The organism is Gordoniibacillus kamchatkensis (assembly GCF_000829455.1).
GTDB lineage: Bacteria > Bacillota > Bacilli > Paenibacillales > NBRC-103111 > Gordoniibacillus > Gordoniibacillus kamchatkensis.
Genome location: NZ_JXAK01000046.1, coordinates 1 through 57,671 on the forward strand (window position 1 = coordinate 1; position 57,671 = coordinate 57,671).

The window sequence follows — 57,671 nt, forward strand, 5'->3', positions numbered from 1 at the left end:
TCGGCTTTATTAACAAAACGGTATTGGAGCCGCTCGGCCTTCATCCGATCGCCTGGTACAGCGAACCCAAGTATTGGCCGTTTATCCTGCCGATCGTCATGTTTCTCCCGTTTTTCCTGTCGATGGTTGTCGTCGGTTATTTGGGATTTTCGATGCTGAGCGAGGAATTCGGCTTTATTAACAAAACGGTATTGGAGCCGCTCGGCCTTCATCCGATCGCCTGGTACAGCGAACCCAAGTATTGGCCGTTTATCCTGCCGATCGTCAATCTGTGGAAAAACATCGGGTATTCCAGCGTCATTTATTTGGCGGCCATCATCGGCATCGATACCGAGTACTACGAAGCGGCGCTCATCGACGGGGCCTCCAAATGGCAGCAAATTACGAGAATTACGATCCCGCTCATTATGCCGGTGATCATCATTACGACGCTGCTCGCCGTCGGCAAAATTTTGAACGCGGACTTCGGGTTGTTTTATCAAGTGCCTCTCGACGCCGGCGCGTTATATTCCACGACGAACGTTATCGACACTTATGTGTATCGCGCCCTGATGGCGGTTGGAGATATCGGCATGTCGTCCGCGGCGGGCTTGTACCAAGCGGTTGTCGGCTTCGTCCTCGTGCTCGGGGCCAACCTCATCGTCCGCAAAATCAGCAAAGAGAACGCATTATTTTAGGAGGGAAGAGCATGGACACGGCGATTCGATCCAATCCGCAGCAGCAACCGCGGCGCTCTTCTGCCGCGGCCGCAAAAGCAAAAGCGCGCAATCCGAATGCGATTTCCGGCAAAGCCAACTTGTTCATCAATCTGTTCTTTATTATATACAGCTGCGCTTGCCTGCTGCCGGTGCTGCTCGTGCTTGCGGTATCGTTCTCCGACGAAAATCAGGTGAACCTGCACGGCTACAAGCTGATTCCGCTCAAGTTCAGCATGGACGCTACCATTACTTGTTGTATGACGCACAGGCCATTGCCAAAGGATACGGCATCTCCATCTTGGTTACGGTGCTCGGCAGTTTGCTGGGGCTCCTGATCACGGCACTGTTCGCGTATCCGTTGTCCCGCCGGGATTTCAGCCTGCGTAACTTTTTCTCCTTCTACGTGTTTTTCACGATGTTGTTCAACGGCGGACTCGTGCCTTGGTATCTCGTCTACACGAAAATGTTCGATCTGCGCGATTCGATCTTCGCCCTGATCGTTCCGAACTTGCTCATGAGCGCCTTCTTCGTTCTCATGATGCGCACGTTTTTCCAGACGACGATCCATCCGTCGATTATCGAATCGGCCAGCATCGACGGAGCCGGCGAGCTGCGCATCTTTTTCCGCATCGTGCTGCCGCTCTCGCTCCCGGTGCTGGCGACCATCGGCTTGTTCTATGTGCTCGGTTACTGGAACGATTGGTTTAACAGCCTTGTGTTCATGAACGACAGCGACAAAGTCAATCTTCAGTACTTGATGTACAAGACGATGATGAATTTGCAGTTTCTGGTGGCCAACGCGCAGAACAACACGAACGCCAGCGCGGAAATCGCCAAAATTCCGAACGAAACGATCCGCATGGCGATGTGTATCGTCGGCATGGGCCCGATCGTGCTCGCGTATCCGTTCTTCCAAAAATATTTTGTCAAAGGCTTGACGATCGGAGCAGTGAAAGGGTAATCACGGTTACCAGAAAAAGTAGGGCTGCGCTGCGGACCTAAGAATGTGGGGCTCCGGCATCTCCCACACTCGCGTTCCTCGAATGTGAATAATTGGTGGGAACACGAGTTCAAAGGCGCTCTCCGCCCCGCATTCCCTTCCTCCGCTCCGCCTTTATCGAGCAGTCTGATAGTCCCGGCTAAACCCGGTCCCGGCCGGTTAGCATATAAACAACTATTTTCCACAAATCTAGGAGGGTTCTTATGAAGGTAGCATTTAAGACAGCGGCGTTATCCTTAACCATGATGCTATCGCTTACTGCCGTTCTGACCGCTTGCGGTTCGAACAAGACGAACGACACCCAGCCAAGCGACACCGCCAAGCCGGCCGGCAACGCGCAGCAGACGGACAGCGGCAAGAAATCCGATCTCGCCCCTTACAAAATCACCTGGTTCGTTCCGGGCTCCGCTGCACAAAAAGACCAGGACCTTGTCAACCAGGAAGTCAGCAAATATTTAAAAGACAAAATCAACGCTTCGTTCGAATTGAACGTAATCGATTGGGGCAGCTGGCAAAACAAGATGAATCTGAAGTTCGCTTCCGGCGAACCGTTCGACCTGATGTATACGGCGAACTGGGACGGATGGGGGACGAAGCTGCAGCAAGGCGTGCTGCTGGATATGACCGACTTGATCGAGAAATACGGGCAGGACGCGAAGAAAGCGATCGATCCGGCGCTGCTCGAAGGCTCCAAGGTGAACGGCCGCAGCTTCAGCTTGCCGGTGAACAAGGAGCTAGCCAGCCACCGCGGCGTTCTCGTCCGCAAAGATCTGGTCGACAAATATCATTTTGACCTGAGCAAAGTGAAGAAGATGGAAGACCTCGAGCCGATGTTCGACGTCATCAAGAAGAACGAACCTGGCGTGACGCCGTTCTATATCAACAAAGACCTGTCACCGAACTCAGTCCTCGATGCGGCCAATTTCGACGGCCTTGGCGACGGCATCGGCAAGCTCGACCGCGACGCCAAAGATTTCAAAGTCATCAACGAGATCGAAAGCGCGAAGACGAAAGCCGCCATCGAGCTGGCGCGCCGCTGGTATCAAGCGGGGTACATCAACAAAGACGCCGCAACCCAGCAAGACGAGGACGGCGCTCTGAAAGCAGGCAAAGCGTTCTCCTATCCGGATTCGCTCAAGCCGGGCAAAGACGCCGAGAAAAGCACGCAGCTAGGTTCGCAATGGGTGCAAATCAACTTGACCGATCCGATCGTCACTACCGGCGATACAACGGGCGCGATGGTATCGATTTCCAAGACGGCGAAAGATCCGGCCCGCGACATGATGTTCCTGAACTTGCTGTACACGGATAAATACTTGGTTAACCTGATCGCATTCGGCATCGAAGGCAAGCATTACGTGAAAAAGAGCGACAACGTGATCGACTTCCCGCCGGGCATGGATCCGAAAACATCCGGCTACAATCTGAACCAGCCTTGGCTGTTCGGCAACCAGTTCAACGATTACTTGTGGGCGAACGAAGACCCGAACAAGTGGGACAATTTCAGAAAATACAACCAATCTGCGGAAAGATCGCGCGTGCTGGGCTTTACGTTCAATCCGGACCCGGTCAAAAACGAAGTTGCCGCTTGCACGAACGTAATGAAAGAGCTGAGTCCCGGCCTGTACTCCGGCACGCTCGATCCGAACGAATATTTGTCCAAGCTGATCGACAAGCTGAAAGCCGCCGGCGTCGACAAAGTGATCGCCGAGAAGCAGAAGCAGCTCGATGAGTGGGTGAAAGCGAACAAGAAATAAGAGCGGGGGAGTGGAGATACTGTGGCGTACAAAGTGTTGACGGAAGCGGAAGTCGAACAGTTCATGGAGCTGGGCTGGGTCAAGGTGGAGGAGGCGTTCTCCCGCGCGGATGCGCTGGCGTGCCAAGACTACTTGTGGGAACAAATCAGGAGCCGCGGCGTGGCGAAGGAAGACCGCGCCACGTGGACAACACCGATGCTGTGGGTGCAGGAAGCTTACCGCAGCCCCGAGTTCGACAGATGCAATACGCAGCGGCTGGCCGATGCGATTGAAGACTTGATCGGAGAAGGGCGCTGGGCCGAAAATCGCGTGTACGGCCGCGACGAAATTACGGGGACATGGGGCTGGTGGCCGGTCAATTTCTCCTATGGCGGCCATCAGCCGTGGTCGATTCCGGCCAAGGGCTGGCACTGGGACGGCGTCCATTTCCGCCATTACGTCGACAGTCCGGATCAAGGGCTGCTGTGCCTGTGCATTTTCTCCGAAATAGGCCCGCACGGCGGCGGCACGCTCGTCGCCGAAGGCTCCCACAAGCTGGTAGCCAAGTTTCTGGAGAAGCATCCGGAGGGTATGGAAAGCCAGCGCGCGATCGATACGCTCAATCTGGAGCATCCGTGGCTGAAGGAGCTGACGTCTGTCGTTGGCGACGACAAGGACGATTTTCTCGGCATCGGCGATGCCTCCCCAGAGGCGAGGATCGACAAGTTCATGAACTGGCATATGGACGAGGACGGCGTGCGGCTGCGCGTCATCGAGACGACCGCGTCGCCGGGCGACGTTATCCTGTGCCATCCGTTCCTGTATCATACGCCTTCGCAAAATCATTCCGGCGTGCCGCGCTTCATGTGCAACCGCACCACGCCGCTGAGAGAGCGCATGCAGCTGATGGGAAGAGCCGGCGGCAACTATTCGCCGCTCGAACAGAGCGTACGGCGCGTGCTCGGCTGCGTGTAACAATCTGCAATCCCGCCTTTCCCGCCTCGGGCAAGGCAGGATTGCTTTTTGCCCGTAAAAGCAGACAAGCCGTCCGGCTTTGCTCCCGGGCATGCAGGTTGTCGCGAGGGACAAATCGTTATGGTTCCGGTAGGCAGGGCGATTCTGTTGACAGAACAGGTTCTCTATTCAGCGTCTTGCGAGGCGCTATAAGGCGCCGATTTGACGGAATGAACGTGCAAGGACCTTAAGTTCCATGAATAGCGACGAAAATTCGTATGGAACGACCTTTGGGGCGCTACCAGCCGTGTTTATCAGTTTGGCTCTAAATTAACGTCAGCAAAGTCTCTGTTCAGCGAACTTGTTCTTTATTGCGACAGTCACCCAACGCCAATTCGGGACCAAGGTCCGAATTCGCTAAAGGCCTGAGCGAACCTATTCCTGCAACGGCTTGGTTCGCCAGCAAGTCAGGACGCGCCGGGAAACCAAGTATCCGGACGTTATTCGCGAAACGTTATTCATGTAAATTATGGCTTGAAGGCCGCGCTCTGCCGCAAGCCCGTCAAGCTTTCGCTCAGCTCCCACAGCTTTCGTCGAAATTCGCCGTCATAAGCTACTTCATAAACCACCTGATGATGTACATGAGCAGCGATAACCCTACGCTGATCACGATGCAGGTGACGACCGGAAAGTAAAACGTAAAGTTTTCTTTCTTGACCGCAATATCCCCCGGCAGCCGGCCGAGATGCAAATATTTGCCGAGAAACGGCCAGAGCAGTCCGGCAGCGACCAGTACGATTCCGGTGATAATCAGGAATTTCGGAACATTGCCCATTCGCTCACCCCCTAAGGGAATTGTATCATATCGTTTGCCGAATCCGAGGGCACCGTTCGATCTACCGAGCGGCGCCCGAGCGATTTTACCGGGAAGGCAGAAATTGGGGAATAAAAATCGCCGGGATGGTTAACATCTTAAGTAACGTAGTATGTCATGGAAAAATTGTAGAAAAGAGGAATTCGCTCTATATGGATAAAGACAGGGAGCGCAGCATTCGGCTGACGTCGGGCGAAATTTCAAACCTGTGGACATCGTACATGAACGATACGATGGCCGCTTGCGGCATCAAGTATTTTCTTGCCAAAGTGGAGGACGCTCAGGTGAAATCCGTGCTGGAATACGCTTTGGAGTTGTCGCACAACCATGTCAAGCGCATCAAGCAATTTTTCTCCGAAGAGCAGTTTCCGATTCCAATCGGCTTTACGGAAGAAGATGTCGAAGCGAATGCCCCGCGGCTGTATTCGGATAAATTTTTCCTTTTGTATATGGTCAACATGGGCAGGTTCGGACTGTCCTCGTATAGCATTGCTCTCTCCACCTCGTCACGTGCCGATATTCGCGAGTTTTATTCAGAGTGCATCGCTTCGACAACCGAATTGTTTAACAAAGCGACGGAAGCCATGCAAGAAAAAGGCTTGCACGTTCGCCCCCCCTCTATCCCAACCCCCAGCCAAGCCGAAATGGTGCACGATCAAAGCTTTTTCGGAAACTTCCTTAATATCGGCAAGAAACGGCCGCTGCTCGCAGTCGAAATCAACAACCTTGCTTACAATATCGAGCGAAATACGTTAGGAAAATCGCTCATCATGGGGTTCAGCCAAGTTGCCCAAACGAAGGAAGTGCGCCAGTACTTTGAACGAGGCCGGGATATTGCCCAGAAGCATATCGAGATATTCAGCGAGATGCTGACGAACGAGCACCTTCAGGCCCCGATGACATGGGATTCCGAAGTCACGGATTCCACCACCCCTCCTTTTTCCGACAAGCTTATGATGTATCACGTCTCGGGGCTTATCGCAGCAGGGATGGGGCAATACGGTATGGCGGCTTCGACAAGCCCGCGCGGCGATTTGACCGCCATGTACGCCCGTTTGTCCGTAGAGCTGGGCGACTATGCCAACGACGGAGCGAACATCATGATTCAGAACGGCTGGCTGGAAAAGCCTCCGCAAACGGTAGACCGCGAAGCGTTGGCCAAGGCGTAGCTTGCACGTGCCGGCCGAAAACAAAAAAACACCTGCCGGTGTTTTTTTGTTGATGCGGTCAAAGTGTGGCGAGGTACTCGTCGAGCTGCCCGAAAGTTCCGGCGAACCCTTGCTGCATGCCTGGATGCATGCTCTTGAAGAAGGCGAGCTCCTCTTCCGTCGCATTGACGGGGCCTCCCCGCATCGTCAGCGTCGTCTTGCCTTCGTGCTCGGCGAACGTTAACGTATTGAGAATTTCCAGCGGGAAAACAGGGCTGAAAGGCGCCCGGATCGTGTTGCCTACCTCGTCGGAAAAAGAGTTGGTGAAGACGAGCTTCTCCGGAGCGGAGATTTGGCGATAAACGAACTTGCCCCACATTTCGTGGCCGTCGGGAGAGCGCATGCTGTAGTGAAACATCCCGCCCGGTCGGAGATCCAGCTTGGCTACGCCGAACGTGAAGCCTTTCGGCCCCCACCAGTGCTTCAGGTGCTCGGCCTCGGTAAACGCTTTGAATACGAGCTCGCGCGGGGCATCGAAGGTGCGCGTCAGCACCAATTCGACTTCGTTGGTTGCATTACTGTTGGACATTTCGGGTTCCTCCTTGTAAATGGCGATTCCTTCAATTTGATGCGAAACGGCCCTCCTTCCGTATAAGATGCCGGTATTGCCTCTGCTCGCTGCCGGACTACTACGTGTCGTCTTGGCTCTTTGCCTTGCCTTGCAATTCGCGCAAATAATCGTCCAGCTGATCGAATCTCTCGTTCCAGATGCGGCGGAACGACTCCAGCCAGTCATTCAGCTCCCGGAGCGGCTGCGGCCGCAGCTTGTAGATCCGCCGATTGGCGATCGCTTGAACCTCGACGAGCCTGCCTCGCTAAGCACTTTCAAATGTTTGGAAGTTTGCGGCTGGTTGAGCCCAAGGCGCTCGGCAATTTCTCCGACGGAGAGAGGGCCGTCACGCAACAGTTCGACTATTTGCAGGCGATTTGGCTCGGAAAGAGCGCTCATGGTTGAAGTCGAATTCATGATCTAAATATACACCATATGGAATATTCCAGTCAAGGAATACTCGGCGATATCGGCTGAATCAAGTAAAAAAAGTGGAACAAATGTAAAAGTGAACGGATGTCTATTGACATTTTCTCTCCTTATACTAGGATTACGTCGATAAGACGAATGAGACCGAGAAGGGGAGAGAGCTTTGAAAGCCATTACGCGATTCGCATGGTTTGCGCTTGCATTCGTGCTCATCTTGACCGGATGCGCGCAGAACAATCAAGCGCCGGGACAAGGAACGCCGGGAGCGGCTGCGGAGGGCGGGGCCAAGCCGGCGGCAGCCAAGAAACAGACGCTGACCATTTGGACGCTGCAGCAAGCGGACATCAATATCCAGGACGCCCAGAAAAAAGCGGCCAAAGCGTTCGAGGAAAAATTTAATGCGGATGTTCAGATCACGTCTTTCCCGTACGATCAGCTGAAAGATAAAATGCTTGCCGCTGTAGCGGGAGGAGAAGGGCCGGACGTTCTGCTGCTCGACCAAATTTGGGTGGCTCAATATGCGGCTGCGAAATATATCGTACCGATCGACGATTATTTGAGCAAATCGGACATTAAGGCGGACGATTATTTTAAAGGCGCTTGGGGCGCAGGCACGTACCAAAACAAAATGTATGCGGTTCCGTTCGACGTGGGCGTGTGGGGAGTGCTCTACTACAACAAAGACATGTTCAAGCAGGCGGGGCTCGACCCGGAGAAGCCGCCGGTTACATGGAGCGAGTTTATCGAATACGGCAAAAAATTGACCGCAAACGGCAAGTACGGGACGTCCAACTGGGCCGGCAGCAGCGAATCGGTGCAATGCATGGTCGATGCGTTCACGGTTGCGGCCGGTGGCAAATTGCTGGACGACTCCGGCAAGAAAATTTTGATCAACTCCGACGCCGGCGTGAAAGCGCTGGAGTTTTGGGCGAGCCTCAGCCAAATCAGCCCTCCGGGCAGCGTAGGCAAGAACGAGGAAGACGCCATGACGTTGTTCACCAGCGGCCAAACCGCCATGGCGATGTACGGAGAGTGGGGTCAAGATACGATCGCGACGCGCGCGCCGAATATGAACTATGGCGTGGCCAATTTGCCGAAGCCGGACGGGGGCGAATCGGTCGGAACGTTCGGGGGCTTTAACCTGGCCATCAACGAAAAGTCCAAAAATAAAGATCTGGCATGGGAATTCATCAAATACTCCACCAACTTTGACAATCAAAAATTCATCACGATGCTGACGCCGGCGCACAAGAAGGCGGCGCAGGAATACTTGAAGCAGAAGCGGAAATTCCCGGACGTCATTTACAGCCAGCTGACGAATGCGACTTATCGTCCAAGCGTAGCCAACTATCCGCAAATTGCCGACATTCAGTTGCAGGCAACGCAAAAAGTGATGACAGGCAAGCTGAACGCCAAGGACGCTTTGCAGGAAGCGGCCGACAAGATTGACAAGCTTTTGAATAAATAGTGCAGTCTACTTGCCAAATAAGAAAGCGCTGCGACAGAGCCGTTCATCACCCTCGCGCAGTGCTTTCCTTTTCATCAGTGCAGATTGGATTAGGAGTGAAGACATGAAGACGCGTTCAAGTCTTTTGGGGTACACCTTAATCGGCCCGGCGATCATCCTGCTGCTTGTCATGCTGTTTATTCCGCTGCTCTATTCGCTGCAGCTCTCCCTGCAAGATACCGACCTTTCCCATGGGGCGCCGAAATGGATAGGGCTGTCGGGGTACCGGGAATCGTGGCTGGGAGGAGAACTGTGGAACGTCAGCAAGCATTCGATCGTTTGGACCGGTTGCGTGGCCGGCTTTCAAGTGCTGATCGGGCTGCTGGCCGCCATGATGCTGAACCGGAAGTTCCCGTTGCGCTGGCTTGTCCGCGCCTTGATCTTGTTGCCATGGGTGTTGCCCGGCGTCGTTGCCGCTTTGACGTGGAGGCTGGTGTACGATTCGCAGTTCGGCTTTATGAACTCGCTGATCGCGAAGCTCGGTTTTGGACAGCACGCCACGGATTGGCTCGGCACCCCGGGCCTGGCTATGTTCGCCGTCATTTTGGCGGCGGTCTGGAAAGGCTTCCCGTTCCCGATGCTGATGCTGCTTGCCGCACTGCAAAGCGTGCCGCAGGAGCAGTATGAGGCGGCCAAAATAGACGGAGCCGACACATGGCGGAAATTCGTTTACATTACGCTGCCGTCCATTTCCGGCGTGCTGAAAACGGTGGTGCTGCTCGTTTCGATCTGGACGTTCAATTATTTCGAAATGATTTACGTCCTGACGGGAGGCGGCCCGATTCGTTCCACGCACATTGCGCCTACGTACATTTACGAGCTGAGCTTCCGAAATTTCAACTTCGGGGAGGCGTCGCGGGTAGCTATCGTCAGCTTCGTCTTTATTTTGGCGATCAGCTTCGTTCTCATCCGGCAAATGAACAAGACCGAAAAATATTGAGGGATGCCGACATGTTAATCAAACGATTGAGCTCACAAGCAGGATTTGCGGCAGGTCTCGCTCTTCTGCTGTTTTTCGTCCTGTTCCCGTTTATGCAAATGCTGTCCACCTCTTTGAAGCCGGCGGACGAACTGTTTACCGTCCCGCCCTTATGGGTGCCGAAGCATGTTTCCATGGCCAATTTCATGGCTGCTTTTCAGCATAAGCAGTTCGTGCGCTATTTTATGAACAGCTTGGCGGTTTCCGCCATTACGTGCGCGCTGGTCATTATCGTCTCCGTATTGGCGGCCTACGGCTTTACAAGGCTCGAATTTCCCGGGCGCAAGTTTTTTCTCAACGTCATTCTGGTCAGCCAAATGTTTTGTATCAGCGCCATTGTCGTTCCTCTGTACAAAATCGTAGGAAGTCTCGGGCTGCTCAATTCGTACGCGGGGCTCATTTTGGCGTATATGGCTTTTACCGTGCCTGTGGCTATATGGCTGCTGCGCAGCTTTTTGCTGAACATTCCGCCGGACCTGGAAGAGTCGGCCATGATGGAAGGGGCTTCGAAGCTGGCCGCGTTCTTCAAGGTCGTCGTTCCGCTGTTGCGGCCCGGCATCGGGGCTACGGCGGCTTACGTCTTCCTGATGACGTGGCAGGAATTTCTGTTCGCCCTGATTTTTATGACGAAGCCCGAAATGCGGACGCTGCCGATCGGCATTATGGACTTCAAGGGACAGTACGAAACGAATTGGGGCACGATGATGGCCGCCTCCATTGCGATCTCGATTCCGGTGTTCGTCTTGTTCCTGTTTATTCAGCGGCAGCTGATCTCCGGATTGACGGAAGGCGCGACTAAGGGTTAAATAAGGGTACGCCAGATCAGGACATGCATGGAGGAGATGCAAGGTGAACATTCACAGTTTGCGCTTTAAGCTCATTGTTTACTTTCTGATCCTCATCTGTTTTCCGCTGCTTGTCGTTTCCTTTTTCGCGTATCGCAGCTCGACGGCGATCATCGAAGACAAAGTGAGCAAGTCGGTCACGTCGTCGCAGCTGATGGTGGAGAAGAGCATTGAAACGGTGCTGCAGCAGTCCCGATACGCGGTCACCCCTTTCCTTGTCAGCTATGCGCACAGCGATTTTTGCAAAAAAAGATTGACTTGACCGATTACGACGATTTCACCAAAGTGACGCAAATTATGAACGAGCTGAACGCGATGGAAGTGTCCGGACACAGCATCTACTCCATCAGCCTGTATAACAGCAAAAACAAGATGCTCCTGACATCGGAAAAGAAGATGTCCTTCTTCCCGAACGAGGAGATGAACCACATCGAGCAGCTCGTCGATAAGGAGGCGGGTTCTCCCCACTGGTTTCTGGAAAAATGGCCCGTATCCACCTATTTGACGCTCCCGACGAATTACATTACGTATCCGATCTTGCTCGACCCTTCCGACAGCAGCTACAACACGGTTTTGTTCGTCCATGTGAGCGAAAGCACGATTTCCGATTACATCAAAGAGTTAAACCAGGAGGATAACGGGCTGACAACGTGGGTGCTGACGGGAGACGGCACGAGCTTGATTCAGTCCTCGGCGGACAGCAAGATTCGCTGTCCGTTCAGTTCGGCGAGAAGCCTGTGTTCCTGAAACACCTGGACCGGATTATTCATGAGCAGGAGGGGCGGTTTTCGGAAATCGTAGGCGGTAAAGAGCTGCTTGTCGTGTTCCGTACGTCCAAGACGACCGGCTTCAAATACGTCGGCTTCGTCCCGCGTGAGGACTGGAACCGGGAAATCGTCAATCTCCGCAACGGCGTTCTTGCCGTCGCGGCCGTTACGTTAGCTTTGGCGATGGTGCTTGCTTATGTGTTTATGAAGAGCATCTACAATCCGATGTTTTTGCTGCTGAAGGCGATGAAGCAGTCCGTCGGCACGACCGACTTCGATTTTCAGATCAAGGAACAACGTAAAGACGAGTTCGGCATTTTATTCGCCGGCTTTAACACGATGATGCGCAACCTCCAGCAGCTCGTCAAAAATTTGTACGAGGAAAAGCTGCTGAAGCAGGAGTTCGAGCTCAAGCTGCTGCAATCGAGAATGAACCCGCATTTTTTGTACAACACGCTCAACTCCATCTATTCGATCGCCAAGCTGCACGGAGTGCGGGAAGTGACGGATATGGCGTACGCCCTGTCGCATTTTTTCCGGCACAGCCTTAAAGGGGACGACTGGATCACCGTCAAGGAGATGCTGGAGCATATCGAGAACTATTTTCGCATTCAAAAAATACGGTACCGCGACAAATTTGACTTAAGCGTCGACGTCGAAGACGAGCTGATGGACATGCCGGTGCTCAAGCTGCTTCTCCAGCCATTGGCGGAAAACGCCATCATTCACGGCATCGAGATGAAAAGCGGCAAAGGGATGATTCATATTAACGGTTACCGGCTCGGCGCCAATGCCGTGTTTGTCGTTGCCGACGACGGCCTCGGCATCGAGCCCGAACGGCTGGAAGCCATTCAAGCGCAATTGGTGGAGGGAGTCCAACATTCCGAGCTGTTTGCGCTAAGCAACGTGAACAAAAGAATCAAGCATTATTACGGCGACCAGTACGGCCTGAACATTTTCAGCGAGCTGCATAAAGGCACGACCGTCGAGGTCGTTCTGCCGTTCAGTTCCGGTTCCGGAGGGAATAGTCATGTATAGCCTGCTTATTGCCGAGGATGAAGGTTGGATGCGGGACGTGCTTGCAGCTGCCGCCTATTGGGAGCAATGCGGAATCACCCGGATATTCGAAGCGAGCAACGGGGAAGAAGCGTACCGCATCGTTCAGGCCAATAAGGTGGATTTTATCCTTTCCGATATTCGCATGCCGGTCATGGACGGCCTGGAGCTTTTGGCCAAAGCCAAAGAGCGGAGTCCGGATATCGAAATCGTAATGTTAACGGGATTCGACGACTTCGACTATGTCCGCTCCGCCATGCGCCTCGGCGCCTACGACTATTTGCTGAAGCCGGCAAGCGACGACGAGCTCGTGCAGCTGTTTCTGAAGCTGTCCCGCCACAAAAACGCCAAGCAGGCAGAGCAGTATCGGATAGCGATGGAACAGTCCGCATGGAAGCAAAGCAAGCAGCTGTTGCAAGAACAATTTCTCGCCAGCTGGTTTTCCGGCAGAAAAACGGATTACGGCTGGTTTCAACAAAAGTGCAAGGAGTTGGACGTCGCCTGGCTGCCGCATCGTTATGTCGTTTTTCTGTTCGAGGCGGATCAGCTGCACGTGCTGCAGAACCATTTTGGCCAGCGCGACATGGAGCTGCTGCAGTACGGCATCCGCAATATTGCGGAAGAGTATTTGAAGGAGCGCGGGCTTCAGTTCCATATATTCACGGTCGACGAAAGAATGGCGGTATGGTGCGAAGCGGGGGCGGATCCGGCGGAAACGGAAGCTCTGCTCGGCGGCATTCGGCAAAGCGCGAAAAGATTCATCAAGATTACGGTGTCGGTAGGCATCAGCAAGCAGCATTCGGCGGAAACGGAAGCTTTCCAGGCTTATATCGAAGCGCTCAACTCCTTGAAAATGAAGCTGTACCTGGGAAACGACCAAACGTATTTTTTCGACGAGCTGCAATTTGAGGGCGATCGCCAGCTGTTTCACCGGGAGCTGCAGCAGAAGCTGCATAACTGCGTCGTCGCGGGCAACGAGGAAGAGCTGCACGCCATATTGTCGGCTCTGTTCGATGAAATCCGGCGCAAAAAAATCGCGGTGCAGCCTCTCGATCAAATGCTGCAGCTCATGATGCAAATGGTATCGGAAAGTGCGTCCTTCGACGGGGCGGATATGCCGCTTGGCCATTCCGAGGACGAATGGATGGGCAAAGTGCGGGCGATGGATACGATCGACGAGATCGAGGCCTACGTAACTTCAAGCTTTCAGCATGCCGCGAGGCAGGCGGCCGAAAAAAGAAAGCAGCGGAAAAGCAAGCTGATTACCGATATTTTGCGCTTCCTCGAAGAGCATTACAGCGAAGACATATCGCTTCAAACGTTGGCCGAGCAGTTTTACGTGAACTCTTCGTATTTAAGCAGACTTTTCAAGGAAGAGGCAGGCCAGATTTACACCAAATACATGATGCAGCTGCGCATAGAGAAGGCGAAGCATTTGCTGAAATCGACGCACAAGAAGGTGTACGAGGTCAGCGAAGAAGTCGGCTATACGGATGTGAAATATTTCAATAAAATTTTCAAGGATATGACCGGGCTGACGCCCGCCGAGTATCGGGATTTGTAAAAAGACGAGGAGCGTGACTTTCCGATGCAACGGAACGTTTCGTACGATTTTACGGGATCGGTCGCTGTCGTGACTGGCGGTTCAATGGGGATTGGCGCTGCGGCGGTGCGCAAATTTGCGGAGGCGGGAGCCACGACTGTAATCGCCGACGTCGATGAAGCAAGGGCGAAAGCGCTCGAGCAAGAGCTAAGGGGCCAAGGCTGCGACGTCCATTTCGTCGAGGCTGACGTCGGCAGCGATGCGATGATGGAGCAATTGATGGCGCGCTCTTATGCGCTGCGGGGACGGCTCGACATCGTGTACAACAACGCCGGCGTCGCTATCCCCGGAGAAGTGGCCGACATGAGCGAGGTGGATTGGCAGAAAGTGATCAACGTCAACTTGGGCGGCGTATTCCGCGGCTGCAAGTATGCGCTCCCTTATATGCTGAAGCAGGGCAAAGGGGCGATCGTCAACTGCGCATCGACCCAGGCGCTCAAAGGATTTATGGGGTGGGCGGGCTATGCCGCTTCGAAAGGCGGGATCCTCGCATTAACGAGACAGGCGGCGATTCAATATGCGAAGCACGGCGTCCGTATCAATGCCGTAGCGCCCGGCACGATTATGACGCCGATGAACGAGAAAATTTTTGCGGAGGTCGACGATCCTGAAGCGCTTATTCAAACTTGGAACGCCGCCCATCCGATCGGAAGGTTCGGGCAGCCCGGAGAAATCGCCGATCTCGTTCTGTATTTATGCAGCGACGCGGCTTCGTTCATTACGGGCCAGACATTCGTGGCCGATGGCGGGCAGACAGTTCGGGGCGAATGAACCGGGGGATCGAAACGATGCGTTATGAAGCTTATGAAGAAGCGCGCGACGGATATTCGACCGTCGTGCTGGCCGACCGCGCAACGGATTCCAGTGTTGCAGTCGTACTAGACATCGGCTGCAACATCATCGGTTGCCGGCTGCAGGGGCATGAGGTGATCGCAAGCCCGCCGCATATTCGCGACCTGGCCGGCCGCTCCTCCGAGTTCGGCGTTCCGCTCTTGTGGCCGCCAAGCCGCATCCCGGGCGGAACGTTCGCTTTTCAAGGAAGGACGTATACGTTTCCTCTCAACGAAGGGCGAAACCATCTGCACGGAGAAATTCGCTATTTGCCTTGGGAAGTAACGGCCCTTGCTGCGGATGAGCAAGAGGGAGCGTCGGTCACGGCGGAGTTCCGGTTCGACCGCTTCGATGAAGTGTTCGCTTATTACCCGCACCGGGTCGTCTTGCGCCTGACGGTTAGGCTATGCGGCAACCGCCTGTCGGGTTTGCTGGAAGCGGTCAACGAAGGAGATGACGAGGCTCCGGCCGGGTTCGGCTTGCATCCGTATTTTTCGTACCGCGGAGACATCGAACAGGTTGTGCTCGCCGCATCGGTCGCCCGGCAGTACGATACCGGCGAGAACGGGCTTATCGTGCGCGAGCCGGAGCATACTGCACTGTGCGACCGTCTGGCCCATGGCATGCCGCTTAACGAGCTTCCCGGCGATGTCGACCATTTCGTGTTCGCCATGAACGAAGATCGGCGCGAATGCACGATTATCCGCCGCAACGAGGGAGTGCGGCTTCGCTTCGAATTCAGCCGCAGCTTGCCGTACCTCGCGGTTTTTAAGCCTTCCTGGGCGGACGCCGTTTCGCTCGAGCCGTGGAGCTGCATCACCGACGCTTTCAACGCGCCGCTTCCGTCCGAAGCGACGGGAGCGGCGGGGCTGAAGCCGGGGCAGCGGCGCGAATACGGATGGACGTGGAGCCTCGACAACCTGCATGACTGAACCGACAGTCAAATTGCCAATTGATTTTTCTAATGACGTTCTAAATACCCGTCATCGCCAACCAGCACCAGGTTTGCGACGAGGGGTTTTTCTTTTGCGCTCGAAGCGCAAACATTTGCGCGAGACTACTCAACTCTTGCGCGTTGTAGACGCCCCGTCGGCGGTATGATGGTCGTGTTCGGACGATATGACCCATAATGGAACCCAATTGAATGAAAAGGAAAGGTGATGAACCAACATGCACCATTCGAGCCATGCTCACTCTCCGCATTCGGTACATGCCGATAAGGCTAAAGAAGCTTCCCTACGATCGTTTTTTGCCAACCGTTTCGTCCAATCTATCTTGCTGTCGGCGGTATTCCTGCAACTCGGCATCTGGATCCGCAACTTTGCCGTCCTGCTCTTCGTGACGGAGCAGACGAACAAGGATCCCGTCGCAATCTCCTTGATTTCGCTCGCCGAATTCGCGCCTATCTTTATCTTCTCCTTCATCGGCGGAGCCTTTGCCGACCGCTGGCGGCCGAAGCGTACGATGGTGCTGTGCGATGCGTTCAGCGCGATTTCGGTATTTGGCGTACTGGCTGCGTTGATGTTTGGCGGCTGGCAGGCGATCTTCTTCGCAACGCTGGTCTCCTCGATCTTATCCCAATTTTCCCAGCCGGCCGGAATGAAGCTCTTTAAGCAGCATGTGCAACAATCCCAGTTGCAAATGAGCATGTCCATGTATCAGACGGTCCAGGCGATATTCATGGTCCTGGGCCCGATGCTCGGAACGTTGATATACTTCCGATTCGGTATCCAAGCTGCCATTGGCATCATGGGCATCTGCTTCCTGCTGTCCGCTGGTGTGCTCCTGTTCCTGCCTGCGGACCATAGAGAGGAGCAGGCGGCTGCTCGGCAGCTAACACAGGAGCTGAAACTGGGTCTTACCTATGTCCTCGCGAACAAACTGTTTCTCTTCATGGGCGGATTTTCTTTGGCAGCCGGCCTTGCGCTTGGCCTAATGAATCCGATGGCGATTTTCCTGATCACAGAACATCTCAACATGTCGGCACAATCTCTTCAATGGTTCACAGCGGTCAACGGCGCTGGCATGATTCTCGGCGGGATGCTGGTGATGGGCCTCTCGCGTAAAATCACCCCGCAAACGATGCTGCTCGTCGGCTTCTCCGCCAACAGCCTGGCGGTAGCGGTGATGGGTACGACAGACGTCGTTTGGCTGGCGATCGCGGCCCAATTCCTTTCGGGTCTCATGGTGCCGTTTATCCACGTTGCCTGTCAGACAATCATTCTGACTAGGGCGGAGGAAGCATTCGTCGGAAGGGTAAGCGGCATCATCAGCCCGCTCTTTATAGGCGGAATGGTGGTGAACATGAGCCTAGTCGGCCCGCTGAAGGCCGTACTGCCGCTCAGCGGAATTTACCTCATGGCGGCTGGCTTGTTCGTAATCGGGGCGCTGGCATCTGTACCACTCTTCCTGCACCGAAGACAGTCGCAACAACGGGACACGAGGGCGACAATAATGCACCATTAGGCAGACGAAGGGTATTGTAAATATGATTACGAGGAGAAAAAAGAAAATGAAGAAGTTATTCCTGCGTTTAGCTGTTTATATATTGATTTTCGTTGTGTTTATAGGGGGAGTCGGGTTGTATGGCTTTAATCGTCATCAAAAAGATTTTTACTTAAACATCCGCCACGAGCCGGTTCCTTCGCTGCAAGGAGCGAATGTACCAGAGTACAATCTCAATAAACCTACAGTAGCAGTCGTATTAGCGGATTCAATGATACCAACGGAAGACTTTGATTTTCTTATTCCTTACACACTGTTGTCGATGACAGATGCTTATAATGTATACGCCGTTGCACCGGACAAAAACGTGAAGTCCTTATCAGGCGGGATTGATGTACTTCCACATTACACTTATAAAGAACTGGATAACCTATTAAACAAAAGCCCCGATATTATTGTGGTCCCTTATATGCCCATAGTTGATGAACAAAAATATCAACCGACTCGCGAATGGATTAGGCAACATTCCGGCAGTAAAACCACGACTTTCTTAAGCATTTGTGGCGGGTCTCAAAATCTTGCCGATGCAGGTTTATTAAAAGGGAAATCAGCCACCTCACACTGGCAAGTGCTGCCCATATTAATGAAGCAATATCCTGATACCCATTGGAAAGAGGATGTGAGGTATGTTCACGATGGAAATACCTTAACTTCAGCCGGTCAAAGCGCAGGCATCGATGCAGTACTTCACCTGATCTCTCAGCAACTGGGAGAACCCGTGGCTGCAAAAATATCTAAGGAAATTAGCTATCCTTCTTACCGGTTCGTTCAAAATCCAAAGGTGGACCACCCTTTTTACGTGGATCTCAAATTTGCAACCTATTGGTTAAATCTTGGATTCCATTGGAGCAAGAAACAGATGGGTGTACTTCTGTATAACGGTATGGAAGAACTGGCTCTATCCTCTATATTTGACTCTTATGGAGACACCGGAACGACACAAATCTTGACCGTTTCCAGTTCGAACGCACCAATTTCTACAAAACATCATCTAAATATACTGGCCAGGCATCAAATATCGAACGCCCCAAAGCTGGACAAAATGATCATACCGGGTGGCGACGCAAAATCACTGGCCGCAGCAGAAATAAGACTTTGGAGTGAAAAGGGTAATGCGGAAGAGACCCTCCTTATTCATAGTGATTCACCAAACAGATATGTATTCGAAGCGCCATTGGAAGATTTAGCTAAACAAGAAGACCTGTTAACTGCCAAGCACGCTGTAAAACGGTTTGAATATCGTGCTAATGGTATCCATCTTGAAGGCAAACCGCTGCCACTTGGAACATACAGCGATATGCTGTTAACCGGTTTACTGGCTTTGTTGGTAGCTTTCTATCTAGACAGACAATTCATGAAAAAGAAGAGAACTTCCAAAGGAATTGATACCTCACTGGAAACCTAAGAGCATCCGATGATGATGGACGTTTGTGTAGTATGGAAAAAAGTCGCAGCATCAAGACAACTTGTCAAATGTTTTTTTTCTGGTCATGTTGGAATGAAATCACCTTATTGGCGATCCAAGTATTTGGGTGCTAAACGCGTTGTATAACGATATAGCAGTATATGAGTTCCTCTCTTCCCAGCATCCGAAAGGAATTTTGATTAAATATTGGAAAATTCAGATAATAATCGGCCCTATTAAATCTTACGGTGTTTCAAACGGTTATATGCAGGTTGAGAGGATGACCAATCTATTTTAAACTGGTAGACACCAGGCACAAATCGAATCCTTAAGGAGGTAATATGATGAAGATGCAATGTACTATGACATCTGCAATCGAGTTGCCCTTTTCTGCGATTCATAATTTGATGACGTATCAAGGGTTCAGAAGGATTCGCTTTAACCAGCAATCTGCATATCGTGCCCGATTTGACGACGCATCTACCAAAAGGTCATACCGATTAACGATTCCGGTTCAAAACCACGATAACATCACTTGCTCCGTCAAGGTTGCCGATGCATTTTTGGAAGACGGAGGCTCGATTCCCCCCGAGGTCTTTGAAGCCGTGGAATCCAAACTATATGAAGTTGGTGCTTATCTGCAAGATGAGATGGAAAAACGCAAACCTGATTCCATTGATCCACCGGAACAATCCGGCGGCATGGCGCCCAATATGGAGGAAATGATCAAGCTGGGCAAACAGATGGCCGCTATGAAAACAAATCAAGAGCTGCTTGAAGCTAGTATAATTCCGGACCCCATTCAGTAGGTGCAAATCTTTGAAAAAGTGCCTGGTAATGAATTCCGAGATAACGAATCCTGAATGCAAATATTTGCCTAAGGTGGTGTTTTCTCATGGAAATCAGTATTATGCTGCTGGGCATCGTTTTGTTAGGTGCTTGGCTGGTTATGAGAAGCAAGAGGTGGAAAACGTTGATGACGGCTACAGGCCCGAACGCGGAGGAGCTGGAAGCGAAGTATGCGCATCTGAAGTCGAATAAAGTCAAATGCAAGCTGGTCATGGACGCAAGTCCGGTTGCCGATACGGGCATCATTCCTGCCGCCGATGTGAATCCCGGCGAGGCGGGAACGTTGATCAAGCTGAAGGTGCATCAAAAGGATTTGGAGCAGGCCAAGGAGCTGTTGGAGGATTTCCTGGAAGCCGTATAACATAGACGCGATGTTGAGGAGCTCTGCTAGAGCTCCTTTTTCATTGCATCATGTTTAAAATTCGAAGAGCGGACATAAATGATCTTGAGTTCTCGGTTCAATTCGACTTGAAATGCTAAAGAGTTTTCAGGGTTAATTGATAAGGACCATGGACTAAGCGACGGAGACGATAGTTAAAACATCGAAAAGAGTGCCGCGCGGCACCCATCAGACTTCGCTAACGAATTATTTCCTCAAGTTCGTTTCGTAATATTAGTGGCTTTGATGAGATCGTATAATTCACGATCCCTCATTTAATTTATGTTTTAAGAATACGTTTGAGTGCAGGAGCTATTTTCGTTGTTAAAGCCATCTCCGAGGAGCAGATATACCAGCTACTTTTTCTGGTCATTGAAGTAACGGTTTCAATGTAAGAATTTCTTGACACTATATGAAGGAGATCTTACAATTTAACTATTCAATAAAACAATTGAATATTTGAGGTGTCACTCTAATGAATATGGAACGAACATGGAAAGATCAATTATATCAGGAATTTGCTCGTATCGGTAAATGTTTATCCAGTCCTAAACGCTTGGAATTGCTTGATTTGCTTTCTCAAGGCCCGAAATCTGTAGATCAGCTTGCTAAATTAACAGGGATGACTGTTGCGAATGTGTCACAACACTTACAAACGTTGCATGAATCTAGACTGGTTCGGTCTCACAAACAAGGTAACTTTGTGATATACGATATTGCTGAACTTTCTGTGGCCGATTTCATGGTGTCACTACATCGTCTCAGTGAAAAGCAACTAGTAGAAGTTCAGAAGCTTAAATCCGAAATCTTGCTAAACCATGTAAGTATGGAGCCTATAGGTTTAGAAAGGCTCCTCAAACGGATGGAAAGAGGCGAAGTTGTATTATTGGATGTCCGACCAGAAGATGAATATGCTTCGGGCCATATTCCAGGCGCGATATCTATACCTATGGAAGAACTCGAGAAGCATCTAGCGTCCTTACCAGCGGATAAAGAAATAGTGGCTTATTGCAGAGGACCCTATTGTCTAATGTCTGCGCAAGCCGTTGAAATCTTAAAAAGCAAGGGAATCAAAGCCTCTCGTTTAGAGGAAGGCGTTCACGAATGGAAACGTTTTGTGGAACATTCATCAAAGTTCTGACTTTTAGAGGAGTCAATAAACAATTAGAAAGGTGGTTCTAAGCGATGACGCATGAACCCCAAAAAATAGACAGATTGATTCAACAACACATTGTTTCCCCGGATTTGCTGAGGAAACTATATAAGCGTTCTCTATTCATAGTAGTCCTATCCCAAATTTTCGGAGGTGCAGGTCTTGCTGCTGGTGTGACGGTCGGCGCGCTTCTTGCTCAAGAGATGTTGGGAACCGAAAGTTTTGCAGGTGTTCCTGCTGCTTTGTTAACCCTTGGCTCGGCTGCTGCCGCCTTGCTGGTAGGCCGACTTTCAGAACATTACGGACGAAGGTTAGGGCTTGCTGCAGGATTCTTCGCAGGTGGGCTTGGTGCATTAGGGGTAATATTGGCTGCAGTAAGTAATAGCGTTGTGCTTCTGTTCATATCGCTGCTCATCTACGGTGCAGGAACGGCAACGAACCTGCAAGCCCGTTATGCTGGAACAGACTTAGCTAAACCTAATCAACGGGCTAGAGCAATTAGTATTGCTATGGTCTCGACCACATTAGGCGCAGTTGTAGGCCCTAATATGGTAGAGGTAACGGGTGATTTCGCTACTGCCATCGGGGTTCCAGCGCTTGCTGGCCCGTTTATCCTAGCTGCTGCAGCGTTTATTCTTGCAGGAATGGTCTTCTTTATTTTTCTGCGGCCCGATCCATACGTCGTTGCAAAGGCTGTGTTTGAATCACAACAATCTTTGGAACAGGAAGTAGAAAAAGGCAAAACGGTTCGTAAAGGCAGTAACAGGGGCCTTGTTGTAGGAGCAACAGTAATGATTTTAACCCAAATCGTTATGGTTGCAATAATGACAATGACTCCAATCCACATGAAACATCACGGTCATAGCTTGGCAGATGTAGGATTAGTGATTGGTATTCATATAGGCTCCATGTATTTCCCTTCGCTCATTACAGGCGTACTGGTTGATAAAATCGGTCGTACAGCCATGTCAATTGCTTCGGGGAGCGTATTATTGCTTGCAGGTATTACAGCTGCAGCGGCTCCTCCGGATTCTATGCTGGTCCTGGTTCTTGCTCTATCGCTGTTGGGAATCGGTTGGAATTTGGGCTTAATCAGTGGGACAGCAATCATCGTAGATGCAACTGATCCAACAACACGTGCAAAAACTCAAGGAACAATCGATGTGTTGATAGCACTCGCTGGGGCCTCGGGTGGAGCGCTATCCGGTCTGGTTGTCGCTCATTCAAGTTATGCGATATTGTCGCTTGCTGGCGGAGGTCTGGCCCTTTTACTTGTACCTGTGGTTATATGGTCTCGAAGCAAATCAACTGTACAAAATGTTTCATTGAACTCTCAGGCTTAGGGCTGCTGCTGCAGCTCTTTTTTGTTTATCACTATTTGCAGCATTTCCTTACCGAGAGTTCTTTGAAGCACTTCCTTGCCGTCATGGCAATTATTTTGTAAATAAACACATCGCGACTGTAAATTAACACATATTTCCACATGACAGACCTCAGTATAATAATTTGTGGAAACGGTTACAAATCGTTCCGCAACGCAACGTTACGATGAAAGGTGCGATGGATGATGAAAAAGTGGTGGCGGACGGCGCGAATCGGCATCGCGGCGTTCCTATGCTCGCTGCAGATGTTTGGCGTGAGCATGGCTGGACAAGCTGCGGCAGCCGTGCAGGAAGCGAATCTCGCGCTGAACCGGGCGGCTGACGCCAGCAGTGCAGTTGGCGGCGCGGCAGCCGGCAATGCCGTGGACGGCAATTCGGCTACGTATTGGCAGCCGACTGCGGCGGATCGTACGGATATGTCGGTATGGATTTCCGTCAATTTGGGGCAGCCGCAAACGTTCAACAAAATTACGCTGAGCTTGAACAGAGTCGATAACCTGGCCAATTATATGGTTTATGTATCGGGCGACGGTGCGAACTGGACGCCGTATTACACCAAAAGCGCCGGCTTGAAGACGTCCGATACGGAAATTCGCGATCAAGCCGCAACGTCCCAGTATGTGAAAATCGAGTTCAATCTGAGCAAAAATTTGAATTTGCAGCTGTATGAGCTGGGCATTTTTCACGCGGAAAGCAGCCAGGTGCCGGCGAATTTGCAGCGCATTTATTTTGTCGACGGTCAAGGCCGCGAATACGCGAATAACGCCGACGTCGGCATGCATGTGGGCACATCACTGCAGCTGCGCGTCAAAGGGCAGCTAAGCACGGGCGAAGAGGTCGATTTGAACAGCGTGCCGCGCACGTTCGCCACCCCCGCGAAAAACGTCAGCATCGATGCCGGCGGCACGGTCCAGACCGTTCAGACCGGCGCGGCGATGATTACCGCCCAGATCGACGTGCCGGGCGGAGCGAAGCTGGCGACCGGCTATTTGTGGGTCGTCGTGCGGGATCCGAACGAATTTACGGACGAGTCTTACGTGGCGAATTCGACTCTCAGCCATCCTCGAATGAAGATCGACATCGGACAGCCGGCTGTCATCCAGCCGGGAGACGTATATCCGTCCGTATCGGTCAGCTCGAACGTTTACGGCACCGTCAGCGCCGCCGTTTATTTGGATGGCAGCCCCGGTAGTCCCGGCGGCCCCGACGGTCCTGCAGTGGCGCAGCTGCCGCCTGCGCCGATCGGCAAAGGCGAAACGAAGCTGTTGTCGTTCCCCGGCTCGGTCCACGCGGCAGGCCAGTACGTGATCCGTATGACGATAGAGCAGCCCGGCAAGCCTGCGGCTTATGACGCATTTTATTTCACGGCGATGGATCCGGCATCGGTCCCGCCGCATCAAAGCGCTGTCGCTTTTTTGAATGCGCAAGGGAGCATGCAGTACGTTCCGGATTACAAAGGGAACCGGGTGCTCGACTTCTCGAACAGCGGCTACATGGGCGGCGGGGTGAAAATCCCGAGCGTACCGGCGGTGAAAACGATCCAGCCGGTTGACGGCGACAATACGGCTGCGATCCAGGCGGCCATCGACGAAGTGTCGCAAATGCCGCCGCAGGCGAATGGCTTCCGCGGTACGCTGCTGCTGAAGAAGGGGACGTATCCGGTGAGCGGCACGCTTCACATCAACACCGGCGGCGTCGTTTTGCGCGGGGAAGGGAATGGCGCTGACGGCACGGTCCTGTACGGCACCGGCACTAAAGCGCGAAACCTCATCGAAATAGGGTCCACAACCGGGCCGGCAGCCGACTCCTCCTCCGCCGTGGAAGTAACCGATCTGTACGTGCCGTCAGGAGCGCGCTCGTTCCACGTCAAAGACGCCTCGGCCTATAACGTCGGTGACACGGTTATGGTACGAAGAGCGGGGAACAGCCGCTGGATTACCGAAATCGGCATGGATCACATTTATATGCGGCCCGGCAGCGTCACTACGACTCAGTGGTCGGCGTTTAATCTCGATTTCGACCGGGTTATTACCGCCATCGACAGAACGAACAACGTCGTGACGGTCGATGCGCCGCTCGCGAACGCCATCGACCGCAAATGGGGCGGCGGCATGCTGCTGAAATACAGCGATCCGTCCCGCATTCAGCAAGTGGGCGTGGAATTCATCCGGGCGGACTCCGACTTCGATAAGAGTGTCATCAGCACGGTGATGGACAACGATACGACCGATCCGTATTATTCGGACGAGAACCATGCGGAGCGGTTCATCGTGTTCAACAGCGTCAAGAACGGCTGGGTGCGCAATGTGAGCGCCTACCATATGGCTTACTCGCTCGTGCAAATGGGCCGCAGCGCCAAATGGATCACGGTGCAGGACAGCAGCTCCTACGATATGGTCAGCATCATTACCGGCGGGCGGCGCTACGTCATCCATTATATGGGCCAGTTATGCTTCGCGCAGCGCATCCATGTGGAGACCGCCCGTCATGCGTTCGTTGTCGACAGCCGCGTTCCGGGGCCGAACGTGGCGCTGGAGAGCGACGCAGTCCAAAACTACAACACAAGCGAGCCGCATCACCGCTGGTCCGTGGGCGGGCTTTTCGACAATATTAAAGCTCCGATTTCGATTCGGGACCGCGCCTGGCTGGGCAGCGGACACGGCTGGGCGGGCGCGAACTACGTGACCTGGAACACCGAGGGCGAGCTTACGTCGCAGCAGCCTCCGACCGCGCAAAATTACGCAATCGGCCACACCGGCCGGGTCGTCCCGGGGCTCGTGCCGGACGACTACGATACCCGTCCGCGCCAAGACGCATACTGGGATCATTACGGCGAGCACGTCGGTCCGGCCAGCTTGTACAAGCAGCAGTTGAAAGAGCGGCTTGGCGAGCAAGCGGTGGCGAACATCGCCGAAGGCGCTCCGTCCATCGCTTTAAACGGGGACAATCCGTTCTACGTGGAAGCCGGCACGCCGTACGCCGATCCGGGAGCGACCGCGCAAGATTTGCTCGGACAGGACATCACGAACCAAATTACGGTAACGGGACAAGCAGATAGCGGCAAGATAGGCTATTATCCGGTCGCGTACAGCGTCACCGACATGAGCGGACAAACGGCTGCCGTAACTCGTGCGGTGTACGTTCGGGATACGACGCCTCCGGTCATTCAGCTAAGCGGGGACGCCTTTGTGGTGACGAAGGCGAAAAAACCTTACGTCGATCCGGGAGCGGCTGCCACCGACAGCTATGACGGCGATCTCGCCGGGCGCATCCGGGTTACCGGCACCGTCAATACGCAGGAGCCGGGCTTGTACACGCTTCGTTACAACGTGCAAGACAGCTCGGGGAATGCCGCCGCAGAAGTGAAGCGATACGTGCTCGTCAGAAACGGCAACGCGCCGTTCCCGCTTCCGCCCGGGATCGATCCGATGAAAGAAATTATTAAGCGGGAAGATCCGTCAACCGTCATCATCGATATGGAAAAACTGCTTATTTGGCTCCATGCGTATCCTGACATTTACCGGGATGTAGAGGTTGCGGTACCGGCAAGCGGCAAAGACTTTACCGTCAAGCTGCCGGCCGAGGCTGTAAGCGAGCTCGTCTCGGCCAATACGGCGGCGGGCTTGGTCGTTGCGGGGAAAGAGACGGCGTACCGGCTGCCGCTCGACGAGCTGAAGCTGGACCAAATCGCCGCAGCTTTGCATGCGCAGGTGAAGGACGTCGTCATCATGATCGTCATACATCCGCTGAAGCAATCTTCCTCTGCCGCCGAGTTTCGCGTCACCGCTTCCGCCGGCGGCAATAGCATCAAACTGCCGGGGCTGGGGAGCATCGTAAACTAATACGGCCGAGTGCGAGGTGAGAGCATGAAAAGGGCAATGCGCTTGATCGTTCTTGTCGCCCTAGTCTCATTACTGTTCAACGGCGGCATTTTATCGACCGGAGGAACCGCTGTAAAAGCGCAGGAAAATGATGCCGTGCAGCTGTATGTAGCCAAAGACGGCAACGACGCCAACGACGGATCGCTGCTTCACCCTTTTGCCACGCTGGAAAAAGCCCGGGATGCCATCCGTGCGCTGAAAAGCGCCGGGGCATTCCCCGCGGGCGGCGTCAGCGTGCAGATTCGGGGCGGAGAATACAAATTTGCGGGCACCTTCCAACTGGACGAACAGGATTCGGGAACGGCCGGCGCGCCGGTTGTTTACAAAGCCTACGGCGGGGAGAAAGTTACGTTTACAGGCGGCATTCGGCTGAATGATTCGCTGTTCAAGCCGGTGACGGATCAGGCCGTATTGGCGCGACTTCCGCTGCAAGCAAGCGGCAAGGTGCTACAGGCCGATCTGCAGGCGCTCGGCATTACGGATTACGGCACGTTGGGCAATAATCAGGCCGTCGCCCCCGAATTGTTCTTTAACGGCAACGTGATGACGCTGGCCCGCTGGCCCAATAACGGGTTTACGACGGTTACCCAGGTGGTCTATACCCCGGACAGCGCGGCAAATAAAGGCTACACGTTCACGTATCAAGATGAAGGGCTCCGCAGATGGCAAAGCATCGACGACACTTGGATGCTCGGCTATTGGGGAAACGATTGGGCGACCAACGATTTGCAGATCAAATCGATCGATTTTGACGCCAAGTCCATCGAGACCTATAAAGGAACCAGTTACGCGATGAAGGCGGGGCAGCGGTTTTACTTTTACAACGTTTTGGAAGAGCTGGATACGCCGGGCGAATGGTACCTCGACCGCAAAACCGGCAAGCTCTATCTGTATCCCCCGGCCCCCATCCAAGGGAAAAAAGTGCAGTTATCGCTATTTGCGAGCAACTTGATCAGCATGAACAACGCTTCGAATATCGTGTTTAGCGGGCTTGCCATGGAAGTAAGCCGCGGAAATGCCATCGATATCGCCGGCGGGGAAAACAATCGGATCGAAAACTGCGACATCAGCAAAATGGGCGGGTACGCCGTCAAAATCAACGGGGGCCGCAATAACGGAGTGTACGGCTGCCGGATTTACAGCATGGGCAACGGCGGCGTATCCCTGAACGGGGGCGATTTTGCAACCCTTACTCCTGCCGGAAACTATGCGGACAACAACGATATTTTCAACTATGCGCGCATCAAGCTGACGTATACGTCGGCGGTCGAGCTGAACGGTGTAGGGAACCGGGCGACCCATAATAAAATGCATGGCGCCCCTCATCTGGCGATCCAGTTTCGAGGCAACGACCATCTGATCGAATATAACGAAATCTACGATGTCGTCAAAGAAACGGCCGACGCGTCGGCGATCTACTCGGGGAGAAGCTTAGTCTGGCGCGGCAACGTCATTCGCTACAATTACATACACGATATCGTGGCCAGCAATCTCCGCGTCTCCACGGCAGCCATTTACCTGGACGATTACATGAGCGGCGTCGAGATGTACGGCAACGTGTTTTACAACATCGGCAAGCAAGCGTTCAAGCTGGCCAACGGACGGGAAAATGTCGTGGAGAACAATATCGTGATCGACAGCGGCACGTCCATCGCTTTCCTGACGCGAAATTACAAGCCGGGTGAAAAAAACTACGAGTCTCTCATGAGCAAGTTTAATCAAGTGCCGTATCAGAGCGAAATATGGAGCGCGCGTTACCCGACGCTGCCCGGCATTTTGAACGACGAGCCGCTGCTGCCGAAACGAAACGTCGTCCGCAACAATGCGATCGTGAATAGCGGCGAGATTACCGGAGATAGCCGGAATATGGAGCTTGGCACGTTTGAAAATAACGTTGCTTTCGGCAGCAAAGAGGAGGTCGGATTTGTCGATGCGGCCGCCGGAAACTTTGAGCTCAGGGACGATGCGGCCCTGTTTGCGAAAATCCCTCAGTTCCAGAGCATCCCGTTCGGCAAGATCGGCATACATGCAGACGGATTGCCGCCGGCCCAATCGGAAATCGGCATACGCTATATGGACTATCGGCAAAATGCCGGCGATATAGCGGTCAAAATGAAGCTGAACGGGAACTCGCTGCTTGCCATAAGCGACGGAACGAAGACGCTGGCAGCGGGAACCGATTACATCAGCAGCGGCAATTCGGTCATTTTGAAACGGGACTATCTTGCAACGCTTCCGCTCGGTCCGACTTCCTTAACGTTCTCGTTCAGCGCGGGGAACGACGCTTACCTGGTCGTTCATGTCGCGCAGGAAAGCTTGGCGGCGAACAAAAGCTATGAGGCGTCGTCAACATGGAATGACGCCTATAACGCCGCCAAAGCTTTCGATTCCGATCCGGCGACCCGCTGGTCCGCCGCAGAGGGGAAAATGTCCGATCAATATGTTGCCGTCGATTTCGGCAAAGAGACGACCTACAACCGGGCGGTGATCAAGGAAATCTCTTATCCGCGGATCAGCTCCTTCTTGCTGCAATATTCGGAGGACGGCATTCATTATACCGATATTCCCGGCACTGCCGGAACTTCCATCGGCGCGAGCAAGACGATTGATTTCGAGCCGGTCACGTCCCGGTTTATGAGGCTGTGGATAATCTCCACAAGGAACGAATCGGGCGTCTCCAAAGAGCCTACGATCAACGAAATCGAAGTGTACTATAACGATACGACGCCGCCGGTGGTGAACGTGAGCGCCAACTCGCGCTATACGACGTCAGAATACTTGACGGTCACTTACGATGTTTATGACTTGTCCGGGATTTATTCGCATGCCGCAACACTGGACGGGAACCCGGTGACGAACGGTCAGGCGATCGACCTGGCTGCTATGGCGGGTCATCACACCTTGGAGGTGACGGCGGAGGACAGAGCCGGCAATACCGCTACCCGATCCGTTGACTTTGATGTCGCGATAGCTGCGGGCCTCGATATACAGCCGGATGCTTTAAGCTTGAAAAGCAGCGGCGGCGCTAATTCGGTGACAGGCTACATCGAATTTCCGGCAGGCTACGACGTGTCACAAATCAATGTCGGATCCGTTCGTCTCCATGCGGCCGGAACTTCCATCGAGGCGCAATTAAGTACGTCGGAGGCCGGAGATGTCGACGGCGACAAAATCGAAGCTTTGATGGTCAAATTCGACAGGCGGAAAGTCATCTCAGCGCTGGCGAAGGTGAGCGGCGAGGTGACAGTGTTCGTTACCGGCAGCTTGAATAACGGCAAAACTTTTACCGGCAGCGATAACATTCAAATCGTTGAGCATTCAATCAAAACACAATAAAACCGTAAAAAAGCACATGCCGGATCGTGCCGGACAAAGGTATGATTTGTTTAGACAGATTGGCTTTTGCATGAAGACGATGGAAAACGAGGTGGGGAAGATGAAAAAAGCGATAGGGCTTGTGCTCGCTTGCGTTTTGACGGCCGGCGCTTTGGTGGGCTGCAGCGGCGGGACGGCGGCTGACCGGAAGCCGGGCGATCAGCCGAAGCCGAACGAGAAGCTGAAGTTCACCATGTCGATGACGACGAGCGGCAACAAGGTTGCCGAAAAATCGGCTGACATCAACCAGGAAAAATGGGTGAAGAAGCTGGAGGAAATCACCAATACGGACATTACGTTCCGCATGCTCCCGCTGAAAGATTTCGACCAGAAAATGTCGCTCATGTTTGCGGCGGGCGATATTCCGGACGTCGTGCAAAATATCGGCGGCGCTACGACCAAAGGCATGTCCGGCTCCGTGGAATCCGGAGTGTTTATGCCGCTCGACGACTTGCTCAAACAGTACGCGCCGACGCTCATGAAGCTGGTGCCGAAGGAAGCGTGGCAGGAAACGAGCTACGGCGGCAAAATTTACGGCATTCCGGCCTGGATGTCCACGCCTTCCCGGCGCGCCTTGTTCGTCCGTTCGGATTTGCTGGCCAAAACCGGCTTGCCCGCTCCGAAGACGGTCGACGATTTCCTGAACGTGATGAGGGCGATGAAGAAGCTTGGCGTGGAAAACCCTTACCAGCTGCGGGAAAACTTCAAATACTCGGATACGATTCTCGGCTCGTACGACGTCATTCCGTCGCAATTCGAGGTGAAGGGCGATCAGGTCGTACCGAAATTTTTCGATGCCGACAACATAATGAAGGCGCTTCAAGCTTACAAGACGATGTTCGACGAAGGGCTCATTCCGAAAGATTTCGCTTCGATCAGCATTACCGACTATTCGAAGAACATCGAAGGCGGCAAAGCCGGCATGTGGTCGGCGAACGCGCAAGGGCTTAACAATTACCGGACCAAAATTCAAAGCGCGATACCGGACGCCAAGGTCGATATTATCGCGTCTCCGCGCGGTCCGGAAAATTTCGGCGGACACATTCTTTATTCCAGCATTAACACATCGTACTATATCAACAGCAAAGTGCCGAAAGAGAAAGCGATCCAGATCGTCAAATTTTTCGAATGGATGACGACGCCGGAAGCGGAAACATATTTCTCGTTCGGCATCGAGGGCGAAACCTACACGGTGGATGGCGGCAAAATCAATTTCAAGCAGCCGGCCACCCCCGACGAGATCGATCAGGACGGCTTCCGCGGCATGTTCTGGTTCGTCCACGACGCCGCCTACAACAAGGCTCGGGAAGAACTGACGCAGAACGGGCGCGATATGATCAAATCGATGGAAACGATCGTGGCGAAGGAAGGCCTCGGCTCCGTCCGCTTCGTGCCGCAGTTGGAATCGTTCGCCAAATATCCGGATACGGCGCCGCAAGGCGACGATGTCGGACCGAAGCTGATCATCGACCATATGGTCAAAATGATTTACGGCAAGGAGCCGATTTCCGATTGGCCGAAAGTGATCGAGGAGTACAAATCCAAGGGCGGCAACGAAATTGTGAAAGAAGCGACGGAACGCTACAAGAAAGGCAACGGCGTCATTGTCGCAAACAACAGAAGCTGATAAGCGACTCCTTACAAGTATTTGTTCCTGCAAGTGCGGGAACAAATACTTTTTTATTGCCGAACATCGCAAACCAACACAACATCACTATAAAAAATGACATACCGCCCTCTTCCGGCGAAAGGTACAATCGGGTTAGCCGCACGGAGAGGACGGGATAACCGATGAAACATATCGTGGCGATGAACTATCCCGCGTCATGGTGGCGCTCGTTATGGAGAGAAGCTTTGCCTGCCGGCAACGGCAAAATCGGGGCGGCCGTTTATGGGGGCGTTCACGAAGAGACGATTTTGCTGAATCACGAAGATTTGTGGTGGGGCGGCCGCGCGCCGGAAATGCCCGATGTGAGCGACCTGCTGCCGGAAGTGCGGCGGCTGCTGCATGAGGGCGATGCGCCTAAGGCGGACCGCATTCTCGCCGATGCGCTGAAGGAGCGCGGCTACGAGCCGAAGATGGCGTCGCCGCTGCCGCTAGGCGATTTGAAGCTGTTTATGCCGCTGCGCAAAGCGTTTCGCCGCTACAGGCGGACGCTCAATATGGAGACGGGGGAAGTGGCGGTCACTTGGATGGACGGGGACACGCGCTACGAGCGGGTGCTGTTCGTCTCCCGTCACGACGACGCGGTTGTGTACGAAATCCGCAAGCTAGGTCCGCAACCGATCGAAGCAAGGCTGTCGCTGCAGCCGCACGATAAGCGCGATGTGCGCAGATCCGGCATCGTGTTTCCCAAACACGAAGAGATCGTCTGCGAAGGCGAGTATATATTTTATGCCGCGTTCAATCCCGACGGGGCCGATTTCGGCGGCGTGGCCCGGGTCGTGACTCGCGGGGGGACAAACGGCAGCCGCCGGAACGGCATCGCCGTCAAAGGCGCCGAGTCGGTGCTGGTGATCGTCAAGCTGTTCGCGCGCGGCGACAGGAAGGCCGAATGGAGCAGGCTCGCCGCGGAACTGTCCGGGCTGGAGCCGAGCTACGATGCGCTGCTCGCGCCTCACGCCGCCGAGCACGGCCGGCTGTTCCGGGCGATGGATTTCGATTTGATGGCCGAAGGGCGGGAGCTGTCGAACGAGGAGCTGCTGCTGCGCGCTTATCAAGGGGAAATGCCGGACGCTTTGGCGGAGAAAATGTGGGCTTACGGCCGCTATTTGCTCATATCGGTCTCGCGCGCCGAGGGGCAGCCGTGCCATCTGTACGGCTTGTGGTGCGGCGATTACGACGCTGTCTGGGCGTTCCATATGGTCAACGAAAATTTGCAAATGATCTACTGGCAGGCGCTGTCCGGTCATATGCCCGAACTGCTGCTCGCCGTGTTCAATTATATGGAGAGGCTGATGGACGATTTTCGCCACAACGCGAGGCGTCTGTACGGCTGCAGAGGCATTTACATTCCTGCGCCGAGCGCGCCCGATTCAGGGAAGCTGAAGCACCTCTCCCCGCACATTATCCATTGGACCGGCGGGGCGGGCTGGATCGCCCAGCACTATTACGACTATTACTTGCATACGGGCGACGTGGCGTTTTTGCGGGAGCGGGCGCTGCCGTTTATGCGCGAAGCCGCCCTTTTTTACGAGGACTTCTTTACTGTCGGCGATGACGGGTACTATATCAGCTCGCCGTCCAATTCGCCGGAAAATACGCCGGGCAACTATTGGACGGAGGCCCGCCGCTCGATGGAAACGACGATGAACGCGACGATGGACTTCGCCATCGCCAAAGAGCTGCTGACGCATTTGATCGAAGGGGCGCAGGCGGCGGGCATGTTTACGGAGCATATTCCGCAGTGGCGCGACATGCTGGGACGCATACCGCCGTATCTAATCAACGAAGACGGCGCGGTCAAGGAATGGATGCATCCGTTTTTTACGGACAATTACCATCACCGGCACGAGTCGCATGCGTATCCTGTGTTTCCCGGCACCGAGGTGACGCGGCAAAACGATCCGGCTTTGTTCGCAGCCTTCGTCACGGCGATCGAGAAGCGCCTCGTCATCGGGCTGAAGGAGCAGTCCGGCTGGTCGCTCGCCCATATGGCGAACAATTACGCCCGCATGGGCAAAGGCGATCAGGCGCTGGGCTGTTTGGAAATTTTGGCCCGCTCGTGCGTCATGAACAATCTCTTTACGCTGCATAACGATTGGCGGGGCATGGGCATCGGCGTCGACATGGACTGGGCTCCCGTGCAGCTCGACGCCAATATGGGCTGGAGTTCCGCCGTTCAAGAGATGCTGCTGTTTTCCGTGCCCGGCGAGCTTCATATTATGCCCGCGCTGCCTTCCCGCTGGACGAAAGGAAGGGCGGGGCCGCTGCTCGCGCGCGGAGGCGTGGAATGCTGCCTGGACTGGAACGTGGAGGAAGAAAGGCTGGACTTGACGCTGCGTTCCACCGGCGGGAGCAAACGGATCGATATCGTTCTCCCAACGTCGGCGGCGCCGGCAGGCGAGGATTCGGACTTGCAGGGGAAGCTGCAGGCGGTGGAGATCGGCGAAGAGCCTCTGCGTATGCGCGTTACGCTAAAGCGCGGCTCCAGTTAAGCGGAAGAGGTGACCAATCATGAGCATGGGCTTGAGCATGGCCGAACAATTGATGCGCGATACGGAGATCTGTATCAGGGAACAGGAGTGGGAAGGGCGCAAAGGCGTTTTTCTGCGGCCCCCGGAGCGCATTCCGACCGCCAAGTGGACGGACGCGCCGCTGCTCGGAAACGGGGATGTCGGCGTCGCCATCGGCGGCGGAGCGGAGGAGCAGACGTTTTATATCGGCAAAAACGACTTCTGGGTGCAGCCCCACCTTGGTGAAACGGAGCAGCAGCGGCGAGAGCGGCTGCTGAGCGACAACGGGCGCAGAACCGGGGCGCGGATCATTACGGTCGGACAAGTGACGCTGTTCATGCCTCAGTTGCAGGGGGCCGAGTACTGGCAGGAGCAGCACATTTTGGAGGCCGAGGTGCGCGGCTCGTTCCGCAGCGACGCCGCGGAGGCCAAGCTTTGTACGTGGGTCGCCGCCGGCACGAACGTGCTGGTGACGGAGCTGGAATGCGTGCGCGGAACGCTGGACGTCAAAATCAGGCTCCATGCCGGCGAAAAGTCGACCGACGAAGTGTTCAACTACGACAACGGGGCGGAAGACGGGCTCATGTGGTTCCGCTATGCGGCCAATTCCGCCAACGTGCCGGAAACGAGGCGCGTGGCCGTCGCCACATGCGTTGTCGGTGCGGACGCTCGCTACGAATGGCGGTTTCAAAACGTGGAAGCCGAAGTTACGGTCGCGGCCGGAGAGCGCATCGCGATCGTAACCGCTATCGTCAGCAACCGGGATGAAGCGGACTATTTCGCCGCAGCCCGCAAGCTGGCGGCCATGTACGGAGGCGGCGGATGGGACGTGATCGCGCGGCTCAAGGAAGCGCACCGCCTCTGGTGGCGCGGCTTCTGGACGGCTTCGGAGATCGGGATCGGCGACCCGGTGCTGGAGAAATTTTACTATGGCTCGTACTATATTATCGGCTCTTGCACCCGCCAGGGCAAAATTCCGCCGGGGCTGTTCGGCAACTGGATCACGACGGACCGGCCGGCCTGGACTGGCTCTTATACGATGAACTACAACTACGAAGCCCCGTTCTGGGGGCTATACGCAGGCAACCGGGTCGAGCTGGCGGCTTCGTACTGCGAGCCGCTGCTCGCTTTTATGCCGTGGGGCAAGCTGTTTGCCAAGGAAAAGCTGGGCTGCCGCGGTCTGTATATGCCCGTCGAGCTCGGGCCGGACGGGATGATTTGCTCCATGTTTTTCCACGGGCAAAAGTCGAACGCCGCGTTTGCCGCCGTCAACTTGCTGATGCACATCGATTACACGCAAGACATGGACTACGCGCGCAAAGTGTACCCGTATTTGATCGAAGTGGCGAACTTCTGGGAAGATTATCTCGTTTACGAGGACGGCCGTTACGTCATTTACGACGACGATATTCACGAGCGCTCGCATGACCGGAAAAATCCGATTTTGTCGCTCGGCTTCATCCGCATGATGCTGACGGCTTTACTGGAGCTGAGCGCGGAGCTGGGACTTGACGGCGAGCGGAGGGAGAAGTGGCGCCATATTCTCGATCATTTGAGCGAATATCCGTTGATGGAGCGGGGCGGTAGGACCGTGGTCCGCCTGACGGAGGAGGGGCGGGATTGGGGGCTTCGCAACTCTTTGGCCGTCCAGCACGTGTTCCCGGCGGGCGCTATCGGCTTGGACAGCGATCCGGAGCTGCTGGCGATCGCCCGCAATACGGTCGACGAGATGCAGCGCTGGAGCGACTTCAACGCCTTTCCTACGTATTATGCGGCTGCGGCGAGAGTCGGCTACGATCCGCGCGTCATTTTGGAGCGGCTGCGCTTCGAATGCGAAGAGAAGTCGTTTCCGAACTTGTCGATCCACCATGGCGGCGGCGGGATTGAAGACGCAAGCGCCGTGCCGGTATGTTTGCAGGAAATGCTGCTGCAAAGCCATGAGCGGACGCTAAGGCTGTTCCCGGTGTGGCCGCCGGAGCGGCCGGCCCGCTTCCGCAAGCTGCGGGCGGCCGGGGCGTTCCTCGTCAGCAGCGATTACGCGGGCGGCGAGGTCAAATACGTCGTCATCGAAAGCGAGCAGGGGCGTCCGTGCCGCATTCAAAATCCGTGGCCCGGCCGGGACGTAGCCGTTTACCGGGACGGGTGTGAGCCGGAACAAGCAGCCGGCGAACGTTTTACGCTCGCTACTGCCAAGGGCGAACGGCTCGTTTTGCTGCCGGCTGAACGATTGCGCGAAACGGAGGCATGAGCATGACCATGATTGCGAGCGACCCGGAAGCGGCCCGGCTTAAACTATGGTACGAGCAGCCGGCAAGCAAATGGGTGGAGGCACTTCCGATCGGCAACGGACGGCTTGGCGGAATGGTGTTCGGGACGCTGGCGCAAGAAAAGCTCCAGCTGAACGAGGACACAATCTGGTACGGCGGCCCGAAGCAGGCGGACAATCCCGATGCGAGAGAGCTGCTGCCGGAAATTCGCCGCCTGCTCTTTAGCGGCAAGCAGCGGGAAGCGGAGCATTTGAGCCGCATGGCCCTTATGTCCGCGCCGAAATATTATTCCCCTTACCAGCCTATGGGGGACTTGCTTCTATGGTTTCTCGACCATCACCTGCCGGCCGAGCAATATGTGCGCGAGCTGGATTTGGCGACGGCGATAGCGGCAGTTCGCTACCGGCTGGGCGGCGCCGATTACCGGCGGGAATATTTCAGCAGCGCTGCCGATCAGGTGATGGTCGTGCGGCTGGAATGCAGCCGTCCCGAAGGGCTGACCTTCAGTGCCAACCTCATGCGGCGTCCTTATGACGCCGGCACCAAGGCGTTCGCGCCGGATACGATCGTGATGGCAGGCGAATGCGGCAGGGACGGCGTCTCGTTCCGCTGCGCCGTGAAGGCTGCCCTAGAAGGGGGCAGCGTGCGCACGATCGGCGACTTCGTTTCGGTCGAGCGTGCGGACGCCGTCACGCTGCTCATAGCGGCGGAGTCGACGTTCCGCACGGCGGAGCCGGAGCAGGCGTGCCTGTCGCGGCTGGAAGCGGCGGCCGCCAAAGGGTACGAGCGCTTGAAGCGCGATCACGTCAGCGAGTACGCGGAGAAGTTCGGCCGCGTTTCGCTTCGCCTCGGCGGCCTTGCAGCGAACGGCGATGCCTGCTCCAAGGCGGGCGGCGGCTCTATGGCAGATGCCGGCTCCTGGGCGGATGTAGGTTCCAGAGCGGAGTCCGGCACTGGAACGTGCTTGTCCGGGGCGGAGCTGCCGACGGATCGCAGGCTCGAGCGGGTCAAGGAGGGCGCCCACGATGCCGGTCTGGTCGAGCTTTTTTCCAATGACGGGCGCTACTTGCTCCTATCTTGCTCGCGCCCGGGCAGCATGGCCGCCAACTTGCAGGGCATCTGGAACGACAGCTTTACGCCGCCGTGGGAATCGAAATATACGATCAACGTCAACACGGAAATGAATTATTGGCCGGCGGAGCCGTGCAATTTGGCCGAATGCCACGAGCCGCTGTTCGAGCTGATCGAGCGGATGCGCCCGAACGGCAGGCGCACGGCGCAGGAACTGTACGGCTGCGGCGGCTTCGTTGCCCATCACAACACGAATTTATGGGGAGAGACGCGGATCGAAGGCATGCTCGTCTCCTCCTCCATATGGCCGCTCGGAGCCGCCTGGCTATCGCTGCATTTGTGGGAGCATTACCGGTACGGCATGGACGAGGCGTTTCTCGCGGAAAAGGCGTATCCGGTCATGAAGGAAGCGGCGCAGTTTCTGCTCGACTATATGGTCATGGACGGGCAAGGACGGCTCGTGACGGGCCCATCCATCTCTCCCGAAAACAAATTCGTCGCTCCGGACGGAGGTCATGGGCATTTGTGCATGGGGCCGGCGATGGACACGCAGATCGCGCATACGCTGTTTGCGGCTTGCTGCGAAGCCGCGCACGTCATCGGAGGCGACGAACCGTTTTGCCGCAAGCTGGAAGCCGCGATCGGGCTGCTGCCGGGCATTCGCATCGGCAAGCACGGGCAAATTATGGAGTGGCTGGACGATTACGACGAGGCCGAACCGGGGCACCGCCACATTTCCCAGCTGTTTGCGCTGCATCCGGGCGAGCTGATCGACAAGCACCGCACGCCCGAGCTGGCGGCAGCCGCCAAGCGGACGCTGGAGCGGCGCCTCGCGCATGGCGGCGGCCATACGGGCTGGAGCCGGGCTTGGATCGTCAACTTCTGGGCGCGGCTCGGCGAGGGCGATGCCGCTTACAGCCATCTCCGGGAGCTGCTTGCTTCTTCCACGTACCCGAATTTGTTCGACTGCCACCCGCCGTTTCAAATCGACGGCAACTTTGGAGCGGCCGCCGGCATTGCGGAAATGCTGCTGCAATCGCACGGCGGAGCCATCGAGCTGCTGCCCGCGCTGCCTGCGGCGTGGCCGGACGGCGAAGTCCGAGGGCTGCGCGCCCGCGGTGCGTTCGGCATCGACATCAGCTGGCGGGATGGCGCGCTGCACGAGGCGGACGTGCGGGCCGGCCGCACCGGGACGTGCCGCATCCGTTCTCCGCTGCCGCTGAACGTGCAGCGCACGGACGGAACGGCTCTGCATTGCCGTTACGACGGGACGATCGCCGAATTTGACGTGCAGGCCGGCGAGACGTACCGGTTAACGCCCGAATCGAGGTAGCAGGCAGAACACATCGTTTACAAGGAGGAATCACGCATGAAGTCAATGCCGATCAAGCGCGGCGACGTCGTTTTGTTTATCGGGGACAGCATCACCGACGCCAAAAGGGACAAGAACAAGCCTGATCACTTGGGAAGCGGCTACGCGCTCATGGCAGCAGCCCAGTTCGCCTCGCTGTACCCGGAGCTCGGCGTCACGTTTCTCAATCGGGGCATTAGCGGCAACCGGGTCATAGATTTGCTCGGCCGCTGGCAGGAAGACTGCATCGACTTGAAGCCGGACTGGGTGTCGATCTATATCGGCATCAACGATTGCTGGCGCCGCTACGACCGGGGCGATCCGACATCGGCGGAGGAGTTTGCGGCCGGGTACCGTCGGCTGCTCGAATGGACCGCGCGCGAGCTTGAAGCGGGCCTTATTTTGATCGAACCGTTCGTGCTTCCGGTGCCGGAAGACCGGCGGGCGTGGCGCGAAGACCTCGATCCGAAAATTCACGCCGTGCGCAGCTTGGCGCATGAGTTCGGCGCCAACTACGCAGCGCTCGACGGGCTGTTCGCGCAGGCTTGCGCGGAAGCGCCTGCCGCTTACTGGGCGCAGGACGGCGTGCATCCGACCCCGGCGGGCCATGCGCGGATCGCTCAGGCGTGGCTGCGGGCGATGGGCGTGCCGGTGTAACGCCGGACGGCCGCTTCACTCGTACAAGGATAAACGGCTTGCACCGTCCAGACCGCCCAAGAAAGTCGGAGCGTAGGATGGGAATACGGGCCGAAGAAAATTTCAAGGGAACACGAGTGTGGGCCAAGCCGGAGGCCCGCATTCTTAGGTCCGTAGCGCAGCCATACGTTCTCAACAGTCTAAACGGCTTACACCGTCCTTTCGGACGTGCGCGTTTACGCGATTGATCGACAAAGGAGGAAGCGCATGAACAAGCAATCGCTGCCCGATTTGGCGGATCGGCTTCTCCCCGCGCCGAGAAACGGGGGGTTCCGCATGGAAGGCTACTGGGTATGGTGCGGTTCGGCGGTGAAAGGGGAAGACGGACGGTTTCATCTGTTCGCATCCCGCTGGCCGAAATGGCTGCCGATGCATCCGGGCTGGCTCGTCGGCTCCGAAATTGTGCGGGCGTCGTCGGATATGCCGGAGGGTCCGTACACTTTCGAGGAGGTCGTGCTTCCGGCGCGCGGCGCGGAATATTGGGACGGCCGCAGCACGCACAATCCGCACATCGTGAAGCATGGCAATACGTACGTTCTTTATTACATGGGATCTACCCATCCGCTGCCGCAGCCGCAGCCGGGCGAGACGCTGGCGCCGGACGATCCGCGGGCGATCGTGGCGCGGGCGGGCAAGCGGGTCGGCATCGCCGCCGCCGGCAGCGTTTTCGGCCCGTGGCAACGGTTCGACGCTCCGATCCTGAACACGCGGCCGGGCCGCTTCGACAGCTTCCTGACGTCCAATCCGGCCCCTTGCGTCCATGAAGACGGTTCCGTGCTGCTCATGTACAAGGCGAGAAAATACGAGGGCAACGTCCACGGCCGGATGACGATCGGCTGCGCTTATGCGGAGCATCCGCTCGGCCCTTATCGGGTATTGACGGACGATCCGGTCTTTCCGCCCGACCGCTTTCATATCGAAGACCCATTCATTTGGCAGACGGAGCGCGGCTACGAGCTGATCGCCAAAGATATGGAAGGAACGCTGTGCGGCGAGAAGCACGGGGGGATTCACGCTTTCTCCGCTGACGGGCGCGACTGGCGGCTGTCCGCTTCGCCCAAATCGTACTCCCGCACAATCCGCTGGGACGACGGCGCGGAGCAAACGATGGGGAGCCTGGAACGGCCGTTCATTTTGTTCCAGGACGGCAAGCCGACCCACCTGTTTGCGGCGGTCGCCGACGGACCGGGAGGCTTTCGCCAGGCGCAGAACACGTGGAACCAGGTCATTCCGATCGGATAAAGCCATTGTTCATTCCGCTCGTGCGTATTAAGCTTGAGATACAACAATTCGATCCGAGCCGGATGCGCGGAAGGTGGTAAGCGAGCATGAGACTATTGATCGTAGATGACGAACCGATCATTCGCAGCGGTTTGCTGAAAATGGCGCAAAGCTATGCGCACAAGTTCCAAAAGATTGAAACGACGGAGAACGGGCTCGAAGCGTTGGAGCGGATCGCCGGGTCGGAGCCGGACCTACTGCTCACCGATATTCGCATGCCGAAAATGGACGGCCTCGAGCTGTGCCGGAAAGTGCACGAAAGCTATCCCCACATATGGATGGTCGTCGTCTCCGGCTACGACGATTTCGAGTACGCGAAAAAGTGCTTGTCGTACGGGGTGAAGCATTATTTGCTCAAGCCCGTTACGCCGCCGGATTTGCACGAGGCGTTCGATCAAATTTTGAAATCCCGGTCGCAGGGGTACATCCCCTTGTCCCGTTACGTCGATTGGCTGGAGCGGATGGAGCAAAGCATCTGGTCGCTGCAGAAGGAAGAGCTGTCCGGGCATTTGGCCGAATGGCAGGAAGCTTGCGCGCATTTGTCCGCGCGGGAGCTGAAAGATGTGCTGCACGACGCGGCTGCGATGCTGCACAAGCGCTTTCAGGACAAGAACCGTCTCGTTGCCGCCGTGTTGTCCGAGCCGCTCGAGGCTGCGACCAAGGCGGAGCTGTTTCGGGAAATCGAGGAGCGTTTGCAGACGGTCGTCGCGAGCTGCTCGCCGCCCGCCGGGGCATTTTCAAAGATCCGATGGAAGAGGCCAAAGCGTACATCGACTCGCACTTGTCGGTCGAAGTGACGCTGAAGGAAGTGGCGGATATGGTCGGCATTACGCCGACCTATTTCAGCACGTTGTTCAAAAAGATGACCGGCGACACGTTCGTAGGCTACCGGATTCACAAGCGGATGGACAAAGCGCGCGAGCTGCTGTCCTTGCCGCACATGCGCACTGTGGACATAGCCGCAGAGGTCGGGTACGACGACTATCCGCATTTTACGAAGACGTTTAAAAAAATATTCGGACTCACGCCGTCCGATTACCGCGCCAAGCTTGGGATCAAATGAAAAATCTCAATTTATTCCAGAAGCTGTTTTTGACCTATTTGATCGTCATCCTGATTTCGCTCGCGAGCGTCGGCGTCTTTTCGTACCGGGCTTCCTCGGGCGAGCTGAACCAGCTGGTGGAAAGCCAGCTGTCGCAAGTCGTCGGCAACGCGGCCAACCATACGGACCTGTACATCCGCGCCTACGAGCGGTCGATGATCTCGCTGCTGAACAACAACGATGTCAAACGGTTCATTGACCTTCCGACGGGGGAAAACGGCTATCCTTACTATGAGCTCCGTACGCTGATCCGGGATATCGGCATCGAGCCGGCGCTCATTCGTAATCCCGAAATCGCCGACATCTTTTTGATCAGCTTTAACGGCAACGCGATGTATTTTTTCAACGACACGATCGGCGAATCGTTCAGCAAAGAGCAAACCCGCCAGCAGCTGGCGTTTTTCAAAAACGCGACCCGCCAGGACGGCAGCCTGAGCGTGCTCAACCACAGCATTTTGTCGGGGCAGCAAAATTTGATGCTGACGCTCGTCCGGCGCATCCGCGGCCTGTCCTCGACGGAGCCGGCGGGCATTTTGGCGATCGAATTTCGCGCGGCCGAGCTGGCGGAGCTGTGGAAAGGCATCGAGCTCGGGCAGGGCGGCTACTTTTTCATCGCCGACGAAAGCGGCAAAACGGTGTACCATCCCGATCCGAAGCGGATCGGGGCCGACGTGCCGGATGTGATTCGGAGGCAGGTGCTGAGCGCCGGAAGTCGCGCTTTTATTGCGACGATCGACGGCAGCGAGCAAATGTTTATGAGCCGCCGTTCCAACTACGGCAATTGGCGGCTCGTCGTGGCGATGCCGGTGAAAGAGCTGCGCAAGCCGGCCGATACGATACGAATTACGACGATTGTCGTCGGCTGCTTCACGCTCGGCCTCGCGATGTGGCTCGCCTTCCGCTTCGGCAAAACGATCACGGGCCCGATCCGCGTCTTGAAAAGCGCGATGCGCCAAACGGAAAAAGGGAATTGGGCGCTCATCCCGCTCCCGGAACACCGCGACGAAGTCGTCGAGCTGATGAGCCGCTACAACTTGATGGTGAACCGGCTGTCGGAGCTGATCGACAAAGTGTATCAGGCCGAGCTGAGAGACCAGGAAAGCCGCATCGAGCGGCAAAAGGCCGAGCTGCAGTCGCTGCAGCTGCAAATCAATCCGCATTTTTTGTACAACACGCTGGAGACGATCGTCTGTTATGCGGTCGTTCAAGATTCGAAGGAAATTACCGAAATCGTCAAGGCGCTGTCGTACATGCTCCGCTACTCGGTGCAGACGAATTTGGAGCAAATTACAGTTGCTAACGAATTGAAGCATGTGCTGCACTTTCTTGTCGTGCTGCGGCACCGGATCGGCCGGGAGTTCGAAGTCGACGTGGCGGTGCACCCGGATTACTTGCTTCGCAATATGGTGCGCCTGACGCTGCAGCCTCTCGTGGAAAACGTGTTCCAGCACGCTTTTCCGGACGGGGTGGAGGACTACCACTACATCCGCATCGACGCCGGCGAAGACGATGCCGTCTTCTGGGTCAGCGTCGAAGATAACGGAGCCGGCATCGAGGAAGAAAAGCTTGCGGAGCTGCGCGAGAAGCTGGGGGCTAACCGGCTTGCCGATAAAGAAAACGGATCTTCCCCGGGAATCGGGGGGATCGGCGTCGTCAACGTGCACCGGCGCATTCAGATGGTGTTCGGGGAACAGTACGGCCTGAAGATCGAGAGCGAAGTAGAGCGCGGGACGAAAATGATCATGGTCATGCCCGCTTCAAGCCGAATTGCGAAAGGGGAATAAGCCGATCATGTCGGAACGGGAAGATTTGCTCGATAACGCGGAAGGCGAGACGCACGGCGGCAGCAGCGGCGGGGGCATGGCCGCATCCGCCGGGAATGCAGCTGCGGACGCGAATGCTGCCGCAAACGCGGCTGGGGGCGCGAGCGCCGGTGCGGCAATCGCCCAGACTGCCCGGCATGACGCCAAAATGGCGTGGTGGCGGGAAGCGAGAGTCGGGCTGTTTATTCACTGGGGCTTGTACTCGCTGCCGGGAGGCATATGGAAAGGGCAGGAGGTGCAAGCCTCCTATGCCGAGCATTTGATGCTTCGGGCGCAAATCCCGATTCGGGAGTACGAGCGCATCGCTGACGACTTTCGGGCGGAACGGTTCGACGCGAAAATGTGGGCCAGTACGGCGAGTAAGGCGGGCTTCAAATATTTGATTTTTACGGCGAAACATCACGACGGCTTCGCCATGTACGATTCGGACGTATCGGATTACAACATCGTGAGCCGCACGCCGTTCAGCCGCGATCCGCTGCTCGAGCTGGCGGAGGCGTGCCGGGACGAAGGCGTGAAGCTGTGCGTCTACTACTCCCATGCCATGGACTGGCATCACCCCGACTCGCAAGGAAATACGTGGGATTACCCGGGAAATATCGGCGCTTACGACGAGGTCGCTTCGTGGCTCGGCGACGAGGACAAAAGAACCCGGTACGAACGTTATTTGCACACATTTGCGCTGCCGCAGGTGAAAGAGCTGCTGGAAAAATACGGTTTGATCGGCCTAGTCTGGTTCGACTGCGGCCACAAGCTGACAGCCGAGCAAGGGGCGGCCTTTACCGAGCAAGTGCGGCAAGTGCAGCCGGATTGCCTGATCAACCGCCGTGTCTGGAAAGAGCCATACGGGGATTACGGCAACACGTCGGACAACCAGCCTCATGTGCGCGTGCCGAGGGACGACTGGGAATCGATCGCCACCTTGAACGATTCGTGGGGCTATAAAGCGACCGATCATAATTGGAAGCCGGCCGAGACGGTGCTGCGGCAAATGATTGACGTCGTGAGCCTGGGCGGCAATTTTGTCATCAACGTCGGGCCGATGGGGGACGGTTCGTTCGATCCGAAATCGCTGGAGCTGCTCGAGCAGATCGGAGCCTGGCTGCGGCTGAACGGGGAGGCCGTCTACGGCACGAAAAGAAGCCCGCTCGGCAAGCCGCCGTGGGGACGATGCACGATCAAGGGCAGCGACTTGTACTTGCATGTGTTCGATTGGCCGCAGCACGGGCGGCTGGTCGTGCCAGGCCTGCGCAGTCGTGTTGTAAAAGCGTATTTGCTGGCTGACGCGGAACGCGAGGCGCTCCCGGTTCGTCGTATCGGTGAAGAGGACATCGTTATCGACGTTCCTCCTGAACCTCCAGCCTCGCCAATTCCCGTCATCGCGGTGGAGGTGGAAGGCGAATGCGACGCGAATCCGGTTCGGCGGCTGTACCCGGACGAATACCCGAACGTATTCGGCGCGTTCGACGCCGACATTTCGGGACCTGCGCTGCGCTATGATACAGGCAAAAAAGACCGCGACAATCTGATCGGTTGGAGCAGTGCGGACGATGAAGCCGCCTGGGCTTTTCGCGCGTGCGAGCCGGGGAGCTACAATGCTGTTGTGACCTGTGGGGCTGAAGCGAGCGATCTGGGGGAGGCGAAATGGGAAATTACCGTGGCTTCGATGCTTTCCGGCCGGGAGATCGCCCGCGTTGCTGGGCCCATTCGGCATACGGGTGGCTTGTATCAGTTTGATTCATGTGCAATAGGGAGCATAACGATACATGTAGCGGGCGAATACGTGATGAAAGTTAGAGCGTCCGCCATTCCGGATGGAGCATCGCTTAGCCTGAAACAGATCGTGTTGGAACGGGACTCCGTGTCCGATGCGGCGGGAGGGTGAAGCAAGCATTTGCAGTGGCATTTTGCAGTAGGGCAGTTGCCGAAGCATCTGCAATTGCTTTTTCGGCAACTACCGCCCTGCGAAGAGCTGAAAGGGCTTCTGTAATTGCTCGGAGAGCACTTGCAGAAGCATTTTTTGGTGAAGACAGCATCCAAAGCATCTCTAATTGCTTATTCGGCAACTACAGGCTGCGAAAAACTGAACATGCCATTGCAATTGCCCGGAGAGCATTTGCAGTGGCTTTTTTTGCGAAGTGCAATGGGCGGGCTTTGCCATCGAACCTGCAAGAGAGGAAAAATGTTTCACCGCTGTTTACATCGGAACGTATGTGCGGTAATCTTGAAATTACATGCTTGCAATAAAAACCAACGGAGGTTGATTTTGTGAATCTGGCGAACAAAGTGGAGCTTGTCGAATTGCCGGAGCTGAAGCTGATCGGCGTTTCCGTCACGTCCCCGTTCAAAGGACACTTGCCGGAACGGGTGGAAGCGATGAAGCGGCATTTTTACGAAAGGAAAGATGAAATTCGAAACGCTGTACATCCGGAACGATATTTATGCCCCAGTTTCTCCTCCGAGGTTTTGTTTACTTATTTGATCTGTATGGAAGTCAGCAGCTTGACCGAAGTGCCGGAGGGCATGATCGGCTTTGCGATTCCTCCTCATCGTTACGCGCGGACGAAGACGGCAGGCGATCCGTATCAAGTCATTCACGAATTTCTTGCTGCGCAAGGCTTGCAAGCTGACAAACGGGCGCTTGCCTTGGAAGAGTATCATTTCAGCAATCCGATTTGGCCGGATGAAGCGGCGGTTTATGTTCCGGTGAAACGATGATGCCGGCTAAACGCGTCACCATCGAGCTGGACGACGTCGCATTTCAGCTGCAGGAAGAACATCGGTTTGATTGGCTGCAGCGTCTGGGGCGGGTGTTTGCCGTCTTCGACCAGCAGGATTCCGGGAACGTCAGCTTCGGCGTCGACCGGGACGGCGAGAAGCTGTTTGTCAAATATGCCGGCGCCAGACCGCTCACTTTTTCCGGCGAGCCGGAGGATGCCGTTGATCGTTTGAAAGCGGCTGTTCATCTGTATGACGAACTCAGACATCCGTCGCTAATCGAATTGGTCGGCCATGTCGAGGTCGAATCCAGCTACGCGGCAATGTTTAAATGGTTTGAAGGAGAAACGCTGCATCCCCACTGGTCGTTTCCGCCCCCGGCCAAGTACAGCCACCCGGAATCTCCGTACTATCGCTTCAGGCAGCTGTCCGTTGAACAAAGATTGGCTTCGCTGGACGCTATTTTTTCGTTTCATGAATACGCGGAAAATAAAGGGTTTGTCGCTGTCGATTTTTACGACGGCAGTCTTTTGCACAATTTTACAACGAACGAAACCAAAATATGCGACATTGATCTGTACGAGCGGAAACCGTTCGTCAATACGATGGGCCGGCTTTGGGGATCGTCGCGGTTTATGTCGCCGGAGGAATTTTCGCTGGGTGCCGGCATCGATGAACGGACCAACGTTTTTACGATGGGAGCGACGGCTTTTGCGCTGGTGGGCGGCGAGCTTGACCGTTCTTTCGCAAAGTGGGAAGCGGGAGAGGCGCTGTATGACGTTGCCAGCCGGGCCGTGCAGGCGGACAGGAACGCCAGGTACTCTACCGTTGCCGAGTTCAAAGCAGCGTGGGACTTGGCGGTCCAAAAGAAGCTGTTGCAGCTCTGACGGTAAGCATAATGGCAACCGAATCATTTTATCCGCATAGCAGCTGGGCGCAATAACAAATAATTGTTGTCTCCATATACCCCCGATTATAATAGAACTACTTCGAATGAACGGGGGATTGCCGGTGGAATCGGTTTTATTGCATGCGAAGCTGCAGATGCCCCCACTGCTGCCTGCGGTTTTGCCGCGCGACCGCTTGACGAAACGGCTGCAGGAAGGTCTGGGGCGAAGAGCAACTTTCATTACGGCGCCCGCAGGCTATGGAAAATCGACGCTGGTCGCCGCGTGGGCCGGGCAGCTTGAAGCGCCTGTCGGCTGGCTGTCGCTGGACGCAGGCGACAATGACATTTTCCGTTTCTGGAACTACGTCGTTTCGTCTATCGATGCAGTTTGCGACGGCTTCGGTAACAAGGTCAGGCAGGCTTTGGAGTCACTGGCTCCGGGCAACCACGAACCTTTTCTCGTGGTGCTGCTGAACGAATTGAACGGGCTGCGGCAACCGCTCGCGTTTGTATTTGACGATTTCCACGTCATTCACGATGCGTACATTATCGACTCGATGACCTTTTTCCTCGAATACTTGCCCGCTAACGTTCACCTCTATATCGCAAGCCGGAAAAAAGCCGCTTTTGCGAAGGCGCGTCAGTTCAGCCGCGGTTGGGCGATTCAATTGGACGCCCGGGATCTGAGGTTTGACGAGCGGGAAGCGGAAGATCTGTTCCGCCTATGGGAAGACCGAAATTACCCGCAAGAGCAAATCCGGCTGCTGGTTGAGCGGACGGAAGGCTGGGTGACAGGGCTGAAGCTGGCCGCTCTCGCCGCGCGCAATCCGAATCGGGAACCGGTTCCGGTTCGAGATACGGCTGTTGAGGGCAGCCGTGTCGGGCAGTATTTGCTGGAAGAAGTATTTGAGTCGCTAGAGCCTTCGCTGCAGGCGTTCCTGGTCAAGTGCTCCGTTTTGCAGCGCATGTCCGGGCCGCTTTGCCAAGCGGTTACGGGGGATGCCGAAAGCGGAAGCAGACTGATCGAGCTTGCCGCAGAAGGGCTGTTCCTCGTACCGCTCGATACGAAACGGGAATGGTTCCGGTTCCATCACTTGTTCGCCGACTTCCTGGTGGACCGGTTGCTGCAGCAGCATCCGGACAGCATTGCGGAATTGTACAAGATGGCAGCCAGTTGGAGTGCGGCACAAGGCTTGCAAGAGGACGCGGTGGAATATTATTTGGCCGGAAAGCACTTCCCGGAAGCGGTCGATCTGCTGGGCCGAATGAAATCGTTCATGGTGAAAAGGGAGTTCTCTACGCTTCGCCACTGGCTGTCACTCATTCCGGAGCCTGTCCTTTGGGAGCACCGCTATTTGTATTTTTCTTATATTTTATCGCTTTTATGGGATAACGAGCCGCTTCTGGCCGAGACCTATATGCAATCTGCCGAAGAGCGGTTTCAGGCTTCCGCTGCGGACTGGACGGAGGAGGAGCGGAACCGGTTTCTGGGGAACCTGTACTATTTGCGTAATTCGAAGGCTACCCAATACGATCTGGACGTCGTAAAAGGACTGGAATATATCCAATTGTCGCTGCAGCATAGCCCAGCCGGTCCGGAGCTGCTGTTCGCCCCGCCGCATATGCCGATGTCTCCTACCATCTTTAGATCGTACAACGGCAAGAGGGGAAAGCACTTGCCCCGCGAGCTGGCAGAACCTTTTTTCCGCAGCATGATCCGCTTCCTGACCCCGATGCGCCTGCACGACTCCTCGATTGTGTGCTACGGCGAGCTGCTCTATGAGCGTAACGAGCTGGAGGAAGCGGAGGCGCACTTCAAGCTGGGGCTGCAGGAAAACGTGCATAACCGTTACCAGCCGGAAAAAGTGTACGTCCCTGCGTACCTCTATTTGTCGCGCATCGCCAAAGCCCGGGGAGACCGGCAGCAAGCGGAACTTTGGCTTGAGGAAGCGCGGAAAAGGGCCATCGGCGAAGAGGCCGCCGCCGCACTGCCGTTTATCGAGGCGGAGCTGGCCGGGCTGCGGCTGGATCAAGGAGATGTATCCGCCGCTTCGAAGTGGAGGGAGAAATATAGGGTGAGCGAGACGGACCCTGTCTCCATTTTTCAGCTTTATACCTACACGTTTCTTGTTCGGGTGTTGATGTGGGAGGAACGATACGAGCAAGCTCAGGCTCTGGCGGACAGGCTGTTCGCTTTGGCCGTCAAAGGCCATCGGCCTATGGACGCTTTGGAGCTTCAGGTGCTGCAGGCGCTCCTTTGGTACAAAACAGGCAAAACGGAGCAGGCCGTCTTAACGATGGAGCAAGCTCTGAAATATGCCGAGCCGGACGAGTATATCCGCGTTTTCGCGGATCGGGGGAGACCGGCGGCAGAGCTGCTCATGACGTACATCCAGCTGCGCCGGAAAGGGCACGTGAGGGAAAGCGAAGCGCCGTCCCTCGTCTTCGTTCGCAAGGTACTTTCCAGCTTTGGCGAAACGGCGGTGACCGGCGCATCCGAGAGCCGTCTCGACCGGCTTGACCGTCTCTTCACGAAGCGGGAGACGGACATTTTCCGCTGCATGCTGGAAGGAATGGACAACCAAGCGATTGCAGACGCTTTGGGCATGGGCATGGGAACGCTGAAAACGCACATCAACCATATTTACGGCAAGCTTGACGTCAAAAGCCGGATCGAAGCGATTCGACGCGGCAAGGAGCTGTTGGAATAAATTGGAGCAAAAACTCTAACTCCGCCTATAACCGGAGTTAGATTTTTTTGCGGGCAATATCCGCTATGCTGTGAAATGGATAGAGCGACAGGACTCTCTACATACAAAAGTAAGGAGAAGATAGCATTGAACAAAAAAATCGGCGTTATGTTGATGTTCGCCATACTGTTATGCCCGTTGCTGGCCCCCGCCAGGGCGGGTGCCGCCAGCTTGACCATGACTTCGATTTCATCTTCAAACGGCACTCTGCTGGCTTTGGACAGCGATGGGCACATCTGGGCTTGGGGCAGTAATTATAGTGGCGAATACGGTGACGGGACGACAAATCAAGCCTACGCCCCGAAAAGAGTCGATGTTACGGATAACGAAGCTTCGGTCGCTTTTCAAAAAGTGGCTGCAGGGTTTAACTCCTCGCTTGCCTTGGACAGCTCGGGACACATATGGTCAACCGGGAACAATGGGTACGGCCAATTGGGCAACGGGACGACAACGGAATCGCATGTGTGGGGAAAGCTCGCGGTTCAAGATAGCGGAACGGAAGTCATTTTTAAGGATATAGCGGCGGAACGAGTGAATTCGCTCGCTATTGACAATAGCGGACAGCTTTGGGTCTGGGGGCAAGGGCAATCACTTGTGCCGATGAAGGACGGAGTGACAAACGGCGTTTCGTTTCAAAGCGTAGATGCGATGGATCAGAATGCCGTCGCGCTTGATGCCTCGGGATACGTATGGCAAATCGATAACGCAGGCTTTAACCCCCAGAAGCTCGTCGCGACCGACAGCGGCGGCTTGCCCGTACGGTTTAAAGCCATCTCGGCCGGCGATACAATCCCATGCGGCACTTGGCCATGTAATTATGATTTGGCTTTGGACGATGCAGGGAATATATGGGCCTGGGGAAGCAACACATATGGCCAGCTTGGGAACGGTACGACATTGGACGGGACCAATACTCTTGCGAAAATTGCCGTAACGGACTCCGGCTCCCCGGTAACGTTCACGAAAATATCGGCAGGAGTCAGGTATGCGCTCGCGCTCGATAGCGGCGGAACGCTCTGGTCTTGGGGGTACAATAACAATGGACAACTGGGGGACGGCACGCAAACCGATCGCTATGTCCCGTACAAAGTAGTTGTTACGGATAATGGGAATCCGGTGAAGTTCAAGACCGTCCGCGCCGGGGCGGGGAGCTCGCAAGCAATTGATGTTAACGGCCAGAGATGGGCCTGGGGCGGGGATCTGGGCGACGGTACGACAGGCACCGCCTTGCAGCCGAAAAAAATTCAGCCAGGCTCGGCTACGACTCTTTCCGTATCGGCGGCGACCATTACGAACCTCGAATCGCTGACGTTGACGGCAACGGTAACGGGGGGCTTCGGAACGCCGACCGGACTAGTTACGTTCCTGGACGGAGGCGCTGTGATTGGAAGCGGCGTTTTGGATGCAAGCGGAACGGCGACTTTTACCGTGCCCGCGCTGCCGGCAGGGATGCACAATTTGACAGCTCAGTATTCGGGCAACAGCTCGTACAACGGAAGCTTATCCGGCGCCGTCAACGTTCAAGTAAATCGGCCTGCCGCACCGGCGTTGTCGATCGCGCAAACGCCCGCAGATTTGACAAGCGGCACCGTAATCTTGAGCGTTACGGCTCAAACCTATGGAACCGGCAACTCGCTGGACAGCCTGAAATGGCTTGAAGGAGACAAAAGCGCCGCCGATTTCCTGAACGCGGGGGACGATATTACCGCAACCGGAAGCTTTGCGGTAAACCGAAGCGGCACGTATACCGTGTATGCGAAAGACAAGGCGGGCAATGAAACGGTGCAGACGGTCGCAGTCGACGGAATCCCTGCCGTGTGGCTGACGGGAGTTTCGCTGAACGGCTCGTCTTTCACTGAACAAGAAGGCCAAAATCGGCTGAACGTAACCGGAGAAGCGAACCACATTGGCGCAGGCGATCCGTTAACGCTTGAGTTCGATATCGTTGACAGCCAAGGCACTACAGTAACGCACGACGTGTACGGCATCTTATCCAGCGGCTTGCATCAAGCTTTCAGCCACAGCGTGACAATTACGTCCGCGAAGTACCCGAGCGGATCGTATGCGATGCGCGTATCCGTTACTGCCGCAACGTACGCGCCTGCCGTGGCGACGCTGCCTTTCGCCGTGAACACGACGCTGCCGACGATTCGGGTGACGATGACGACGGCGGACGGCAAGCCGTATGCAAGCGGAAGCTGGACGAATCAAAACGTTACGGCCAGCGTATATGCATCCGTATACGAAACAAGCTCGCTCGCTTCCTTGACCTTGTCCGTAGACGGCGGAGACGGTCAACCGGTAGCAAACGACAGCTCGTATACCGTATCGCAGGAAGGAAAGCACACGCTCGTCTACCAAGCGACGGACAGCGCCGGGCATACGTTCGTCCAGTCCGTTCAGGTGAACATCGATAGAACGCCATCAGGCGGAGACTCCGGGGGCGATAAAGACTACGGCGGCGGCAATACGGGTGCTGCGAATCCGGCCGCTCCGCCCGCTGAACCGGCCGGTCCCCCTACCGCACCTAAGCCCGAACCGTTCAAAAGCTTCGTCCATGCCGAGCGGATCATCGACATGCTGAAGAGCGCGATAGCTTCGAACCGGAACGCGACGTTTTCGGATACGGCGTCCCATTGGGCTGCTGGCGATATTCGCCTTGCCGCCAGGCTCGGCATCGCCGACGGTTATCCCGGCGGAGCCTTCATGCCGGATGCTCCCGTGACGCGTGCGGAATTCAGCAAGCTGATCGTCCAAGCGTTCGCCCTCAGCACAGGACCGAAGCAGGTCCGATTCAACGATGCCGGCAGTCACTGGGCGGAGGGGTTCATCCAAACTCTCGCTTCCAACGGCGTAATTGACGGTTACGAGGACGGCTCGTTCCAGCCGGACAACCGCATATCCCGCGCCGAAATGGTTGCCATGCTTTCCCGGATTGCCGATTTCGCTGCGCTTCAGCAAGGGGCAGCGAAGACGTTTGCCGACGTAACTCCCTTCTCTTGGGCTAAATCCGTCATAGAAGAAGCGGCGGGCGCTGGCATTCTGCAAGGCGTCGATAACAGCCGATTTGCGCCGGACGGGACGGCGACTCGGGCGGAGGCGGTCGCATTGATACTGAGAACTTTGAGGCTGAATCCGGCCGTTAGCGATATGCTGGATTCAATTCAATCATAACATGCTGCAAAAGCAGGAAGACGCGGCTTCGGCCGCGGTCTTCCTGCTTTTTTGCGTTGGGAGGATGGTTAATTGACGCCTGTTCAACTGGGCTGGAAAATGGCGGAGGGGAGAATGCCCCAAACGGCTTGGTTTAGCGGCAGCCTTGGACGAGCTCGAGCTGCAGCATTGGATTTGTGTTATCGCTTGCCGCTTCGTTCCGTCGCATAATAAATCATCGCAAGGACCGGCAAAGCGATTCCGATCGATAACGCCGCCGCCCAGCCTCCCGCGGCGTATGCCCATCCTCCCAATGCGGAGCCCAATGCTCCGCCGCCGAAGAAAATCGCCATATACAAGCCGTTAAGCCGGCCGCGAATCTCCGCTCCCAATGAGAAGATGGCACGTTGCCCGAGGACCATATTCGCGGAAACGCCCATGTCCAACAGAATGGCTGCAACGACCAAAGTTACCAGAGCAAAAGTCGATCCGCCTTGAACGACCAAAGGCAGGCCAATGGAAACGATAACCAAGGCCAAAGCGAGACCTGTGGCCGGACGAATCCAGCCGCGATCTGCAAGACGGCCGGCCATATGCGCCGCCGCCGCTCCCGATACCCCGACCAAAGCGAACAACGCGACGGCTGATTGGGAAAAATGAAACGTCGGGCCGGTCAGCAGCAACGGAACCGTCGTCCAGAATAAGCTGAACGTTCCGAACACGCAAGCGTGATAGAGGGCTCTACGCTGCAGGATAGGCGTCGTTTTGAGCAAATGCCACATCGAACCCACAAGAGCCGAGTACCGTGTCGCCATCAACGGCTGCCGGGCAGGGAGCGCCATGGCCAATATAAACGCCAGTGCCAAAATCGCTGCGGCTGATAAGTAGTATACTGCCCGCCAGCCCATATATTCCGCCACCATGCTAGAAATTGGACGAGCGAGCATGATCCCGAGAAGCAATCCGCTCATGACGTTCCCCACATGGCGGCCGCGCGTCGCATCCGGCGAAAGATGAGCGGCGTACGGAACAAGTACTTGAGCCGCGACCGAGCTCAATCCGATAAACAGGGAGGCAGTGAGAAACATGGCGGTGCTTTTGGCGACGGCCGCAACCGCTAGAACGACCGTAGTGCCGAACAAGAGCGTAACCACAAGCTTTCGGCTTTCCAAAATGTCTCCCAATGGCACGATAAACAGTAACCCGATTCCGTAACCGATTTGAGAGAGCGTCACAATCAAGCCCGCCGCCCCGGAAGATAGCCCGAGCGCCGAACTGATGAGTCCCACCAAAGGCTGCGCGTAATAGAGATTGGCGGCGATCAAGCCGCACGCAGCTGCGAGAATGAAGATGATCCGCGCCAAGTAAGGATTCTCGAGTTGCTGAGCTTCAGTTGCATGCATAGCTAGGCCTCTTTTCTGGAACGAATGTTCCAATAATATTAAAAAAAAGCTTAAAGCATCTCAATTACCGTGTCCACCATGTCGTATAATTCTTTTTTGTCGCTTTTTACCTTGGCTACGACATTGATGCTATGGTTGAGGTTAGACAGCAGGATCGACAGGACCTTGATATCTTTCTTTGGGTCGATTTCTCCCGTCTGCTGGCCTTTGCGCAAAAGTTCGTAAAACAATCGTTCCAATTCCTCGAAGCGTTCCCGGATCAATTTCCGAAATTGTTCATCCGGCGAATTCAAACCGATGGCGGCGTTCGTCACCAAGCATCCTGGGGGCGAATTGGCGTCAAATGCATTGTCTATATGCCGCTCGAAATACCGCCGGATGCCCTCTTTCGTAGACGACGCTTGAACCAGAAGATCTTTCTTGTTCTGACCGATTTTCTTATAATGCTGCAAAGCTTCGACATAAAGTGTTTCTTTGTCCGTGAAAGTTTCGTACAGGCTCGATCTGCTTAGGCCCATCGCGTTCAGCAAATCCGGTATGCTCGTCGCTTCGTAGCCTTTTTCCCAAAAAACCAACATGGCCTTATGTAGCACATGCTCCCTGTCGAACTCTTTTGCGCGCCCCATGGTTACACTCCCTTCATTGGTTAATTGTGTAGACAGTATAATATTTCTGGAACGAGTAGTCCAGTATTTTTTTTCGTATCGCCGAGAACCTACCGGGGCGAGAAGTTCCACGACCTCAGTTCGAGAACGCCCAAGCGAGGATGGAGAAGGAAATTCCATTATGCTTCAAGTCTCACAAGCGAACGAGCCTCCCCCCGGCCCACACGATCGTAAAAAAACACAGCCCGCTTCGAAGTTTGCACATGGATGCGCCTTGCCCCCCCATGTATGATGAGGACAAAACAAACAAGCGCTGAAAGGAGAACACCTTGTGGCTTCGAAAACGGATACGTCCGGACAAGCGGTTTACCACTTCGCCCACGCAAAGGCAAAAAAGGCGTTTATCATCAAGCATTGGCCTTTGTACGTCATTTCGATCCCCGGTCTGCTGTACTTTGCTCTATTCAAATACGTCCCTTTGCTCGGGTCGGTGATCGCTTTTCAAAATTACAACATTTTTAAGGGAATTACGGGCAGTCCGTGGGTCGGCTTCGACCATTTCAAGCGGATGTTCGCTTACGACGAGTTTCTCGTCATTTTGAAAAATACGCTGCTGATCGGCCTGTACGATCTGATCTTCGCCTTCCCGGTTCCGATTATTTTGGCGCTGCTCTTGAACGAAATACGTCACAGCGGCTACAAACGGGTCGTGCAAACGGTCGTTTACATGCCGCACTTTCTTTCCTGGGTCATCGTCGGCGGCATCATCGTCGGCCTGCTGTCTCCGACGACCGGCGTCATCAATCACGCGCTGGCCTTGTTTCATATCGAACCCATTTACTTTCTCGGCGAGAACAGCTACATCCGGTCGATTCTGATCGGGTCCGGCATATGGAAAGATAGTGGCTGGGGCACGATCATTTATTTGGCGGCGATCGCCGGCATTAACCCCGATCTGTACGAAGCCGCCGAAATCGACGGCGCCGGGCGCTTCCGCCAGGTGATGTCGATCACCTTGCCGTCCATCCTGCCTGTCATCGCCATTTTGTTCCTGCTGCAAATCGGCCGCTTTATGGACTTCGGCTTCGAGCGCGTATTCGTCTTCCTGAATTCGCTCAACAGCGGGAACGGGGAAATTTTGGACACGTACGTTTACCGCGCCGGCCTCATCGACCGGCAGTACAGCTACACGACGGCGATCGGCCTTTTCAAATCGTGCGTCGGCTTGCTGCTCATCATACTGGGCAACACGTTCAGCAAAAAAATGACCGGCGACGGCCTGTACTAACATAAGCCAAGGAGCTGAGAGGCGTGATATTCTCGAAAGGCCAGCGCGCATTTCAACTGTTCAACACGATTTTGCTGTTTGTCGTCGGGCTCACGATGGTGCTCCCGGTGCTGCACGTCGTCGCGCAGTCGTTCAGCGACGCTGCCGCCATCAACAGCCGTGCCGTCTCGTTTTGGCCCGTCGGCTTTACGCTCGAAAACTACCATATGATTTTGAAGGATCCGTCCATCTGGGTGGCGTTCCGCAACAGCGTGATTATTACCGTCGGCGGTACCTTGCTCAACCTGGCAGCGACGGCAAGCCTCGCCTATCCGTTGTCGCGACCGGAATATTTGTACCGGAGAGCGGCGCTTATCTTCGTGCTCGTTACGATGATTTTCCACGCCCCGCTCATTCCGAACTATTTGCTGCTCAAAAACTTGCATATGCTCAACACGCTATGGGTGCTGATCGTTCCTTCCGCCATCAGCGCGTACAACTTGTTCGTCATGCGCTCGTTCTTCCTTAACCTGCCGAGCGAGCTTCTGGATTCGGCCAAAATCGACGGCTGCAGCGAGTTCCGCCTCATATGGAGCGTCGTGCTGCCGCTGTCCAAGCCGGTCATGGCAACGATGGGCATTATGTACGCCGTCGCGAACTGGAACATGTACTCGCAAGCGATCTACTACATCGACAAGCGGACGCTCATCCCGTTGCAAGTTCGGCTGCGGGAAATCGTCATCACGGACGACCTGGGGGCGTCGGACGTTACGTCCGAGCTGCTCATGTTCATTTCTCCGGAAGGGCTGAAGATGGCCGTCATCGTCATTGCGACAATCCCGATTATGCTCGTGTACCCGTTCCTGCAAAAGCATTTCATCAAAGGCATGCTGGTCGGATCGATCAAATCGTAGCGGGCGCTAGCAAACATTCCAATATACCTATTCAAAACGGGGGGAAGGTGCTGTATGAAAAAAACAATCATCGTTTCGTTGGTTGCGGTCATGGCGCTCAGTGTGCTGGCCGGCTGCGGCGGCGGCACAAAAACGGAAGAGTCGCAAGGGAAGGCGGATGCGCCGGCGAAGCCGCTCAAGTTTTCGCTATCGCTGCCGGTCACGACGACCGCCGGCTATCAAGCCAGAGTAACGGACTG

General features: G+C 55.4%; 45 protein-coding genes and 1 pseudogene (1 of these 46 running past the window's edge). 41 read left to right on the forward strand and 5 right to left on the reverse strand.

Going from position 1 to position 57,671, the window contains the following annotated elements; all coding sequences use genetic code 11:
- The 5 genes from SD70_RS22785 to SD70_RS22800 form a co-directional block, all read left to right on the forward strand.
- On the forward strand, positions 1 to 677 hold a 677-nt coding region (locus tag SD70_RS22785; protein WP_156158147.1), incomplete at its 5' end, for an ABC transporter permease subunit.
- 11 nt (positions 678 to 688) lie between these two features.
- The gene (locus SD70_RS39910) at positions 689 to 1,033 is read left to right on the forward strand and encodes a hypothetical protein (RefSeq protein ID WP_331436828.1); all 345 of its coding nucleotides are present in this window, start codon (positions 689 to 691) and stop codon (positions 1,031 to 1,033) included.
- Complete coding sequence (locus SD70_RS22790) at positions 949 to 1,659, forward strand: carbohydrate ABC transporter permease (RefSeq protein ID WP_331436829.1); 711 nt, start codon at positions 949 to 951, stop codon at positions 1,657 to 1,659. Before SD70_RS39910 ends, SD70_RS22790 begins: the two co-directional genes overlap by 85 nt.
- 242 nt (positions 1,660 to 1,901) lie before the next feature.
- Positions 1,902 to 3,455, forward strand: coding sequence for an ABC transporter substrate-binding protein (locus SD70_RS22795; RefSeq protein WP_041050004.1), 1,554 nt, complete (start codon positions 1,902 to 1,904; stop codon positions 3,453 to 3,455).
- 21 nt (positions 3,456 to 3,476) lie between these two features.
- Positions 3,477 to 4,409 (forward strand): hypothetical protein, encoded by a 933-nt coding sequence (locus SD70_RS22800; RefSeq protein ID WP_041050006.1) that lies wholly within the window; start codon positions 3,477 to 3,479, stop codon positions 4,407 to 4,409.
- Between the two features lie 592 nt (positions 4,410 to 5,001).
- On the opposite strand, the gene SD70_RS22805 is transcribed toward SD70_RS22800, so the two are convergent.
- Entirely contained in the window at positions 5,002 to 5,223 is a 222-nt protein-coding gene (locus tag SD70_RS22805) for a DUF2905 domain-containing protein (RefSeq protein ID WP_041050008.1), read from the reverse strand.
- Between the two features lie 191 nt (positions 5,224 to 5,414).
- On the opposite strand from SD70_RS22805, the gene SD70_RS22810 reads away from it, so the two are divergent.
- Positions 5,415 to 6,431: a DUF3231 family protein gene (locus SD70_RS22810; RefSeq protein WP_041050010.1), complete on the forward strand. Its 1,017-nt coding sequence runs from the start codon at positions 5,415 to 5,417 to the stop codon at positions 6,429 to 6,431.
- 58 nt (positions 6,432 to 6,489) lie between these two features.
- Here the strand turns inward: SD70_RS22810 and SD70_RS22815 are convergent, their stop codons facing one another.
- Entirely contained in the window at positions 6,490 to 6,999 is a 510-nt protein-coding gene (locus tag SD70_RS22815; protein WP_041050012.1) for an SRPBCC domain-containing protein, read from the reverse strand.
- Between the two features lie 100 nt (positions 7,000 to 7,099).
- Positions 7,100 to 7,437: pseudogene (locus SD70_RS35195) on the reverse strand (ArsR/SmtB family transcription factor).
- A gap of 175 nt (positions 7,438 to 7,612) precedes the next feature.
- Between SD70_RS35195 and SD70_RS22825 the strand changes: the two are divergent.
- The 32 genes from SD70_RS22825 (at position 7,613) to SD70_RS33835 (ending at position 53,264) form a co-directional block, all read left to right on the forward strand.
- On the forward strand, positions 7,613 to 8,917 hold the full coding sequence (locus SD70_RS22825) for an ABC transporter substrate-binding protein (protein WP_041050017.1): 1,305 nt from the start codon (positions 7,613 to 7,615) through the stop codon (positions 8,915 to 8,917).
- A 103-nt stretch (positions 8,918 to 9,020) separates the two neighbouring features.
- Positions 9,021 to 9,896 (forward strand): carbohydrate ABC transporter permease, encoded by an 876-nt coding sequence (locus SD70_RS22830; protein WP_052487781.1) that lies wholly within the window; start codon positions 9,021 to 9,023, stop codon positions 9,894 to 9,896.
- An 11-nt stretch (positions 9,897 to 9,907) separates the two neighbouring features.
- The gene (locus SD70_RS22835; RefSeq protein ID WP_041050019.1) at positions 9,908 to 10,741 is read left to right on the forward strand and encodes a carbohydrate ABC transporter permease; all 834 of its coding nucleotides are present in this window, start codon (positions 9,908 to 9,910) and stop codon (positions 10,739 to 10,741) included.
- Positions 10,742 to 10,784: 43 nt separating this feature from the next.
- Positions 10,785 to 11,042, forward strand: a complete 258-nt coding sequence (locus SD70_RS22840; protein ID WP_041050021.1) for a hypothetical protein — start codon at positions 10,785 to 10,787, stop codon at positions 11,040 to 11,042.
- Positions 11,021 to 11,527 carry a hypothetical protein gene (locus tag SD70_RS22845; RefSeq protein ID WP_156158148.1) on the forward strand — a complete coding sequence of 169 codons (507 nt, stop codon included), beginning with the start codon at positions 11,021 to 11,023 and terminating at the stop codon, positions 11,525 to 11,527. The genes SD70_RS22840 and SD70_RS22845 overlap by 22 nt, the downstream gene beginning before the upstream one ends.
- Complete coding sequence (locus SD70_RS22850; RefSeq protein ID WP_156158149.1) at positions 11,431 to 12,585, forward strand: sensor histidine kinase; 1,155 nt, start codon at positions 11,431 to 11,433, stop codon at positions 12,583 to 12,585. Before SD70_RS22845 ends, SD70_RS22850 begins: the two co-directional genes overlap by 97 nt.
- Positions 12,578 to 14,167, forward strand: a complete 1,590-nt coding sequence (locus SD70_RS22855) for a response regulator (RefSeq protein ID WP_041050025.1) — start codon at positions 12,578 to 12,580, stop codon at positions 14,165 to 14,167. Before SD70_RS22850 ends, SD70_RS22855 begins: the two co-directional genes overlap by 8 nt.
- Positions 14,168 to 14,191: 24 nt before the next feature.
- Positions 14,192 to 14,977 (forward strand): SDR family NAD(P)-dependent oxidoreductase, encoded by a 786-nt coding sequence (locus tag SD70_RS22860; RefSeq protein ID WP_052487783.1) that lies wholly within the window; start codon positions 14,192 to 14,194, stop codon positions 14,975 to 14,977.
- Positions 14,978 to 14,994: 17 nt separating this feature from the next.
- Positions 14,995 to 15,969, forward strand: coding sequence for an aldose 1-epimerase (locus SD70_RS22865; RefSeq protein WP_197081120.1), 975 nt, complete (start codon positions 14,995 to 14,997; stop codon positions 15,967 to 15,969).
- Between the two features lie 238 nt (positions 15,970 to 16,207).
- Positions 16,208 to 17,503, forward strand: coding sequence for an MFS transporter (locus SD70_RS22870; protein WP_041050029.1), 1,296 nt, complete (start codon positions 16,208 to 16,210; stop codon positions 17,501 to 17,503).
- 46 nt (positions 17,504 to 17,549) lie between these two features.
- The gene (locus SD70_RS22875) at positions 17,550 to 18,947 is read left to right on the forward strand and encodes a DJ-1/PfpI family protein (protein WP_041050030.1); all 1,398 of its coding nucleotides are present in this window, start codon (positions 17,550 to 17,552) and stop codon (positions 18,945 to 18,947) included.
- A gap of 341 nt (positions 18,948 to 19,288) precedes the next feature.
- Positions 19,289 to 19,756: a hypothetical protein gene (locus SD70_RS33830; RefSeq protein WP_156158150.1), complete on the forward strand. Its 468-nt coding sequence runs from the start codon at positions 19,289 to 19,291 to the stop codon at positions 19,754 to 19,756.
- Between the two features lie 86 nt (positions 19,757 to 19,842).
- Positions 19,843 to 20,157, forward strand: a complete 315-nt coding sequence (locus tag SD70_RS22885) for a hypothetical protein (RefSeq protein ID WP_041050031.1) — start codon at positions 19,843 to 19,845, stop codon at positions 20,155 to 20,157.
- Positions 20,158 to 20,650: 493 nt separating this feature from the next.
- A complete protein-coding gene (locus SD70_RS22890) occupies positions 20,651 to 21,316 on the forward strand; it encodes an ArsR/SmtB family transcription factor (RefSeq protein ID WP_041050033.1) in 666 nt (221 codons plus the stop codon).
- A 44-nt stretch (positions 21,317 to 21,360) separates the two neighbouring features.
- A complete protein-coding gene (locus tag SD70_RS22895; RefSeq protein ID WP_041050035.1) occupies positions 21,361 to 22,671 on the forward strand; it encodes an MFS transporter in 1,311 nt (436 codons plus the stop codon).
- A gap of 221 nt (positions 22,672 to 22,892) precedes the next feature.
- Entirely contained in the window at positions 22,893 to 26,552 is a 3,660-nt protein-coding gene (locus tag SD70_RS35200) for an immunoglobulin-like domain-containing protein (RefSeq protein ID WP_082053585.1), read from the forward strand.
- Positions 26,553 to 26,576: 24 nt separating this feature from the next.
- A complete protein-coding gene (locus tag SD70_RS22905) occupies positions 26,577 to 29,927 on the forward strand; it encodes a X2-like carbohydrate binding domain-containing protein (protein ID WP_041050036.1) in 3,351 nt (1,116 codons plus the stop codon).
- A gap of 100 nt (positions 29,928 to 30,027) precedes the next feature.
- Entirely contained in the window at positions 30,028 to 31,593 is a 1,566-nt protein-coding gene (locus SD70_RS22910; RefSeq protein ID WP_041050038.1) for an extracellular solute-binding protein, read from the forward strand.
- A 164-nt stretch (positions 31,594 to 31,757) separates the two neighbouring features.
- On the forward strand, positions 31,758 to 34,124 hold the full coding sequence (locus tag SD70_RS22915; RefSeq protein ID WP_041050039.1) for a glycosyl hydrolase family 95 catalytic domain-containing protein: 2,367 nt from the start codon (positions 31,758 to 31,760) through the stop codon (positions 34,122 to 34,124).
- Between the two features lie 19 nt (positions 34,125 to 34,143).
- On the forward strand, positions 34,144 to 36,390 hold the full coding sequence (locus tag SD70_RS22920; protein ID WP_231571426.1) for a glycosyl hydrolase family 95 catalytic domain-containing protein: 2,247 nt from the start codon (positions 34,144 to 34,146) through the stop codon (positions 36,388 to 36,390).
- A gap of 2 nt (positions 36,391 to 36,392) precedes the next feature.
- Positions 36,393 to 38,813, forward strand: a complete 2,421-nt coding sequence (locus tag SD70_RS22925; protein ID WP_231571428.1) for a glycoside hydrolase family 95 protein — start codon at positions 36,393 to 36,395, stop codon at positions 38,811 to 38,813.
- A gap of 45 nt (positions 38,814 to 38,858) precedes the next feature.
- Positions 38,859 to 39,488, forward strand: coding sequence for an SGNH/GDSL hydrolase family protein (locus tag SD70_RS22930; RefSeq protein WP_041050070.1), 630 nt, complete (start codon positions 38,859 to 38,861; stop codon positions 39,486 to 39,488).
- A 246-nt stretch (positions 39,489 to 39,734) separates the two neighbouring features.
- A complete protein-coding gene (locus SD70_RS22935; RefSeq protein ID WP_052487785.1) occupies positions 39,735 to 40,769 on the forward strand; it encodes a glycoside hydrolase family protein in 1,035 nt (344 codons plus the stop codon).
- Positions 40,770 to 40,855: 86 nt separating this feature from the next.
- The gene (locus SD70_RS22940; RefSeq protein ID WP_082053586.1) at positions 40,856 to 41,605 is read left to right on the forward strand and encodes a response regulator; all 750 of its coding nucleotides are present in this window, start codon (positions 40,856 to 40,858) and stop codon (positions 41,603 to 41,605) included.
- Entirely contained in the window at positions 41,557 to 41,871 is a 315-nt protein-coding gene (locus SD70_RS38450; RefSeq protein ID WP_231571430.1) for a helix-turn-helix domain-containing protein, read from the forward strand. The genes SD70_RS22940 and SD70_RS38450 overlap by 49 nt, the downstream gene beginning before the upstream one ends.
- Positions 41,868 to 43,694, forward strand: a complete 1,827-nt coding sequence (locus SD70_RS22945; RefSeq protein ID WP_041050040.1) for a sensor histidine kinase — start codon at positions 41,868 to 41,870, stop codon at positions 43,692 to 43,694. The genes SD70_RS38450 and SD70_RS22945 overlap by 4 nt, the downstream gene beginning before the upstream one ends.
- A 7-nt stretch (positions 43,695 to 43,701) precedes the next feature.
- Positions 43,702 to 45,618, forward strand: coding sequence for an alpha-L-fucosidase (locus tag SD70_RS22950; protein WP_231571431.1), 1,917 nt, complete (start codon positions 43,702 to 43,704; stop codon positions 45,616 to 45,618).
- Positions 45,615 to 45,980, forward strand: a complete 366-nt coding sequence (locus SD70_RS36280) for a hypothetical protein (protein ID WP_156158151.1) — start codon at positions 45,615 to 45,617, stop codon at positions 45,978 to 45,980. Before SD70_RS22950 ends, SD70_RS36280 begins: the two co-directional genes overlap by 4 nt.
- A gap of 21 nt (positions 45,981 to 46,001) precedes the next feature.
- Positions 46,002 to 46,451: a GyrI-like domain-containing protein gene (locus SD70_RS22955; RefSeq protein WP_041050041.1), complete on the forward strand. Its 450-nt coding sequence runs from the start codon at positions 46,002 to 46,004 to the stop codon at positions 46,449 to 46,451.
- A complete protein-coding gene (locus tag SD70_RS22960) occupies positions 46,451 to 47,338 on the forward strand; it encodes a serine/threonine protein kinase (protein ID WP_041050043.1) in 888 nt (295 codons plus the stop codon). The genes SD70_RS22955 and SD70_RS22960 overlap by 1 nt, the downstream gene beginning before the upstream one ends.
- A 124-nt stretch (positions 47,339 to 47,462) precedes the next feature.
- Entirely contained in the window at positions 47,463 to 50,051 is a 2,589-nt protein-coding gene (locus SD70_RS22965; protein ID WP_041050044.1) for a LuxR C-terminal-related transcriptional regulator, read from the forward strand.
- Positions 50,052 to 50,177: 126 nt separating this feature from the next.
- Entirely contained in the window at positions 50,178 to 53,264 is a 3,087-nt protein-coding gene (locus tag SD70_RS33835; RefSeq protein WP_052487786.1) for an S-layer homology domain-containing protein, read from the forward strand.
- A 179-nt stretch (positions 53,265 to 53,443) separates the two neighbouring features.
- Here the strand turns inward: SD70_RS33835 and SD70_RS22975 are convergent, their stop codons facing one another.
- Both SD70_RS22975 and SD70_RS22980 read right to left on the reverse strand, forming a co-directional pair.
- Positions 53,444 to 54,646, reverse strand: coding sequence for an MFS transporter (locus SD70_RS22975; protein WP_041050046.1), 1,203 nt, complete (start codon positions 54,644 to 54,646; stop codon positions 53,444 to 53,446).
- Between the two features lie 50 nt (positions 54,647 to 54,696).
- Positions 54,697 to 55,383, reverse strand: a complete 687-nt coding sequence (locus SD70_RS22980) for a TetR/AcrR family transcriptional regulator (protein WP_231571433.1) — start codon at positions 55,381 to 55,383, stop codon at positions 54,697 to 54,699.
- A gap of 199 nt (positions 55,384 to 55,582) precedes the next feature.
- On the opposite strand from SD70_RS22980, the gene SD70_RS22985 reads away from it, so the two are divergent.
- The 3 genes in view from SD70_RS22985 to SD70_RS22995 are tightly spaced (at most 54 nt apart) and all read left to right on the forward strand, a layout consistent with a single transcriptional unit that may run on beyond the window.
- Positions 55,583 to 56,539, forward strand: a complete 957-nt coding sequence (locus SD70_RS22985) for an ABC transporter permease (protein WP_041050051.1) — start codon at positions 55,583 to 55,585, stop codon at positions 56,537 to 56,539.
- 23 nt (positions 56,540 to 56,562) lie between these two features.
- Positions 56,563 to 57,432 carry a carbohydrate ABC transporter permease gene (locus SD70_RS22990; RefSeq protein ID WP_041050052.1) on the forward strand — a complete coding sequence of 290 codons (870 nt, stop codon included), beginning with the start codon at positions 56,563 to 56,565 and terminating at the stop codon, positions 57,430 to 57,432.
- Positions 57,433 to 57,486: 54 nt separating this feature from the next.
- A protein-coding gene (locus SD70_RS22995) for an extracellular solute-binding protein (protein ID WP_041050053.1) crosses the window boundary here: on the forward strand, positions 57,487 to 57,671 show its start. Its footprint extends 1,381 nt past the window's final position; 185 of the gene's 1,566 nt are visible here — the first part of the coding sequence; the start codon lies at positions 57,487 to 57,489; its stop codon lies beyond the right edge, outside the window.

What these genes read in the sequence shown, in the direction of transcription:
- SD70_RS39910 (WP_331436828.1), top strand. Translation starts at nt 689, where the DNA reads ATGGACACGGCGATTCGATCCAATCCGCAGCAGCAACCGCGGCGCTCT.
- SD70_RS22795 (WP_041050004.1), top strand. Translation starts at nt 1,902, where the DNA reads ATGAAGGTAGCATTTAAGACAGCGGCGTTATCCTTAACCATGATGCTA.
- SD70_RS22805 (WP_041050008.1), bottom strand. Translation starts at nt 5,223, where the DNA reads ATGGGCAATGTTCCGAAATTCCTGATTATCACCGGAATCGTACTGGTC.
- SD70_RS22810 (WP_041050010.1), top strand. Translation starts at nt 5,415, where the DNA reads ATGGATAAAGACAGGGAGCGCAGCATTCGGCTGACGTCGGGCGAAATT.
- SD70_RS22815 (WP_041050012.1), bottom strand. Translation starts at nt 6,999, where the DNA reads ATGTCCAACAGTAATGCAACCAACGAAGTCGAATTGGTGCTGACGCGC.
- SD70_RS22830 (WP_052487781.1), top strand. Translation starts at nt 9,021, where the DNA reads ATGAAGACGCGTTCAAGTCTTTTGGGGTACACCTTAATCGGCCCGGCG.
- SD70_RS22835 (WP_041050019.1), top strand. Translation starts at nt 9,908, where the DNA reads ATGTTAATCAAACGATTGAGCTCACAAGCAGGATTTGCGGCAGGTCTC.
- SD70_RS22855 (WP_041050025.1), top strand. Translation starts at nt 12,578, where the DNA reads ATGTATAGCCTGCTTATTGCCGAGGATGAAGGTTGGATGCGGGACGTG.
- SD70_RS22860 (WP_052487783.1), top strand. Translation starts at nt 14,192, where the DNA reads ATGCAACGGAACGTTTCGTACGATTTTACGGGATCGGTCGCTGTCGTG.
- SD70_RS22865 (WP_197081120.1), top strand. Translation starts at nt 14,995, where the DNA reads ATGCGTTATGAAGCTTATGAAGAAGCGCGCGACGGATATTCGACCGTC.
- SD70_RS22870 (WP_041050029.1), top strand. Translation starts at nt 16,208, where the DNA reads ATGCACCATTCGAGCCATGCTCACTCTCCGCATTCGGTACATGCCGAT.
- SD70_RS22875 (WP_041050030.1), top strand. Translation starts at nt 17,550, where the DNA reads ATGAAGAAGTTATTCCTGCGTTTAGCTGTTTATATATTGATTTTCGTT.
- SD70_RS33830 (WP_156158150.1), top strand. Translation starts at nt 19,289, where the DNA reads ATGATGAAGATGCAATGTACTATGACATCTGCAATCGAGTTGCCCTTT.
- SD70_RS22885 (WP_041050031.1), top strand. Translation starts at nt 19,843, where the DNA reads ATGGAAATCAGTATTATGCTGCTGGGCATCGTTTTGTTAGGTGCTTGG.
- SD70_RS22890 (WP_041050033.1), top strand. Translation starts at nt 20,651, where the DNA reads ATGAATATGGAACGAACATGGAAAGATCAATTATATCAGGAATTTGCT.
- SD70_RS22895 (WP_041050035.1), top strand. Translation starts at nt 21,361, where the DNA reads ATGACGCATGAACCCCAAAAAATAGACAGATTGATTCAACAACACATT.
- SD70_RS35200 (WP_082053585.1), top strand. Translation starts at nt 22,893, where the DNA reads ATGATGAAAAAGTGGTGGCGGACGGCGCGAATCGGCATCGCGGCGTTC.
- SD70_RS22905 (WP_041050036.1), top strand. Translation starts at nt 26,577, where the DNA reads ATGAAAAGGGCAATGCGCTTGATCGTTCTTGTCGCCCTAGTCTCATTA.
- SD70_RS22910 (WP_041050038.1), top strand. Translation starts at nt 30,028, where the DNA reads ATGAAAAAAGCGATAGGGCTTGTGCTCGCTTGCGTTTTGACGGCCGGC.
- SD70_RS22915 (WP_041050039.1), top strand. Translation starts at nt 31,758, where the DNA reads ATGAAACATATCGTGGCGATGAACTATCCCGCGTCATGGTGGCGCTCG.
- SD70_RS22920 (WP_231571426.1), top strand. Translation starts at nt 34,144, where the DNA reads ATGAGCATGGGCTTGAGCATGGCCGAACAATTGATGCGCGATACGGAG.
- SD70_RS22925 (WP_231571428.1), top strand. Translation starts at nt 36,393, where the DNA reads ATGACCATGATTGCGAGCGACCCGGAAGCGGCCCGGCTTAAACTATGG.
- SD70_RS22930 (WP_041050070.1), top strand. Translation starts at nt 38,859, where the DNA reads ATGCCGATCAAGCGCGGCGACGTCGTTTTGTTTATCGGGGACAGCATC.
- SD70_RS22935 (WP_052487785.1), top strand. Translation starts at nt 39,735, where the DNA reads ATGAACAAGCAATCGCTGCCCGATTTGGCGGATCGGCTTCTCCCCGCG.
- SD70_RS22940 (WP_082053586.1), top strand. Translation starts at nt 40,856, where the DNA reads ATGAGACTATTGATCGTAGATGACGAACCGATCATTCGCAGCGGTTTG.
- SD70_RS38450 (WP_231571430.1), top strand. Translation starts at nt 41,557, where the DNA reads ATGGAAGAGGCCAAAGCGTACATCGACTCGCACTTGTCGGTCGAAGTG.
- SD70_RS22945 (WP_041050040.1), top strand. Translation starts at nt 41,868, where the DNA reads ATGAAAAATCTCAATTTATTCCAGAAGCTGTTTTTGACCTATTTGATC.
- SD70_RS22950 (WP_231571431.1), top strand. Translation starts at nt 43,702, where the DNA reads ATGTCGGAACGGGAAGATTTGCTCGATAACGCGGAAGGCGAGACGCAC.
- SD70_RS22960 (WP_041050043.1), top strand. Translation starts at nt 46,451, where the DNA reads ATGCCGGCTAAACGCGTCACCATCGAGCTGGACGACGTCGCATTTCAG.
- SD70_RS22975 (WP_041050046.1), bottom strand. Translation starts at nt 54,646, where the DNA reads ATGCATGCAACTGAAGCTCAGCAACTCGAGAATCCTTACTTGGCGCGG.